Origin of the sequence: Pontixanthobacter sp., assembly GCF_049682855.1 — a bacterium.
Classification (GTDB): domain Bacteria; phylum Pseudomonadota; class Alphaproteobacteria; order Sphingomonadales; family Sphingomonadaceae; genus Pontixanthobacter.
The window spans coordinates 1-57,671 of the sequence record NZ_JBAUIK010000003.1 but is presented as its reverse complement, the minus strand read 5'-3'; the positions used below and the strand labels follow the sequence as shown (position 1 = coordinate 57,671).

Genomic DNA, 57,671 nt, shown 5'->3' with positions numbered 1-57,671 from the left:
GCATGCCATCTATTCAGTCATTTCGCCCGAGGGGTGCGCATCTATCCTGTGGCGCACATCAGAAAAAGCGTCCGATGCGGCGGAAGCTATGAAAGTTACCGCGCAGCATTTGAAAAAACTGGGCGTTATCGACCGGATTGTCACCGAGCCGGTGGGCGGCGCGCACCGTGATCCGGTGAAGGCTGCCAGGAATCTGGCGAAAGTTATTGCGGAAGAGCTGAACGAGCTCGAAATGCTGTCGCCCTCCGAACGGCGCGATATGCGCGAGGAACGGTTTCTTCAGATCGGGTCGAGCTGAGGCTTACTCCGGCTCAAATTTTCCTGACTTTACACTGACATATTGGGATTAGGCATGTATACTGCTAGGCTACTGCCATAGCAGGCCAGCACGGCCGCTTGCATGCATCTGGAGGAAATTATGCGCTCTAAGTCCCTGAATCTTGTTTCTGCTGCCATTTTGCCAATCGCTCTGGCAGGCTGCATGGGCGGTGAAATTCCCAGTGCATCGACACCCATTACGCAAAGCGAAGCCGCGCAGGGCGCAGAATTTCATCCGCAATTGCTGCAGGAATTTGGCGGGACTTATGCTGGCCCGCAATCCGCCTATGTCGAATCGGTGGGCAAGAACATCGCCGTGCAATCCGGGCTGGGTAATGCGCGCAGCTCCTTTACCGTGTCGCTCCTCAACAGTTCGGTAAATAACGCCTTTGCCGTGCCGGGCGGCTACATCTATTCGACCCGTCAATTGGTAGGATTGATGAATAATGAAGCGGAATTGGCGGGCGTGCTTGGCCATGAGGTTGGTCACGTTGCAGCGCGCCATTCGCAGCGGCGACAGTCAGCGGCACAGCGCAACAGCATTCTTGGTGCGGCGGGGGCAATCCTTTCAGGAGTACTTCTTGGTGATAGCAGTGTTGGCAAGACCCTGTCAGATGGTTTCTTGCAGGGCTCGCAGCTTCTGACGCTCAGTTTCTCGCGCAGTCAGGAAATTCAGGCGGATGAGCTGGGCATCGAATATCTGACCAAAGCGGGATATGATCCGGGCGCCATGAGCACCGTTCTTGCCAGTCTGGCGGCGCAGAATGCGCTTGATGCCCGTCTGCAAGGCCGCAATAACGCTTCGGTGCCGGAATGGGCTTCGACTCACCCTGATCCGGCATCACGCGTCCGCACCGCCGCTGCCAAAGCTGCTGGCGGGGTGGGCACTCTCAATCGTGATACATTCCTGACCCGAATCGATGGGCTCATTTACGGCGATGATCCCAAACAGGGCGTTATCGAAGGGAATCAGTTCCTGCATCCGGAATTGCGTCTCGCTTTTACTGCACCGCAGGGCTTTTATATGGTCAACGGGACGCGGGCGGTATCGATCAACGGCCAAAGCGGCAAAGCGCAGATGAGCACCGGCCCCTATAGCGGTGATCTGGAAAGCTATGTGCGCGGTGTCTTCACTGCATTGGGCGGCGCGCAGCAGCAATTGGCACCATCAAATATTCGCCGGACCACTGTGAACGGATTGCCAACTGCGGTTGGAACCGCACGGGTCAACAATGGTAACAGTGCGGTTGACGTGGTTGTATATGCCTATGAATTTTCAGGCAGTTCGGCCTTTCACTTTGCAACCATCAGCCAGGCGGGACAGTCCGGCACGTTTACGTCCATGTTCAATTCGATGCGCAGAATCAGCGCGAGCGAAGCGGCTGCTATCGTGCCGCGGCGTATTGACGTCGTAACGGTGCAGCGCGGGGACACCATACAATCGCTGGCCAACCGCATGGCGTATGAATCAGGCAAGGTGGAAAGGTTTCGTGTGCTCAATGCGCTGGGATCGCGCGATCAGTTGCAAGCGGGACAGAAGGTCAAGCTGGTCGTTCGCGCCAGATAATCTTTCTGATCGTTTTTGACCGGTCCGGCCACACAAAAAGGCGGCGGGATTGCTCCCGCCGCCTTGTTTGTCTGAACAGACTTGCGTCTATTATGGAACGGTGTTCGACTCACCCATCTTGTCCGACACTGTCGAGAAAGTGGTTGTCAGTTCGTTGCCGAGGCCTTGCATCGCGGTGATGGCGGCAACAGCAATAAGAGCAGCGATAAGGCCGTACTCAATCGCAGTCGCACCCTGCTCGTCGTTCATCAAAGTTTTGAAGAATTTCATGTGTAGTCTCCTGGTTTCAGTCTTCGGTACCCGTCTCTTCCCGGGCATTCCGAGAGGAGTATTTTCCGGATTAGCTGTGAAAAATTGACAATATCCTAATCATTGGAGCGAAAAGGTTGGTTAGCCGCCCATATTCTCACTCACTTCGCTTGAAATCACAGCCCACAATCCGGTATTCTCGTTGGCTACTGCATCAAACGCACCAATTGATGCGATGACAACAAGCGAGGCGATCAGCCCATATTCGATAGCTGTGGCACCCGAATCATCGTTCAGAAGCTGTTTAAGAAACTGTGACAATTCGTTACCCCACATCTGTCTAATCGTGACTGATGAAGAGGCTTTTCGCTGCGAAGTCTTAAAATTTGATTGAAAAGGCGAATGAAACTGGAAAATTTTCCGACAACGCCCACGCTGTGGACGGCTGTGGTTGCTGCTGCGATCCATGATCAGGCGGGGCGCTGGTTGATGCAAAAGCGCCCTCATACCAAAGACCATGCGGGCCTTTGGGAATTCCCGGGTGGCAAGGTTGAGCCGGGTGAAACCCCGCTGAATGCGCTGGTTCGCGAACTGTCTGAAGAGCTTGCGCTTACGGTTGCACCGCGCGCGCTGTCGCCTGCTGGATTCGCCCAGTCGCCTCCATCGGCGCGGGGTAAACCGATTGTCATACTTCTTTACACTGCGTTACATCACGGCGGCGGCATAGTTTCGCTTGAAGGGGCGGAAGTGGGATGGTTTACGAAGGAACAGATCAGCATGCTGGCGAAGCCGCCGCTTGATGTGGATCTGGCACAGCAATTGTTTGCACCCGGAAAGAGATAGGCCCCTGCATGCTATGCGATAAGGGGCCGTGCGATAAGGGCCGTGCGATAAGGGATTGCCAAGCCGTCATGCTGCCCGTATGTGCCGCCCCTCAAGCGCACCCGTAGCTCAGCTGGATAGAGTACCTGACTACGAATCAGGGGGCCGGAGGTTCGAATCCTTCCGGGTGCGCCAAACAAAGCCGCTCTTACCGAGCGGCTTTTTTGTTATTCGGCATCTACTGATCTCTGCGCGGCTCACGCGGCATGGGCCATACCGGAATAAGCAACGCGGCGTTGCCGCCATATTCATGAGCAAAGGCGGTACGTGACAAAGGCCTGTTGCGGCCGATTGGCGCGGCGGCCGTTTTGGGAACGATTGACCGGATTGGCCATTGATATTTCAAACAATCAATAAAAGGAGAAGGCTGACCAATGGCTCAAGCCCAAGAAATTTTTACCCGCCTGAAGCAAGATCATGACGATCACCGCGAGTTGCTCGATAAAATCGAAGACACATCCGGTGATACGCAGGAGCGCCGCGACCTGTTCGAGATGTTCACTAAGGAAGTGAAAAGCCATGCTGCGGCCGAAGAACAGGCCGTCTATGCGACAATGCTGCGGAAGCCGGAAACCACCGATGCAACGCGGCATTCTGTCGCAGAACATCAAGAGCTCGACGAGGCTCTGAACGACTTGGCTGCGACGGACATGTCCACCGGTGCCTGGCTCCAGAAATTCAAACAGGTGAAGCATGACTATCTGCATCACATCGAGGAAGAGGAGCAGGACCATTTTCCGGAGTTTGAAGAAAAACTCACTGCCGAAGATGAACGCCAAATGGCCGACGTGTTTGAGAAGCGTAAGGACGCAGAGCTCAAGGATGCCGAAGTGACCCCGGTAGAAGCCTCCGCAGCTAAGGAGTAACATGTCTCGTCCGTGTCGCCGGGAACAATGCCCGGTGAGCAGCATTCATAACCGTTACGCGCTGGGCCGCCGCCCGGCGCGTAATTTTTTATCGGCATAGGATTGGAATTTCCGATGAGCAGTCTGATTACGCCCGAAGAAGAACAAGCCCGCAACAAGCTGCCGGTGCCCGATCATGTTCAGGACGCCATCCGCACACTGCTTGAATGGACGGGTGATGATCCCACTCGGGAGGGGCTGCTCGATACGCCCAAACGCGTCGCCCGCGCATGGGCTGAATATTGTGAGGGTTATGCAGAGGACCCAGCCATCCATCTCAGCCGCGTATTCGAAGAGGTTGGCGGATATGAAGAACTTGTTCTGTTAAAGGATATCCCCTTCCACTCGCACTGCGAGCATCATATGGCCCCGATTATCGGGAAGGCATGCATTGCCTATATGCCCACCGACAGGGTTGTCGGTATTTCGAAACTTGCCCGGGTGCTCCACGGGTTTGCACGGCGTTTGCAAGTACAGGAACGGCTGACCGCAGAGGTTGCTGACTGTATCTGGCAAAATCTGAACCCGCGCGGTGTGGCGGTTGTTATCGAAGCACAACATTCCTGCATGACGGCCCGCGGGGTGCGAACGCCGGGCGTCGGCATGGTAACAAGCCGCATGATGGGCACGTTCTTGAAAGATCCCCGCAGCCGCAAGGAAGTGCTTAGCCTAATGGGATATTGATCCCCCCCCAAAAAAGGGTGCCGCAAAGGGCACCCTTTGTTTGTTTCATGCGCGGCGGGTTCTATAGCTGGCCGAGCATATGCTCGGCGCTGCTGACCGAAAAATCTCCTGGCGCTTCCACGTTGAGCTGCTCGACCACGCCATCGTTGACGACCATCGAATATCGCTGCCCGCGCTGGCCAAGACCGAACCCGGAACCGTCCATCGTCAGACCGACTGCCTGAGCGAAATCACCATTGCCATCGGCAAGCATCGTGACCGCGGCGGCATCATTGGCGTTCTGCCATGCGCCCAGAACAAATGCATCATTCACTGCGGTACAGGCAATTTCATCAACGCCTTTCGCTTTCAGATCAGCGACTTTTTCAACATATCCTGGAAGGTGCCTGGCCGAGCATGTCGGGGTATATGCGCCGGGGACAGAAAACAGCGCCACTCTTTTGCCCGCGAAATACTCACTTGATTGTACGGCTTCGGGGCCTTCGGCTGTCGCTTTCACGATCTTAACATCGGGCAGCGTGTCGCCTACGGAAATGGTCATCGGGTAATATCCTTTCGTAATTGCGGGGTATTGCAAATCATATAGGCCGCCGCGCCGGTGCGGCAATGATTAGATGATATAAAGATATCTTTATATTTGCATCCGGGACCGTCCATCGCTAGACGGCAGGGCATATGACGATGTCCCGCGAAAGGGTGGGACGTGTGTGGATTCAGGAGAAAATGCGTGTCTCAAGATTACATTATTCAGGATATTGCGCTGGCCGATTATGGCCGCGCGGAAATCAACATCGCGGAAACCGAAATGCCCGGCCTGATGGCACTGCGCGAAGAATTTGGGGACAGCAAGCCGCTTAAGGGTGCGCGCATCACAGGCTCGTTACACATGACCGTGCAAACGGCGGTCCTGATCGAAACGCTGACCGCGCTGGGTGCAGATGTTCGCTGGGCGACGTGCAATATCTATTCAACCCAGGATCACGCGGCGGCTGCGATGGCTCAGGCGGGCATTCCGATTTTTGCGATCAAGGGCGAAACACTGGCCGAATATTGGGATTACGTCGGCCACATTTTCGATTGGGGCACTGACGCTGATCCTGATCAAACGGCCAATATCATTTTGGATGATGGCGGGGATGCGACCTCGTTTGCGCTTTGGGGCGCTCGTTTGGAAGCGGGCGAGACCATGCCAGAACCAAGCAATCCCGAAGAGATTGAGATGCAGCGCGCGGTGAAAGCGTATATTGCCAAAAACCCTGGCTATCTGACGAAAACGGTCAAGAACCTCACCGGCGTATCTGAAGAAACGACCACTGGTGTCCACCGCCTGTACCACCTTGCCAAGAACGGCAAGCTGCCTTTCCCGGCGATTAATGTAAATGACAGTGTGACCAAGTCTAAGTTTGACAATCTGTATGGCTGTAAGGAATCGCTGGTTGATGCCATCCGCCGTGCAACCGATGTGATGCTGGCGGGTAAAGTGGCCTGTGTTGCCGGTTTCGGGGACGTGGGTAAGGGATCCGCTGACAGCCTCCGCAATGGCGGGGCGCGCGTTATGGTGACAGAAATTGACCCGATCTGTGCGCTTCAGGCTGCGATGGAGGGCTACGAAGTCGTAACGATGGAGGAGGCGACCAAGCGGTGCGATATCTTTGTCACCACAACCGGTAATGAAGACGTGATTACAGCCGAACACATGAAGGCGATGAAGCCAATGAGCATCGTGTGTAACATCGGCCACTTTGATAGCGAAATACAGATCGGCGCTCTCGACAATTATGATTGGGCTGAAATCAAACCGGGCACTGACCTGGTGACATTCCCTGATGGCAAACAGATCATGATCCTTGCCAAGGGCCGCCTGGTGAATCTCGGCTGCGCCACCGGTCACCCGAGTTTCGTGATGAGCTGCTCTTTCACCAACCAGGTGCTGGCCCAGATCGAGCTGTATACCAAGGGCGATCAATATAAGAACGAGGTCTATGTGCTGCCCAAGCATCTGGACGAGAAAGTGGCCCAGCTTCACCTCGACAAGCTGGGCGTGCAGCTTACAAAACTCAGCCAGAACCAGGCCGATTATATCGGCGTTCCGGTAGAGGGTCCCTTCAAGCCGGAGCATTACCGGTATTAACCGCTGATCATACCATAGTTCACCCATGCACACGGCGCTGTTCCTCTATTTCAGGAACAGCGCCTGTTCTTTTTCAAATTCCGGTTTTATCTGCGACGCAGGATTAAACGGCATTGCAACATGACGGCGCGGCGCATAGCTGGATTGATATGGAATTCTCGCAGCCTACTTTGGTCATAATCGGGTTGGTCTTATCCGCATGGGTCGTCGCGGCCGCGTGGATGATGATCGCCGCCGGTGGGAAAATGCGCAAGGCCGAGAGTAGCCGTAAAGCGGCACGGCGAATGGCGCGAATGATTGACGAGGCGCCTGCCATTCCGCTCATCGTGCGGACCGATGGCCGGATTGAGGGTTCTGACCGGTTGGCAGGTTGGATTGGACTGGAATATCTGCCCGAATATCTGACCGAACTGGATGCGGGTGAAGGCAAGGGCCTGTCGGCAGAGCAGCTTGCCGAGCTCATGGACAATATCCGCCGCGTACAAAAGACGGCAGCGCCATTTCGAATGGCGCTCACTCCGCCAGGATCGCAGCGAAGCCTTGCTCTGCGCGGTGTTTTGGCGGACCCGCAAGTGTCTCCTGGCGGTTCGGCGCTGGTGTGGATATTTGATTTTAGCGAGAGCGAGAGCGAGCTGAGCCGTCTTCGAGAAGAGGCTGCGCGGGCCAAAGGTGATTTCGGCGCGTTGGTAGGCATAATCGAAGCGGCTCCAATGCCAATGTGGTTTCGCGGTACCGATGCCAAGCTGCGGCTGGTCAATCAGGCCTATGTCCGCGCTATCGGGGCGGATAGCGCCGAAGCGGTTATCGCGGATCAGGCGGAACTGATTGAATCGGTGGACGGCCTGACCGCCGCGCAAATAGCGTCGCAAGCGGCGGCACAGAAAATGCCGATAGAGCGTAATGTTTCAGCGACCATCGATGGCCAGCGGCGCAGCGTGAAAGTCAGCGATCTGCCGCTCGCCGATGAAGGCATTGCCGGATATGCTGTCGATATTGAGGAAATGGAGGAGCAGTCCAGACAGAACCGCGCATTCCGCGATGCCCAGCGGTCCATGCTTGATCAATTATCGATCGGCGTCGGACAGTTCGATGCCAGCCGGAAGCTGGTGTTTGCCAACCAGCCATTCCGCCGCAAATTTGCGCTCCATTCGGGCGCTGTTGCACAAGGTCTGGCTTTTGAGCGTTTGCTGAGCGATGCGCGTGAAAACGGGAAGACGCCTGAAGTACGCGATTTTCCGCTATGGCGCGCGGAACATGTCGAGTGGTTCTCCGCCGGTACCACTCAAGAGGAGGCATGGCCGCTCTCCGACGGTACGCATTTGCGGATTATTGCCCAACCCATGCCCGATGGCGGGTTGGTGCTGATTGCGGAAGACAGAACCGAACAGCTGGCTCTGTCGGCGACGCGTGACACTTTGCTACGCACGCGGACCGCGACGTTTGACAGCCTGTTCGAAGCCTTGGCAGTGTTTGCGCCGGATGGGCATTTACAATTATGGAACCGGAGTTTTGCGGGCACTTGGGGGCTTGATGCCGAAACGCTGGATACACATCCACTGGCGGAACAGTTGCTCGATGCTATCGCGCCAAATCTGGCCAGGCCAAAACAAGCCAAAGCCATCGGCGAAGCGATCCGCGCCGCGACGCTCGACCGCAAGGAGAAGGGCGGGCGGCTCGCGCTCGCCGATGGCCGCACGCTCGAATTTGCCGGCGTTCCGTTACCCGATGGTAACGGATTGCTGACTGTGCTCGATATCACTGCATCGCAAAACGCCGAAACGGCGCTTAAGGAGCGTAACCAGGCTCTGGAAGCTGCGGATGATGTGAAAACGCGTTTCCTGGCCAATATGTCATATGAATTGCGCACTCCGCTTACCTCAATTGGCGGGTTTGCGGAGCTGCTGGGTGCGGGTGTTGCCGGTGAATTGAGCGAGCAGGGGCAGGAATATGTAACCGCCATTCTCGAGTCGGTCGCGCGGTTGACTGACCAAGTGGAAAATGTGCTGGATCTGTCGCAAAGCGAAGCAGGGTTGCTTCCTCTCAATAAAAAACGTCTCGATATGCTGCCGTTCATAACCGAAGTCGTGCGTAAACGGGAAAAAGCGATTGCCGATGGCGGTATATCGCTGGATTTGCGTGGCAGCAGGGTCAGCGGAAAATTTGATGCCGATCAACGCCAACTGGGTCGGGCGATTGGACAATTGCTGGATAATGCGATTGCTGCGACGCCCCAAGGCGGCAAGATTTTGGTGGCTTTGGCGAAACAGAAAGGCGTGTCGCAAATTGTTATTTCCGACAGCGGAGCGGGGATGACGCGGCAAGAACTGGAACGTGCGATGGGTTTTTCAGCAGAGGCGGGAACGAGCATTGCCAAACAGGGTCTGGGCATTCCGCTGGCGCAGCAATTGATCGAAGCGCATGGCGGTACGCTGTCAATTTTGTCGCGCAAGGGTGAGGGCACAACCGCCACAATCGAACTGCCGTGATTATTGCGCTGCCCGATCTTTCTGCGGTCGATGCGCTCGGCGCGAGGATTGCCCAACGCCTGCGCGCAGGGGATGTGGTGGCGCTTACCGGAGGGTTGGGGGCAGGAAAAACCACTCTGGCGCGCGCGATAATTCGCAGTCTGGGCTATAGCGATGAAGTCCCGTCGCCAACATTTACCATTATCGAAACCTATGATCCCCCGGCTGTTTCCATGCCGCTGGTCCATGCTGATTTCTATCGATTGAAAGACCCTGCTGAGGCTGACGAAATCGGCCTGGACGATTATCGCAGCGGCGCTGCGTTATTGGCCGAGTGGCCCGATCATGCGGGCGGCTTCGCGCATGAACGGGCCTGCCTGTCGATTACACTGGAAAATGCGGATGACGGGCGGATGGCGATTGCCGGTTACGGCGTGGATTGGCTAAACCGCACCTTATGAGTGATTTACCCGACGGTATCGATTCTTTCCTGACCCGCGCCGGATGGGGGAATGCGAATATTGACCCCATTCCAGGCGATGCTTCGTTCCGCCGTTACTTCCGTATCAGGTGCGGTCGACGCTCAGCCATGCTGATGTTTGCCCCGCCGCCCGAAGAGGATCCGAAGCCATTTCTGCATGTCGCTCGCTGGTTATTGGCAAACGGCCACCGCGCGCCAGAGATTTATGCCGACGATGCCGCAGCGGGCTGGGTACTCATCGAAGATTTTGGCGATAACCGGATGCGCGATTGGCTGGATGATGATCCCGCCGCAGAAACGCAGTCCTACATGGTTGCAATCGATGCGTTGTTACCCCTGCACAGCGCGCCTGCAGGTCCGTTTCCAGCCTATGACATACCCACCTATCAGCGCGAAGCAGCGTTGCTGACCCAGTGGTACTGCCCGGCGATGCAGCTTTATGTCGATGCGGCGGGCTATGCCGCAGCCTGGGATGCCGTCCTGCCGCCGCTCATTCGGCGGCAAGGCGCGGGCGTGACTGTTCTGCGTGACTATCATGCAGAGAATATCATGCTGATTGACCCCGCGAGCGACGGCGCTGGCGCGCAGGGATTGATCGATTTTCAGGATGCGCTGGCAGGCCATCCGGCCTATGATCTTGTGTCCTTGTTACAAGATGCCCGCCGCGATGTAAGCCAGGATATGGAGCGGGCGATGCTGGATCACTATATCAGCAATGCCCGGCCACAGGCAGATTTTGAAGCTGATTACGCAGTGCTCGGCGCGCAGCGTAATGCGAAAATCGTCGGTATATTCACCCGCCTCTACAAACGCGATGGCAAGCCGCGCTATCTTGATATGATCCCCCGCGTATGGCGCGCGATGGAGCGGGATTTACAGCATCCCGCCCTGGCACCTGTCGCGGAGTGGTTTGATGCCAATATCCCGGCCGCGATCCGTCGGGCCAATGGGGGCCGGCCCCAATGAGCGATGTTCGGACAAAGTCTGCCAATACCGTACTGGCCAGTGATTGCGCGATGATTATGGCCGCCGGGCTGGGTAAGCGCATGCGGCCGCTTACGGCATCACAGCCCAAACCTCTGGTACGGGTGGCGGGGAAGCCGTTGATTGATCACGCGCTGGACCGGTTGCAGGCGGCGGGTGTGGGCCGAGCAATCGTCAACGTACACTATCTGGCAGACGCGCTGGAAGCCCATGTAAAAGAACGCCATGCGCCAGCCGTCAGCATTTCTGACGAACGTGATGTGCTGCTTGAAACCGGCGGCGGCATGGTGAAGGCGCAGGCCGGGCTGGCTGATCCGTTTTTCTGCCTTAATGCGGACAATATCTGGCTCGACGGACCGCGGGATGCATTTCACGATCTGTCAGCCCGGTGGGATGCAGACCGGATGGATGCGCTTTTGTTGTTGGTGCCGCATGCCAGTGCTCTCAATTTTCGTGGCAAGGGTGATTTCCATATGGATGCAGTTGGCGCTGTATCCCGGCGGCGGTCCGGCCGGATTGCGCCCTTTATCTATACCGGGATTCAACTGGTATCGCACCGGCTTCTGCGTGACGCGCCAGCGGGTTCTTTTTCGACCAACATCCTGTGGGACCGCGCAATAGAGGAAGGCCGATTGTTCGGCACCGCCTTTACCGGCCGCTGGTTCGAAGTTGGCACGCCCGAAGCCATCGCCCCAACCGAAGAGGCGTTACGGCGTGGCTGATGCGGCTGCGCCCAGCGTATACTCTATCGCCGCACATCGCGGTTTTGCCGATGCCCTGGTTGCTGGTCTGGTGCCCCGTTATGCCGATCCCGATTTTGGCCTGGCCCAACTGACTCTGCTATTGCCGAGCTCGCGGGCCATTCGGGCGATCAGCGAAGCCTTCATCCGCCATTACGGCGCGAATGGTCATGCAGGCTTGCTGATGCCGCGCATGGTTGCGGTGGGTGATTTGGATCTGGTGGAGGCTCTGGGTCCATTGCTTGACCCGCTGGGCGCGACAGATATTCCGCGCGCGATAGATCCCACGCATCGCTGGCTCAGACTGGCGCAGTTGCTGGCGCAGGAACAGGACGATGAGGCACCTGCGCATTCGATAGTTCTGCGTCAGGCACGCGATATTACGGCCACGATGGACCGGCTGTTGGTGGAAGATATCGCTCCGGCTGATCTGCTTGACGCAAAAATTCTCGGCTTGCGCGAAGATCTGGCACAGCATTGGCAGGACAGTTTGCATCTGTTCGCAAAAGTGCAAGTGCGCTGGCACAGCGAATTGGCAGAACAGGGCGCGCTTGACGCAGCAGCGCGGCGCAACAGATTGTTCGATTTCGCAGCGCGGCAATGGACGGCCGCGCCCCCGGCAAACCCGATCGTCGCCGCCGGTGTGACCAGCGCGTCCCCGGCCTTGGCGCGGTTGCTCAAAGTCGTCAGCCAATTGCCCGATAGCAGCGTGGTGCTGCCTGATCTTGATCTCGCATTGGATGATACGGTGTGGGAAGAATTGGGCGCAGCTGGCGATCCGCAGAGCGGCGCTGGACATGCGGGCGAGCATTCGGGCGAAGCTGAGGGCGCAGCTGTATTTGGCAAAGGTGATGCTGTCACTCATCCGCAATACCACCTCAAGTTGCTGCTTAACCGGATGGGCATAGCGCGGGGCGAAGTACAGCAATGGCACCGCAGAGGCCTGTCGGCTGCGCCACCGGAACGCAGCTATGCCATTTCCAATGTGTTCCTGCCGCCCGAAGCCAGCAAAAGCTGGGTCGGCTTGCCGCCAGAAAAGCGCCGCCTGTCCGGTGTACAGATTATCGAAAGTACGGGTCCGGAAGAGGAAGCACAGGCGGTCGCTCTGTTGGTCCGTCAGGCGCTTGAGACGCCGGAGCGCCGCGTCAATGTGGTTACGCCCGATCGCGGATTGGCGCAGCGGATTGTCCAACATCTGCGGCGCTGGCACATAGAGGCGGATGACTCTGCCGGGCGGGAGCTGTCCGCGACTCCAGCGGGCAGAGTGCTTTTACTGCTTGCAGAAATTATGGAACTTGGCGCGGCGCCGGTTCCGCTAATGGCCTTGCTGGAACACCCCTTGGTAAATGGCGGGCAGCAGCGCGGTGTATGGCTCGGCGCGGCGCGCGCGTTCGAACTGGCATTGCGCGGGCCGCGCAAGGAACCTGGCCTGGCTGCGCTGAACCCCGCCGCAGACAAGGCGCAGGTGGCCAAATGGTGGCAAAGCGTTTCCGCGATTTTGCAACCGATTGTGAATACGCCCGATCATCTACCGCTGTCTGAGACGCTTGATCTGCTGAGATCAGCGGCTGAATCTCTTTGCGGGAACGCCGTTTGGTCCAGGGAAGACGGGCGTGCTTTGGCCGCGATGATCGACGATGTCAGGCGTCACGCGCAGACCGTTGGAACCGTGATAGAACCGCAAGAACTGCGCCCGATTTTACGCGATGTGATGGATAATATCGCCGTGCGCCCGCCCTATGGCGGCCATCCTCGGGTGGCGATTTTCGGGCTGCTGGAAGCGCGGATGAGCCGGGCCGATCTGGTGATATGCGCAGGGTTGAACGAAGGAAGCTGGCCGGGCACTCCGGCAACCGACCCGCTGCTCGCGCCGCCTGTCTTGCGCGCTCTGGGCGTGCCCGGCGCTGATTTCCGTATCGGGTTGGCCGCACACGACCTGGCAGGTGCCTTGGGCGCACCACAGGTGGTTTTGAGCAGGGCAGAGCGCGATATATCAGGGCCGACAATCGCCTCGCGATTCCTTCTGCGGATCAAGGCATTGCTGGGCGATGATCAGGTGCGCCGTATTCGCGATACGGATACTCTGGCATGGGCCAGAGCATTGGACGCGGCCGCACCGGCAGAGCGATATCCCGTACCTATGCCGCTTCCCTCACCCGAACAGCGCAAACAGAAAATCAGTGTGACCGCGCTCGACCGGCTGCGCTCTGACCCATACCAATTCTACGCGCGTTCAATCTTGAATCTGCCCGACCTGGATGCGCTGGATGCGGAGCCGTCGCCAGCCTGGCAAGGTATCCTGGCGCATGAAATATTGCAGAGATGGCATGAAACGGGCGGCAATATCGCGGCCATCGCGGATGATGTGTTGCGTCAGATCAATGCGCACCCCTTGATGCGGGCATTGTGGCAACCCCGGTTGATGCGGGCATTAGAATGGGTTCAGAACAGCATCGCCGCTGCGGACGGACGCACTCCAGCCCTGATCGAGGAGTGGGGGCGACTGACGGTCAAAGGTGTCGAGATTTTCGGCAAGGCTGACCGGATTGACCGGCTCCCCGACGGCAGATTGGCGATCATTGACTATAAAACTGGTAGGCCGCCTTCGGCCAAAGAAGTGGCGGCAGGATACGCCCTGCAGTTGGGCACGATCGGCCTGATGGCGGAGCGGGGCGGTTTTGAGAAATTGCAGGGGCAGGTTTCTGCGTTTGAATACTGGTCGCTTGGCAAAAGCGACAAGAGCGATAGCGGTTTCGGCTATGTATCCAGCCCGGTAAAGACGGCCAATAATAAGAGCAAGCTCGACCCGGAGGATTTTCTCCCAATGGCGGAGAAATATCTGCACGACGCGTTGGACGCGTGGATTTTAGGTGCGGCCCCGTTCACTGCCCGCGCGAATCCGGATGCGAAAGTTTACAACACATATGACCAATTGATGCGGCTTGACGAGTGGATGGGGCGCGAGCAATGAGCGCATCGCGAGCCGCATCAGGGCGCGTATATCCGCTGAAGCACAGCCAGGCCGAGGCAGTCGACCCGCAGGACAACGTCTGGCTTTCCGCGTCCGCAGGGACGGGCAAGACGCAGGTTCTTTCGGCGCGTGTCTTGCGGCTGCTGCTGACCAAGGGTGTCGAACCGTCGCAAATATTGTGTCTTACGTTTACTAAGGCAGGCGCTGCCGAAATGGCGACACGGGTCACCGATGTACTCGCCAACTGGGTGCGGATGGCACCAGAGGCTTTGTTCGCAGACCTGACCGCGATCGGTGCGCCAACCGACGATGCAACTCTCAGCCGCGCGCGCAGCCTGTTTGCCAATGTACTCGATTGTGCTGGTGGCGGATTGCGAATTGATACGATCCATGCCTTTTCGCAGTGGTTGCTGGCAGCCTTCCCGGAGGAAGCCAATCTTGCGCCGGGCAGCAAGGCGATGGAGGACCGCGACCGCGATATTTTGAGTCATCAAGTGCTCGCTGATATGCTGCTGGAATGGGATAAGGCCGGTGAGACGGATCTGCCGGGTGCGCTCGCCATGCTCAGCATCCGGATGGGCGCGGATGGCGCCAAGGCATGGCTGATGCGCTGCGCCGATGCGCGTGAGGTTTGGTTTGGCCAAGGCGCCTGGCAAGATGATTTGGAGCCGCGTGTCAGGGCGTTGATTGGATTATCGGCAGGTGCCGGGCCCGAGCAATTGGCGCAGCTTTGCAGTGATGCGGAATTTGATGTGGCGGCGCTTAGCGCCTGCGCTGCAATCAATGCCCAATGGGGCACCAAAAACGGCCTTGCCGCAGCGGATGCGGCGGCACACTGGCTCGCATCCGGTACAGTATCGCGGGTCCGCCAGCTGGATGAGGTGCAGCAGGCGCTGTTCACCCAGAAAGACGATCCGCGCTCGCTTAAATCGCTGGAGAAAATCGATCCCGCCTATGCTGAAAACGCGGGCCGTGTTCTGCTGTCGATCCGCACCGTCCGCCAATTGCAATTGGCACTGAATCTGGCGGAATGGCTGACACCGGCATTGCGGATCGGCCGCCGTTTTGCACTGCGCTGGGATGCAGCGAAGACGCGCGAAGGGCTGATCGATTTCGATGACCAGATCCGCCGCGCGGCAGCTCTGCTGGGACGGTCCGATATGGCCGAATGGATCCGTTACAAGCTGGACCGCCAGTTTGACCATATTCTGATCGACGAAGCGCAGGATACCAATGAAGCGCAATGGTCCATCATCCGCGCGCTGACCGGTGATTTCTTTACAGGCAAAGGCCAGCGCGACGATGTTTTACGGACGATATTCGTCGTGGGGGACTACAAACAGGCAATTTTTCGCTTTCAGGGCACCAGCCCGGAAAATTTTGAGATTGCGCGCAAACAGTTCAGTGCTGAAATGGCTGCGGCGGCGACCAATGCCGATCAGTTGCGCGAACGGCTCTCTGCAAGAAAGCTGAAGACTCTGGGGCTGGGACGGTCGTTCCGCACTGCGCAGCCAGTTCTCGATTTTGTCGATGCCGCCATCGGCGCGATTGGTTTTGAGGCGTTTGGACTCGCGCAAAAGCCAGAGCGGCATAGCGGCGACGCGCGCGCTGGCGAGGTCGTGCTCTGGGCGCCCGTACCGGCAGTCGGTGATGATGCCGCAGTTGATGGGGACGGGACCGATAGCGAGACGTGGATCTCTGCGCCCGAACGGCGCATGGCTGACCGGGTGGCAGCGCAGATCGCCGATTGGCTGAGCGCAGGTTATCCTCTGGTCAAGGGCAGCAAACGCAACGCCGGGCCGGGGGATATAATGGTTCTGGTGCGCAAACGGCGCGAACTTGCCGGGCTGATCGTGGCCCGGTTGCATGCCAAAGGCGTTCCAGTGGCGGGGGTAGACCGGTTGCGGCTCGGTGCGCCGCTGGCCGTAAAGGATTTGATGGCGGCAATCCGGTTTGCCGCGCAACCGCTGGATGATCTGAGCCTCGCCAACCTTCTGGTGTCGCCGCTCTTGGGATGGTCGCAGGATGATCTGTTGGCGCATGGATATCGCGACAAGCATGTCCGGCTATGGGATCATATTCGCGAATCGGATCATCCCCGCGCTGCCGAAACGTCCGATAGGTTGCGCGAGTTACTCAGGCTGGCCGATTTTGAACCCCCGCAGGCTTTGCTCCACTGGGTACTGGCCGGTCCGTGGCAGGGCCGTAAGAAACTGGTCGCGCGGCTAGGGCGGGAGGCCAATGATCCGATCGACGAGCTGCTTAATGCTGCGCTCAATTTTACGTCTGCCCATACTGCCAGTTTGCAGGGTTTCATCCATTGGTTCGATGCTGGCGAAGGTGAGCTGAAGCGTGAATCCGGTGCAAGTGAGGGCCTTGTCCGGGTGATGACAGTCCACGGATCAAAAGGGCTGCAATCGCCCATAGTCATTCTTGCTGATGCGACCGGCAATCCCGATAGCGCGTCAGTTCGGGGCCTGACATTGCAAGACAGTATTATTGGCGGCGATGCACGGGAAATTCCGCTCCCGTCGATAAAAGGCGCTGAAAAAACCGCGCCGATCCTGATGGCGGAGGAAGCTGCGAAAGCGGAGGAGCGGCAGGAGCATTGGCGATTGCTGTATGTCGCGATGACCAGAGCCGAAGAGGCGCTGTTCATTGGTGGTGCGCTGGGCAAGCAGGAGGATGAGCCTGCGCATGATAGCTGGTATGCCCGGCTTGCGCCGCTGTTCGATGGCGGGATGATAGATGATCCCATTTTCGGTTCGCGGCAGGTGTCCGGGCAGCGCCCGCCAGCAATACTGCTGGAACCTGCGCAAGCAGCCGATCATCAGGCGCGTGCGCTGCCGAACTGGGCGCTGACCCCGATTGGGCCGGAACCGCGCCCGCCGCGGCCCTTGGCTCCGTCTTCTGCTGGCGAGGATCAGGCTGCTGACCCGCCTTTTCCCGCTGATACGGCGGAGAATGCTGCACGGCGCGGTGTGCTGATCCATAGCTTGCTCGAACGATTGCCCGACATCGCTCCGGCACAAAGACGCCCGCGTGCAAAGGCGTGGCTGGCACAGCAGGAGCCCGGTTGGACCGATGCGCAACGCGAAGAGGCCATCAGCGCAGCGATCACAGTGCTGGAAGACCCGGCCTTCATCGAAATTTTCGGACCAAATTCGCTTGCAGAAATTCCCCTGGCAGCCACCATCGGGGGGCAGGTTGTCGCTGGCATTGCCGACCGCCTGCTGGTGACACAGGATACAGTGACTGTGGTCGATTACAAAACTGCCCGCAAACCACCGGCGCAGCTGGCGCAGATTCCCGCAACCACCATTCGCCAAATGGCTGCCTATGCAGCGGCGCTGGGCGCGATATATCCGGGGCGGGCCATTAATGCTGCGGTACTGTATACCCAATCGCCAGTGCTGATCGCTTTACCGGCAGAGCTGCTCGCCGCCCATGCACCGCGCCGGGAATAGCAGGTTGCATTGCTACGCGGCAATTTTGATTTGTCCACAACGCAGCAAAGCTATGCGAGCGATCCCGTTGAGCATAACGCATTCATCCTTAAATAGGGGCTGAGTGAAACAGGAGAATCCCCATGGCGACATTCAACGTCACCGATGATAGCTTCAAAGCCGACGTGCTTGAGTCTGATACACCCGTTCTGGTTGATTTCTGGGCCGAATGGTGCGGACCGTGCAAAATGATCGGCCCCTCGCTGGAAGAGATAAGCGACGAACTGTCTGGCAAAGTGAAGATCGCCAAGATGGACATTATGGAAAACACCGGGATCCCGGGCGAGATCGGCGTGCAGTCGATCCCGCTAATGGTGCTGTTCAAAGACGGTAAGGCGGTTTCCCAAAAATTGGGCGCTGCACCAAAAAGTCAGCTGAAAAGCTGGCTTGAAGGCGAATTGTAAGCAGCACTGGCCAGTCCGGATAGTTCAGGCGGCGGGCATATAACCCGTCGCCGTCAAACGCGCCGCCAGCTCTTCAAACAGTGACACTGTCGCGCTGCCTATCATACCTTTGCGGCCGCTATCGACGCGGTATTGGGACCCGTCAGGACGCAAACACACCCCACCCGATTCATTTACGAACAGGCATCCGGCGGCATGATCCCACGGCAAGGTTCTTTCATAAATCGCCAGATCATGCTCGCCCAGCACGGTCAGCGGATATTGCTCCGCAGCGCATCCAGGGGCGGCGACCAGCGTATAATGCGGCGCGATCTCGGCCTCAAATAACGCGCGCTGATCTGTCCGCATGTAGCGTGTCATCGCAGCCAGGCTGGGCGGAACATTGCCGCTCGGACGGGCGATGATATGTTCACCATCGATAAAGGCGCCGGCGCCGCGATGTGCGTGGCATAGACGCTGACGGCGGGGGTCATATATCCAACCCGCTTGGGTGATGCCCTGATCTGCCAGAGCAATCATGATCGCAAAATGCCCGGTGCCGCTGGCGAAATTGCTGGTCCCGTCAATCGGATCAATGATCCAGCATAAGTCCGACAGACGGTCCATTATCGATGGATCGGCATGAGCGGCTTCTTCTCCCACGATTGCGGCGGTACTGTCTATTTTCGATAGCCCCTCACTCAACATTGCTTCGGCTTCGCGATCGGCGATCGTGACGAGATCATCCTTGGCTTTCTCCACCACATCTCCATCGGCCAAATTGCGGTATCGCGGCATAATCGCCCGTGCTGCCACATCTTGCATCAGCTGCAGAACGTGCCGATCAAGAGCATTCATGACCGGTAATCTGCGTTGATGGCAATATAGCCATTGGTGAGGTCGCACGTCCAAACGGTCGCTTTGCCGCTGCCGAGGCCCAAATCCACTCCGACAGAAATTTCCTGACCCTTCAGATGAGCCGCAATTGGCGCCTCGTCATACGAATCCACCGCCAGTCCGTCTTGTGCGACCCATGTGTCAGCGAAGCGGATCGAGAGTGTGTCCCTATCGGCGGGTTCACCTGCTTTGCCCACGGCCATGACCACGCGGCCCCAATTGGCATCTCCGCCAGCAATGGCGGTCTTAACCAGGGGTGAGTTGGCGATCGACATCCCTATCGTATGCGCGCTCTTGTCCGAAACCGCGCCTGTGACTTCGATCTCGATAAGTTTCTGCGCGCCTTCACCATCGCGCACCACCAACAGCGCCAATTGGCGGCACACATCATGGAAAGCCGCCGAAAAGGCATCCGCGCCCGCATCATCGAAAGAGGTCAGGGGCGCGTTACCCGCTTTGCCAGTGGCAAACGCCAGAACCGTATCGCTGGTCGACGTGTCACTATCAACGGTAATGCAGGAGAATGTCGCGCCATTGATCTCGGTCAGCAGGCTCTGCAAAAATGCCGGATCAACCGCCGCATCGGTAAAGATATAACCGAGCATAGTCGCCATATCGGGCGCAATCATGCCGCTGCCTTTGATGATGGCGCTGATACGCACCGTCTTACCATCAACGATTGCGGTCGCCGCCGCGCCTTTGGCAAAAGTATCGGTCGTGGAAATTGCCCGGGCCGCATCTTCCCAACCGCATGGATTGGCGGTGAGAACCGCATCAACACCTGCCTTGGCTTTGTCCTTGGGTAGAGGGACCCCGATCACGCCAGTGGAGGAGACAAACACCTGCGCGCGCGCGCAACCAAGGCGGTCAGCGACCTGTTCCATAATTTGCTCCACGGCTTCTCGTCCTCGGTAACCGGTAAATGCATTCGCATTGCCCGCATTCACGATCAGCGCGCGGGCAGAGCCGGATTTCAGGTGCTCACGCCCAAGCTCGACTTCGGAGGAGGGGCATGCGCTTTTCGTGAATACTCCCGCAACGCTGGTGCCCTCGCACAATTCGGCAAAAGTCAGATCTGCACGGTCCCAGTCCTTATAGCGCGCGCGCGCTATACGCAGTGTGACACCGTCAATATCGGGCATATCGGGGAAGGGCAGGGCGAGCGGCGAGCGTTTCAGGTCCATCGGGCTTTCAGTAAACAGCGAGAGCGCGGCGGGCAATCGGTTGCGTGAGGATTTTGGCCTCGCGGAGCTGGCAGCAGTGAAAAATTCCGTTGAACGCATGACCCATATTGGCCGCAGCCGTCTTTTGCAGTGCAACGCACTGGGTTACTAGCCCCTGGCGCTGAGCCGACCGGCAACCGGCGATTGTGCTGCTGGAAGGCGGCCGGCGTGGCGGGTACCTGCTTCGTTATCTGCACAGCAGATGTGACAGCAAACCACCTGGATGCGGCGCAAACTGGGTCGTTTGCTTACGCGCTAGACGGCGCGGGCCTGCCTGCCTATATAGCCGGTCATGCGCCGCTTTTTCGCCTTGCTTGCCATTTTGACCGGCCTTGCCACTGTGGCCACTCCTGCGAGCGCCGCTGCCGTCAATGATGTATGCCAACAGGTTACAAGCGGCCAATCAAGCGGCAGTGTTCAGACAATAAATCGCGCCTGTCTGGCTGAACGTGGCAACCGAAACTGGAAGAATGTTGAGCGGGCTGATTGCAAGCATTTCAAAGCAATCGCCATCCATGTTCCGGCCGTGCAGATGGGCATTGATCGCGCTCACGAATAGCCTCTGCGGTTCCATTCACTGTTTTATCTGCTGACCTGGCACGCGCGCTCTGCGCCGCGAGTATCTCAGTAGCTTCCTATATCTGTCTTTCGAAAGACCTTTCATGTTTAACGCACTCGTCAAATCCGTATTCGGTTCTTCCAATGATCGTTATGTAAAATCGCTGGGTAAAATTGTTCACCAGATCAACGATTTGGAACCACAAATCCAGGCACTCAGCGATCAGGAACTGAAAGGCCAGACAGACAAATTCCGCGCGCAGCTGCAAGATGGCAAGACGCTGGACGACATTCTGCCAGAAGCCTTCGCGACGGTGCGCGAAGCATCGATCCGCGTGCTGGGTATGCGCCATTTCGATACGCAGATGGTTGGCGGTATCGTGCTGCATCGCGGTGAAATATCGGAAATGCGCACCGGTGAAGGCAAAACGCTGGTGGCGACACTTGCAACCTATCTCAATGCGATCGAGGGCAAGGGCGTTCACGTCGTCACCGTAAATGACTATCTCGCTGGCCGTGATGCCGAATGGATGGGCCAGCTTTATCGCTGGCTTGGCCTCACCGTTGGTGTGATCATTCCCAATCTGGGTGAATTTGAGCGGCGCGAAGCCTACGCCGCAGACATCACATATGGCACCAATAACGAATTCGGGTTCGATTATCTGCGCGATAATATGAAGCATGACCGGAGCGGCATGGTCCAGCGTCCGTTCAATTTCGGTATCGTGGACGAGGTGGATTCGATCCTGATTGATGAGGCGCGGACTCCGCTGATTATCTCTGGCCCTACGGAAGACAAAACCGATCTTTACGTCTCGATTGACGCTGTTGTGAAAGAGCTGGATGAGAGCTTTTACGAGGCTGACGAGAAAACCAAAAACATCACTTGGACTGAAGATGGCACCGAACAGGTTGAACAGCTGCTGATTGACGCTGGCCTGCTGCAAACCGACAATCTCTATGATGTTGAAAACACTCAGGTGGTTCATCATCTCGATCAGGCGCTCAAAGCGAACAAGATGTTCAAGCGTGACACCGATTATATCGTCAAAGATGAGAAGGTCGTGATCATTGATGAATTTACTGGCCGGATGATGGATGGCCGCCGGTGGTCCAATGGTTTGCATCAGGCGGTAGAGGCGAAGGAAGGCGTCAAGATTGAGCCCGAAAACCAGACTATGGCCTCGATCACGTTCCAGAATTATTTCCGCATGTATCCTAAACTGTCAGGGATGACCGGTACCGCCGCCACCGAGGCGAGCGAGTTTTGGGATATTTACAAAATGAGCGTGGTCGAAATCCCGACCAACAAGCCGGTCCAGCGGATCGACGAGGATGACGAGTTCTACAAAAACACCGTAGATAAATTCAAGGCCATCGCCAAAGCCATCGCGGAAAAATCCGAAATTGGCCAGCCGACATTGGTGGGTACGGTTTCCATCGAGAAATCCGAATTGCTGTCCAAATTCCTCGATGATGAAGGCGTAAAGCACGAAGTTCTAAATGCGCGCCAGCATGACCGGGAGGCTTTGATTGTGGCGCAGGCTGGCCGATTGGGTGCCGTCACAATCGCCACCAATATGGCGGGTCGTGGTACCGATATCCAGCTCGGCGGAAACATAGAATTTCGTATCGAAACTGAATTGCAAGGCATGCCCGAAGGGCCGGACCGCGAAGCCGCGATTGCCAGGATTACCGAAGAGGTCTTGGCCGAGCGCGAAAAGGTGAAAGAGGCGGGCGGCCTGTTTGTTCTGGGCACAGAGCGTCATGAAAGCCGCCGGATCGATAACCAGCTGCGCGGCCGGTCGGGCCGCCAAGGTGATCCGGGGCTCAGCCGCTTCTACCTCTGCCTCGAAGATGATTTGCTGCGGATTTTCGGTCCGGATACCCTGTTCAGCCGAATGATGAATTCCAACCTTGAGGACGGCGAGGCTATTGGTTCCAAATGGCTGTCCAAAGCCATCGAAACCGCGCAGAAAAAAGTTGAAGCGCGCAATTACGATGTGCGTAAGCAAGTCGTTGAATATGATGACGTGATGAATGACCAGCGTACCGTTATTTATGAGCAACGCGCCGAAATCATGGATAGCGAAACGGTTGGCGATGTCGTTGTCGATATGCGGCATGATACGGTCAATGCGATGGTTGGCGAAGCGTGCCCGCCTGGCTCCTATCCCGAACAGTGGGATATTGACGGTTTGAAAGAGCGGCTGTCCGACCGCTTTGGCATCACGCCGCCACTTGGCGACTGGCTTAAGGAGGATACCGTCGAACCGGAATTGATCGAAGAGCGTATTCGCACGCAAGTCGATGACATTATGGAAAAGAAAATCGCCAATGCTGATCCGGCCATCTGGACGCGGGTAGAGAAAAGCATTCTCCTCGAACGCCTGGACCACCATTGGAAAGAACATCTGGCCACATTGGATGCATTGCGCCAGGTGGTCTTTCTCCGCGCTTATGCACAGAAACAGCCGATCAACGAATATAAGCAGGAAGCATTTGGATTGTTCGAGAAAATGCTCGACACGCTGCGTGAAGATATCAGCGGCATTTTAATCAAGAGCGAATTGCGGATGCAGCCACCGGTGCAGGATGCATTGCCTGACCTTCCCGATTTTCTCACCGGTCATATTGATCCGTTAACCGGGCTCGATAATTCCAATGACGGGGATGGATCGGAACGGCGCCCGGCCATGTTCGGATCGCTCGCAGGCAGCCCGCGCGCCGCAGTCGGGCCGGGCGGTGCGAATAAAGACAATCCGTATGCTGATATGGGCATCAGCCGGAACGCCCAGTGCCCTTGTGGGTCAGGCAATAAATATAAACACTGTCACGGTGCCGCGGCGTAAAGGCAATGTAAACTAAACTCTGTCGCAAAACCTTTATATCGGTTTACTATAGGCAAGATATATGGTGCACGACAGAAACTCGGAACGATTCGATATCAGTGTCAGGGGCCGGTACCGCACCGGCTCGGGCTTGGCGCGCGACGTGCCCATTTTGGAGATTTCTGAAACAGGGTGCCGGTTTTTCGACAAATTCGGCCGTCTTAAGAGCGGAGATGAAATCACGCTGAGGATTGGCACGATCGGTCCTGTCGTTGGTACCGTCCGCTGGAGCAGGGATCAGATTACCGGCATTGAGTTCGAGAAACCGATTTACGGTCCCGTGTTCGAACATATCCGCGATACGCTCGACGGATCATATTGAAAGGTTTGCTGCCATACACAGCCGCCTTTATCAAACCGGAATATATGGAGTTTTGAGTGGCTCCCCGAGTTGGATTCGAACCAACGACCAAGTGATTAACAGTCACCTACTCTACCGCTGAGCTATCGGGGAACAGCTCTCAAAAAACGACACCGCACTGCCGTCAGACCGCGCCTATATGGGCGCGCGAAATATTTGGCAACCCTCTGCGCACTATCACACCATGAATTGTTCAGCGACAATCCTTTCATCCAAAGAATGACCAGGATCAAATAGCAGTGTCAGTTCCCGGTCTCTGGCAATTTCCACCCGAACATCGGCAATATCGCGAACCTCCTTCTGATCAGCCACGGCAGCGACCGGGCGTTTGTCCGGCTCGTGCACTTTGAAACGCATGGTGGAACGATCAGGCAGGATAGCGCCGCGCCAGCGACGCGGTCGAAACGGGCTGATAGGGGTCAGAGCCAGCAGCTCTGAATCCAGCGGCAGGATCGGTCCATTGGCCGAAAGATTATAGGCTGTGGAGCCTGCAGGTGTGGCAACCAGAACGCCGTCACCGACAAGTTCTCGTATCCGTACCCGCTCATCGACGGACACCTCCATCTTAGCGGTCTGGCGTGTTTCGCGCAGCAAGGAGACTTCGTTGATGGCATATTCAACCTGCGACTTGCCATCCTGGGTCGTGGCTTCCATCCGCAGAGGCGAAATACCGATTGAGCGCGACCGGTTCACCTTTTCCAGCAGTTTAGCTTTCGCGCGGTAGCGATTCATCAGAAAGCCAACCGTTCCGCGATTGATACCATACGTGGGCAAGGTTTTGCCGCTGTCGAGCATGGCGTGAAGCGTTTGCAGCATAAACCCGTCGCCGCCCAGTACCACCAATGCGTCAGCCGCCTCCATCGCCACCCAGTCATGGCTACTGCGCAGTTCGGTTGCCGTTTCAACGGCTTGCGCGGTCGGCGATACGGCCAAAGCGAGCTTCTTGAAGCCGTGATTGCTGCTCACCACACTCTCCTGAAATTTCCTGCGAGCACGGTGCAGGCAAGATGGCTTCGCCTGGCGCTGCGCACGACAGGACGTCTTTATGGCGAGTTGTGCCATTTGGCAACGCGCCCAAAGTAACCGTACCTTACCGCTCTGCGCTGTTTACATCACGATCATGGCTTACACCGCGACCCGAACACGCCGCCGCGCCGACACACGACTGCGTGACAGTTTGACTGGTCTGGCGAACGCTGATGCAGCGCATGCTACTCTTGCAGAATGGCAAATGCGCGCAGGTGCCGAGGGCCGAACGGCGCCGGTGCATACCATGCTTATTGCATTGGGCCGGTTTGATACGGTAAATCTGGCATATGGTTCGGCCACTGGTGACGGCGCTCTGATCGCAGTCGCGAGACGCATCGTTCATTTTGCAGATGACGAATTTGATGCCGGTGACTGGATTGTCGCCCGGTTGAGTGGCGGCAAGTTTCTGCTGGCTGCCCATGAACCATGCAGCCGCGAGCGTTGGCAATGGCTGGCAGAGGCGCTGGCAGACGGTATCGCGCATCCTATCACCGGCCTGGATGCCGCAGGCGCGCTTCGCCTTTGGCCGCGATGTGCACTGATGCGTCCCGCGCCTGGCGAAGGGCCGAGCCTGATTTTTGACCGCCTCGCCGAAACCATAGAGGAAGCCCGCAACCTGAAGGGACGCCGGATTGTATGGGCCGATGGCGGTTTGACTATTCCGGGCCGCCGTAGCGCCGATGTCGAAGCTGACCTGCTCACCGCAATCGATCGCGAAGAGATTGAAGTGGTCTATCAACCACAATTCGCGTTGCAGGGCGGCTCCATATTGGGTGCAGAAGCACTTGCCCGGTGGCAACACCCGCAGCTGGGCAAAATCGGCGCAGCGCAGTTATTTGCAATAGCGGAACGAGTCGATCACGTGGCGCAGCTATCCCGGCATATAGCTGCGCGGGCATTCAAAGATGCCGCCAGCTGGCCAGCCTGCCAACGGTTGTCGATCAATATTACTCCGGCCGATTTGTCAGCGCAGAACTTCGTACCGGAATTTCTTGGTTTATTGGAGAAAACGGGATTTTCGCCCGAGCGTTTGACTGTTGAAATCACTGAACATGTTCTGCTGGCCGACCTGCAACAATGCGCTGCTGTATTGGGCCATCTGAAGCAGTTGGGAATTTCCATCGCGCTGGATGATTTCGGGGCTGGTTTCTGCAATTTCCGTTATCTGAAAATTCTGCCGATAGACACGATCAAGCTGGACAGGGCGATGGTTGAAGGGATTGCGACTGATGCAAGTGATCTGGCTGTGTTGCGAGCGATTATCGCAATGGCAGGGGCGCTGGATATGAGCGTCATGGTGGAGGGCGTTGAAACACAGGCACAGCATGATCTGGTCCGGCGCGAGGGATGTGATGGCTATCAAGGATTCTACGGTGCCGGGCCGCTCAATCACGCCGCATTCGTCAAATTGTCAGGCGCTTAGGTCCAGGCCTTAAGTTTTTGTTCCAGCATTGCGTGCGATGTTGCTAAGGCCCTTGGTCAATTGGAACAGTCCATTCAGCCGCGATTTTGGATCGCTCCATGCGCGGTTGATAACCAGCTTCATATCGGGCCGTAGTTTGGCCGTATCCTTCAACCGGTCTACATAAGCGACCAGGCCGGGTCCGTCTGCAAAATCATCATTGTGAAATGTCACCAGAGTGCCGCGCGCACCAACATCAATCTTGGCAATATTGGCGGCTATGGCCTGATGCTTGATTTCGATGAGGCGCACCAGATTGGCAGTCGCATCGGGTAACGGGCCAAACCGGTCGATCATCTCTGCTGCCATCGCTTCGATTTCCGCGCTGTCTTTCGCATCGTTCAAACGGCGATACAGCGCCATACGCACGGCAAGATCGGGGACGTAATCCTCCGGTATCATAATCGGCGCATCGACAGTAATCTGTGGGCTGACTTTCTCACGCTCTGGCGCAAGACCCAATTCGCCTGCTTTTGCGGCCAGGATCGCGTCTTCCAGCATGGACTGGTATAATTCAAAGCCGACCTCTCGGATATGCCCGGACTGCTCGTCTCCCAGCAGATTACCCGCGCCGCGAATGTCCAGATCATGGCTTGCCAGTTGGAAACCTGCGCCGAGGCTGTCGAGATCGCCAAGAACCTTGAGGCGTTTTTCGGCAATTTCGGACAGCTGCTGATCTTTCGGATGGGTGAGATAGGCATAGGCGCGCAATTTGGACCGGCCAACACGTCCGCGCAATTGATACAGCTGGGCCAGTCCAAACCGGTCTGCGCGGTGGATTATGATGGTGTTGGCGCTCGGAATATCCAGCCCGCTTTCAACAATTGTGGTTGAAAGCAATACTTCATATTTGCCTTCATAAAAGGCGCTCATCCGTTTTTCGACTTCAACAGGCGACATTTGCCCATGCGCGGAAATCGATTTGATTTCAGGGACATGTTTATGCAGCCATTCTTCGACATTTGCCATATCAGCGATACGCGGGACAACGATAAAGCTCTGCCCGCCGCGGTGGTGTTCGCGCAGCAGAGCTTCGCGCATGACCATTTCGTCCCACTCCATCACATAGGTGCGGACGGCAAGCCGATCGACCGGCGGTGTCTGAATAGTGGACAGCTCGCGCAGGCCAGACATCGCCATCTGCAGTGTACGCGGAATGGGCGTCGCTGTGAGCGTGAGCATATGCACATTGGCGCGCAGCTGCTTCAGCTTTTCCTTATGCGTGACGCCAAACCGCTGTTCTTCGTCCACGATGACCAGACCCAGATCCTTGAACTGGGTGCTTTGGGACAGTAGCGCATGGGTGCCGATAACAATGTCGATAGTGCCCGCTTCCAAACCTGCGCGAGTCTCGGCCATTTCCTTGGGCGGAACAAGGCGCGACAGCCGCCCGATTTTTAGCGGGAAATTGGTAAAGCGTTCGGTGAAGCCGGTAAAATGCTGGCGGGCCAGCAGCGTAGTCGGGGCAACTACCGCGACTTGCTGGCCGTTCATTGCGGCAACAAAAGCGGCGCGCAGAGCAACCTCTGTCTTGCCAAAGCCTACATCGCCGCAGACAAGCCGGTCCATCGGTCGCCCGCTTTCCAGATCGCGCAGAACATCGGCAATCGCGCGGTCCTGATCATCTGTTTCCTCCCACGGGAATTTATCGACGAACTGGTTGTAGGATGCCTCTTCAGCTTCCAGCACGGGCGCTTTTTTCAGGGCGCGTTCGGCGGCAACTTTCATCAATTCGCCCGCGATTGCCCGGATGCGCTCTTTCAGGCGCGATCGGCGCTTTTGCCATGCTTCGCCGCCAAGCCTGTCCAGCATCACGGCATCTTCAGACGAGCCATAGCGCGACAAAACATCAATATTCTCAACCGGAATAAACAGCTTGTCACCGCCCTTATATTCCAGCATCACACAGTCATGTTGGCTTTTGCCGACAGCGACCGGTTCCAGCCCGAGATATTTGCCGATACCGTGCTCTGTGTGCACCACCAGATCGCCGCGCCTCAGGGCGGCAAGCTCGGCCAGGAAGGCATCGGCGTCCTTCTTGCGTTTGTTGCGGCGTACCAGCCGGTCACCAAGAATATCCTGCTCGGTAATCAACTCCAATTCGTCATTGGCAAAGCCACTATCAAGCGGCAGGACCATTGCCGCAGGCTTGCCCCGGGCCGCCAGCCCCAAGGCTTCCTGCCAGCTATCGGCCAGTACAGTGTCCGCACCGGCTTCGCTCAGGATCGACGCAATGCGTGACCGGCTGCCTTCGGAATAGGTTGCCAGCAAAGGCTTCTTGCCGCTTTGGGCCAATGTCAGTAAATGCTGTGCGGCGGCTTCATACACATTGTCGCTGCGCGCGCGTTCGGGCGAGAAGTCTCTGGCAGACGTAAATCCGAAATCGACAGTTTTTCTGCTTTCCGGTTCGGCAAAAATACCGGTGCGGTGCATTGGCCAACCGGTGAGCTGAGTTTCGAACTCGTCGCGGCTGAGATAAAGCGCATCAGCGGGGAGCGGACGGTAGCTTCCCGCCGCTTGCCCGGCAGCTTTGATGCGGGCCTGATGATAGTCGGCTATATCGGCGAGGCGTTCATCCGCCGCCTGTACTGCACCGCTATCGATTACGATCTGGTCGTCACTGCCCAAATGATCAAACAGCGTGGTGATTTTTTCCTCAAATAGCGGCAGCCAGTGTTCCATACCCGCCAGCCTGCGTCCGTCGCTTACGGCCTGATATAATGGATCGCCAGTTGCTGCTGCCCCAAATAATTCACGGTACCTGCCGCGAAACCGCTTGATGCTGTCCTCATCCAGCAAGGCTTCGCTTGCGGGCAGCAGCAAATGCGAATTCACAATACCCGTGCTGGTCTGGGTGGATGGATCGAACAGGCGCAAGCTTTCCAGCTCATCGCCAAAGAAATCAAGCCTCAAACCGCCGTTGAGACCGGATGGATAAACATCGACGATGGACCCGCGCACGGCATATTCGCCCGCATCGACGACGGTATCGGCACGCGAATAGCCCTGGCGTTGGAGCAATGCGGACAGCGTATCGCGCCCGATCTGCGTACCGGGCTTAAACGCGCGTACGGATTCGCGGATCCGGAAGGGTGACAGGACCCGTTGCAGAACTGCATTGACAGTGGTGACCAGCAATTGCGACCCGCTTTTTCCCGCCTGCAATCTGTGCAGAGCGGCAAGGCGTCTTGCGCTGACTGACAAGGCAGGGCTGGCGCGGTCGTAAGGCAGGCAGTCCCATGCCGGAAATTCGAGCACTTCCAGCTCGGGCGCGAAGAATTCTGCGGCGTCGACCATCGCGCGCATTGCGGCATCATCTGCGGCGATGAATATTGCGCGGCCTTTGGCAGCGCGTGCCAGATCGGCCAGCACCAGGGGTTGTGCCCCGCGCGCCACGGAAGACAATGTCAGCGGCGCGGTTGCCGAAAGAATGCGGGTAAGATCAGCCATTTGGGATGTACGCTTTACAGGTCGCGGTAGTTCCGTGAGACGTCAGAGTTGCGGCGGCGATCAGCGCGGAATTTCCACGTAATCCAGCTTCTGCATCCGCTCCATCTGCGGGCCAGCATATTTCGGTGGCGTTGCCTGTGTTTTGAGCGCCCATGCCATGACGTCCACATCGTCTTCATCCAGCAGCGTTTCGAACCATTCCAGATCGCTTTCGGCCCAGCCTGCATGATAGCGGTCATAAAAACCGCCAATCATGTAATCGGCCTCGCGCGTGCCCCTGTGCCAGGCGCGGAATTTTGCGCGAGCGAAACGGGCGGAAAGGTCGGATGTTTGAGACATATTCGCGCGGGTAGGGCACTCGCCATTTGTGTGCAAGAAGCTATAAGCCATCACCATGCGGCCTGATATTCTCAATCCCCTGTTTATTGAAGTCTCTGCGCTGGACGGTGTCGGTCCCAAGATGCAGAAACCGCTTGAGAAACTGGGGCTGCGCCGCGTGCGTGATGTGGCCTATCATTTACCCGACCGGTTCGTGATGCGCCGCGCAGTGGGCAATCTGGATGAAGCGAGCGTGGGCGAGCACGTGATCGTGGCGCTCACCCCGACGCAGCACAAGGGGTCAAGCGGGCGCGGCCCGTACCGTGTGCTGGCGCAGGATGATGTCGGCAATATCTGTTCAGTCACTTACTTTGGCCGTGCATCCTATACGGCCAAGAAATTGCTTCCCGTGGGCGAAAAACGCTGGGTGGCCGGGCGTATTGATCAATACGGGCAAATGCTTCAGATAGTGCATCCCGATCATGTAATTGCCGAAAGTGCCGACACTTTTGCCCAGCTGTGTGAACCCGTCTACGCCCTGTCAGAGGGGCTCACCCAGCCGCGCATAACGGGGTTGATTGCGCAATCGCTGGACCGACTTCCCGAATTGCCCGAATGGATCGAAGCGGCTCAATTTGATGCAGAAAAATGGCCCGATTGGCGAGAAGCTCTGAAACTGGCGCATAAAAGCGGGCATGAATATGCGCGCGAGCGATTGGCCTATGATGAATTGCTCGCCAACAGTCTGGCACTGATGCTGGTACGCGCCGATAATCGCCAGCGCAAAGGACAGCGTCTGAATGGAGACGGCCATCTGCGTGACAGGCTGGAATTGCCCTATCGCCTAACCGGTGCGCAATCGCGATCAGTGGCCGAGATAGAGGGCGATATGATGCAGGACACGCCTATGCTGCGCTTGCTTCAGGGCGATGTCGGCGCGGGCAAGACGGTCGTTGCGCTCAACGCTATGCTGATCGCGGTGGAGGCGGGCAAGCAAGCGGCTCTGCTCGCGCCAACCGAAATTCTCGCGCGGCAGCATTTTGAAACTTTGCGCGCGATGGCACGGCCAACCGGGGTGGAAGTCGCGCTCCTGACCGGGCGCGATAAAGGCAAGGCGCGGGAATCCATCCTGATGGGTCTGCTGGATGGCAGTATCGATATGGTCATCGGCACCCACGCGATTTTTCAGGATAGCGTGGCGTATAAGGACCTTGGTCTGGTGGTGATTGACGAGCAGCACCGGTTCGGTGTCGCACAGCGGATTATGCTTACCGGTAAAGGCAAACAGACACCGCACACTTTGGCCATGACCGCAACGCCTATCCCTCGCACGCTGACGCTGGCTCAGTATGGCGAAATGGATGTTTCCCGCCTTGACGAGATGCCGCCGGGCCGCCAGCCAATCGATACGCGGGTGGTCGCGCAGGAACGCCTGGAAGACGTCTTGGCCGGGGTCGAGCGGCACATCACCAGCGGGCAGCAGACCTACTGGGTGTGCCCGATGGTCCGCGAGAACGAGAATGAGGATATTGCCGCAGCGGAAGCGCGCTACGCTAGCTTGAAAGAGCGGTTCGGCGAGAATGTCGTGCTGGTTCACGGGCAATTGAAGCCAGAGCTAAAAGACGCCGCTATGGAACGGTTCGCCAGCGGCAATGCCAAAGTGCTGGTGGCGACAACCGTGATAGAGGTTGGTGTTGATGTTCCTGCGGCGACACTGATGGTGATCGAACAGGCTGAGCGGTTCGGTCTGGCACAATTGCACCAGCTGCGCGGGCGGATCGGACGCGGATCGGAAAAATCGGTATGCTTGCTGCTGCGCGGCGGGGCCTTGTCGGAAACAGGACGCGAACGGCTCGCTCTGATGCGCGAAACGCAGGACGGTTTCCGGCTGGCAGAGGAAGATTTACGGCTGCGCGGCGGGGGCGAGCTTCTGGGGACACGCCAGTCAGGCGATGCCCCGTTCCGGATCGCAACCTTGGAACAGATAACGCGCCTGCTCCCAAAAGCGCATGCCGATGCAAAAATACTTATCGAACGCGACGGCGGCCTGTCGGGCAGACGCGGCGAGGCAGCACGTATATTGCTCTATCTGTTTGAACGCGATTGGGGTGTCCAGATGCTACGCGGCGGATAAAGTGCTCACCCGCCATATAGCCTACAAGACGTGCCCAGACTGAGACGGACTTAGAACGAGACGGGCCCAGAGAACGAGACGGGCCCAGAACGAGACGGGCCCAGAACGAGACGGGCTCAGAACGAGACTTGCGCGCCAATTAGGGCTACATCGGTTTTTGCATCACGCTCTGACCATGTGCTGCCGTCTGGAAAATTGCCGCCTGACAGGAAGTTGAGCGGTGCAAATCCATCAACATGGACATATTCTGCAAACAGATTGAGATTGTCTGCAGGGAACCATGACAGGCCGAGCACTGCCTGGTTCTGGCGTTCCCACGGGGCACCTTTTTCGCCGGCAATGAATTTTGAAAATTCGCCCGATAGAGCAAAATTACGTCCTTGTTTGGTCGAATTTTCAGGGCCAAAGGCATAGCGCGCACCAGCGGTGAAGGCTTCGGTTTTCTGCGCTTCGAAGATGCTGAGCGGATTGGTTGGAATGGGCACTGCTGATCCCGGCCAGACTTTGGTGGTCCGGGCAAATTCACCTATTACCTGCAGATCTCCATATTTCAGGCGGCCATAGGCCACCCATGCCGGGACATTGTCAGCACAGGGGTTGAAGTGAAATACCGGATAGCTCTGGCAATAGGGGCTACCGTGCTGGTAACTTGCGCCCGCCATGATCGTGTTGCCCTGACCCCCCAAAGCGAGTTCATAGCGCGCATCCACTGCAAAGTTGTTCAGTTTCGAGGGTACATTGGTCCCATTGACCGGCGTGTTGGCCGAACGGAATTGAGCGCCGCCCTGAATGGCCATCGCGCGGACATGCAGCCCGTCTTTCACGAAGCCTGCCTGTGCGCCGTAGGCGAGGCCGGCAAAGGCGTGCCAAGTGGTCGAATTGGTGAACGGGCTCACCGTATCATTCAGGCCGAACGGCGTATCCATCTTGCCGATCAGTGCATAGACGGGGCTCTTTTCAAGATTGCCGAGCATCACCCAGCCGCGGCGCAATTGGATCTGGTTACGGGTTAGCGCAGTGATCGTGCCGGCCCCGAAACTCTGCTGCGGATCGTATAGCAATTCGGCATAGGCCGTAACGTCCTGTGTCACACGAGCAGTCACTGCAATTTTGGCGTCGTGCAGCACGGCTTCCGTCACTGTGCTGCCAATCTGGTTGGCGCTGGTTGGATTGCGCATCAAATAGCCGAATTTGCTGGGCCTATTGCTGCGCTGGGCGGTGGCAATCGCGATGGTCGATCCCGAAACGGTTACCCGGTTATCCAGTAAGCCATCGGTGATTGCGGTCAATTGCAGCAGTGGTTTGGTGTTTGTGTCCTCCGCGTGATCAAGAACGCGGTAGGAATATTCGGGCGCGATACCGATCGTATCGGTGAAACCGCGCTTCTGGTCCGCGTCAGACATTTGCGCTGAGACCTGGGGCCGCGCGGCAACCATATCCATATTGTCCGAATTGATCACATGCGGATTTGACGTCGCCTGACCGGCAAGTGTTGGGGCCGCAGCGGGCTGCGCAATCGATCCGGCAGCATCCATTTGCTCCAGCCGCGCGGTCAATTCTTCATTGCTGCGTTCAAGACTGTCTATCCGTTCCTCCAATTGCGCGACCAAAGCGGCAATTTTATCAGCGTCAGTTTTATAAGCATCAGTCTGGGCGGCCACGGGTGTCGCCGCGCACAATAGCGCAATGCAGGACATTGAAATAAGAGTGCGGAAGTTCATCATAGTCCTCAAGCAGAAATGTATGACCATCTCTTATGAATACATGACTACCAAATGGTTAAGGCAAATGGTTAAGGCAAATGGTTAAGGTGGTCTGGTTTCACACCTCTGGACCTGACCGGCAGAGGGGCATAATGTAGAGTCAGAATAGCTTGCGGATTATGAGGTTCGATGATGAAGACTGTTTTGACGGCATTGGCCATTGTAATGGCCGCACCCGCGCTTGTGCCTGCATCTGCTGCGGCCACTCCTGCGGAGGATTACACGCAGATACGCGAAGCGGTGTGGCAATGGAGCCTGGATAACAGTCCCAGCCTGGCCACCAGCATCGGCGATCGCCGCGGTGATGGCAAGCTCGATGATCTATCGCTTGCCAGCTATGATCGGCAAATTGCTGAAACTAAAGAGTTTCTTTCTCAACTGGCAGCCATTGACGAGGCGGCTTTGCCACCCGATTTGCGGGTCGATTATGCAATCCTGAAAAGCAGTCTTGATGATAGCATCGAGGCCTCGGAGTTTGATCACACGCGCTATGTCATTTTTACCAATCGCGGCGGCTGGTTCTCCAGTTTCGCCTCTGCACCCAACCGCTCGCCATTTTTCACACAGGCTGATTACGAATCCTACGTGGCACGCCTCACCGCCTTTGCCGCGCTCAATGATCAAGGGATCACCCGTTCGAGAGAGGCGGTTGCGCGCGGGCTGACCCAGCCCTGTGAGCCCATGCTGGGTCTGGCGGGCCGGATTGAAACGCAATTATACGACACGGCTGAGGAATCGCCGTTCTGGGCCCCATTTACCGAGCGTCCGAGCGCGATTTCAGAGGCAGATTGGGCCGATCTGTCAGCCCGCGCCAAAACCGCGATCGAGCAATCCGTATATCGCGCTTATGAAAAGTTTTTGACGTTTTACACGCGTGAATATGAGCCCGAATGCCGCACTGGTGCACCGGGCGTTATGGCGACCCCTGATGGTGATGCCTATTACGCGCACCGCGTGAAAAGCTTCACCACAACTGATATGACCGCTGACGAGATCCATAAGCTTGGTCTGTCTGAAGTCGCGCGCATCCGAGCGGAGATGATCGAGGTCTCCAAACAAGCGGGCTTTGAAACGCGCGAAGCATTTATCGAACATTTGCGGACCGATCCGCAATATTACGCCAAAACGCCCGAAGAACTTGTGAGTGCAGCCAGTGCGCTGGCCAAGCACATTGATGGCTATATGCCCAAGCTGTTCGGCAGTTTGCCGCGGCAACCCTATACAGTACTGCCCATTCCAGCGGCGCAGGCCCCGGGCAACACCACGGCCTATTACGAGCCAGGATCGCTTCAGACAGGGCAAGCGGGCATTTACCGCATCAACACAACAGAATTGGACCAGCGCCCGCTGTGGGAATTGCCCGCTCTGGGTGTGCATGAAGCTGTGCCCGGACATCATCACCAGATCGCTCTACAGCAGGAACTGGACATCCACCCGCTCCGCCGCAACGGGACATTTTTCACTGCTTTCGTTGAAGGTTGGGGGCTGTATTCAGAGCGTCTGGGTATTGAGATGGGACTGTATGACACGCCCGCCAAGCAGATGGGCCGACTAAGTTATGAAATGTGGCGGGCAACGCGGCTGGTCGTCGATACGGGCATTCATTCAAAAGGCTGGTCAAAAGAACGTGCGGTGCAATTCATGCTGGACAATACCGCGCTTACACCCGGTAATATCGATGCTGAAGTGAACCGCTATATTACCTGGCCCGGACAGGCGCTCGCCTACAAGATTGGTGAGCTGAAAATCCGTGAGCTGCGCCAGCGGGCCAGTGATATTTTAGGTACGGATTTCGACTTGCGTGCTTTCCACGATGCGGTTCTTGAAAATGGAGCTGTTCCGCTCAGCGTTCTGGAAGCGCATATTGATCGTTGGATTGCTGATCAATCCAGCGATTAATTGACAATGCCGCCTATTTGTTCAGCGTTTCGAGCAGGATAGCCCGCACGGGCACTCTTGCTTTCAAGCGCGCGCAGAGCAGGGCGGTCCCGCTGACTTTGCGCTGCACAAACAGCGTTTCGGCGGGCGGCAAATGCCAGGCTTCGCGGTCTGCCGCGATCTGCAGGCCTTCATCGCGAAGCACCGAGACAAAGGCTCGGTCTCCGAAATCGAACAGACCCTCATTGCCCAATTCGTTGATAATGATGTCGGTCATATCCTCGACACTACTGCGATGCCGCTCTACGGCTGCCAGATTGACAAAGCCTGCCGCAAGAGAGGCTTCCAAAACTTTTGCGCGGTCCCGCTCCAGACCGGCGCTGAGGATATTGCGGTACGAGTTTTGTACCTCGGATGATATTGCACGTGTCGCCCCAAAATCGAGCAGAACAATGCTGTCGGTTTCTGCCTGATAACGAAAATTGGCGAAATTGGGATCGGTTTGCATGATACCAAATTCAAACAGCTCACGCGTGACCAAGCGGATGATCCGCTCGGATACTGCATCGCGCAATTTCTGATTGGCCGTTTCAAGGCTTTCTATAGCCACGCCGGGCTCAAAACTCATCGCCAGAACGCGGTCACCGGTGAGCTCGGTATCCAGCGTGGGGACGATGAATCCCGTCTCGTCGTTTAGCAGATTGGCATAGAGCTGCATTTGCTGGCCCTCCCGCTGATAGTCGGCCTCTTCGTGTAATTGCGCTTTGGCAGCTTCCAACAAAGGCGCAAAATCAAGCGTTTCGGGGATCATGTTGGATATGCGCAGCAGCGTTGCAACATTGTCCACATCGGCATCAATACTTTCCCTGACGCCGGGATATTGCACTTTGATGGCCAGCGTACGGCCGTCATGCGTGACCGCCTTGTGGACCTGCCCGATAGAAGCCGCAGCAATGGGGCGCACCTGAAATTCTGCGAAATTCTTGCGCCAGTCGTCACCCCATTCTGCGTTGAGCATTTGCTGTAACTGGCGCGGCGGCATAAAGTTCGCATTATCGCGCAGAGTGCCCAGGATTGTGGCGAGTTCCGGGGGCAGCATATCGCCCGCGTCCAATGAAATCATTTGGCCAAGCTTCATCGCCGCGCCGCGCAGATGGGAGAGGCGGTCAGCCAATCGCATCGCATTGCCCGGCGTTAGGATCATGTCCTGCAATTTTGGCAATTCGCCGCTCGCAAGCCGCCGCACGCCTTCCGCCATCATCCCGCCAGCGACACCGCTCGCCAGTCGCCCGAACCCGGTCAGCCGTGAAACACGCGTACTGGGAACCGCGCGGTGTCGGCCGGGTTTTGAAGTATCTGGCATAAATTTAGCAGCAGCCTGTTTTAAGCGGGCGGAAAAGCGTTGTGTATAGTGAATAACCCGGACAGACAGCGCACGTTCCGATATCCTTTGGGCCGGGTAAAAACTCTTGGTTTTGCCGGGCTTCTGCCGCAGTTAATCGCCTTGATCCTGATAGTAGATGGAGGAACGTGGAGCTGGATCGCGCTGGCAAGCAGCTTCGCCTATGCCGCATTGATATTCAGCTTTCTAGGCGGTGTCTGGTGGGGGCAGGCGCTCAGCAAGCCCGATGACGCACCCGGTTGGGCGTTCGCCGTCGCTGTTCTGCCCAGCCTGATTGCATTGGCGCTATTTCTGCCGTGGACCTTGGGCTGGCCCTGGCCGGGGCCGTCGCTGTTCTGGCTCGGGCTGCTGATCGCGGCGTCACCATGTATTGACCGCGCGCTGGCTTTGCAGGACGCGTCGTGGATGCGGCTGCGCTGGCTGCTATCGCTCGGCCTGGGCGGACTGACCCTCATTATAGGGTTGATTGATCTGGCGCAGCGCGGATAGGCAGAATGCGCTTAATAATCATACCCCGGATTGGCGCGATTTAGTTTGCGCATCAAACCGGGCCAGATCAGATTATCGCCAAATCCTGGAGCGAATGCGGGCTGGGTCTGCTGAAATACCCGGCGGCCCATATCCGAAGGTTCTTCATTTAATGCGTCCTTGCTTCCGACCGCCTGCGCCAAGATTTGCGTTTTGCAGGCATTTTCTAGGAAATACATCCGCAAAAACGCGATTGCGCAATTGGGCCCCATTGTCAGTGTACCATGATTGCGCAGCATCAGCAGGTTCTTATCGCCAATATCGGCAACCAGACGTTCCCGTTCGTCCAGATCGAGCGCAATGCCTTCATAATTGTGATAGGCAAGATCATCATGCACTTGCATCGAGAACTGCGAATAACGGCGTAACCCTTCTTTCTGAATAGAAACCGCTATGCCGTAAGGCGTGTGGACATGAATGACGCAGCCCGCATCATGCCGCGCGGAATGAACCGCGCTGTGGATCGTAAACCCTGCCGGATTGGTGAAATACGGAGTCTCTTGCTTGATCGCGCCATCAAGATCGATTTTCACCAGCGATGATGCGGTCATCTCGTCAAACATCACGCCGTAAGGGTTGATCAGAAACCGCTCCTCGCCATCTTCGTCAGGCAAGCGGGCGGAAATATGGGTAAATACCAGATCGGTCCAACCGTGTAAGGCGCACAGCCGGTATGTCGCCGCCAATTCCTTACGCAAGCCCCATTCTTCGTGAGAAACTTTCCCTTCGAGCCGGTCCACGGTGGATGGATCGGGAATGTTGAAACCTGCGGTCATGTTAGATGCGGCGTCGTTCTTCTGGGTAACTGCGTCCACGGTCTCTCTCCTGCGCGGCGGGCATTGCTCGCTTTGCATGGATTATGGCACAAAAACAGAAAATTGAAACTGCTTGTGTTTACCGCAGTGCAATGGCTTAGCCGAAAGGGTGACAAAAGGGCGCAATCGCCGCTAGGGCTGGTGCATGGCCAGTGTAGTCCAAACCGCCGATTCCCCTGTTCGCCATCCAGAATGGCAATATCTCGATCTGATGCGCAATATCTGGCAGCATGGCAGCGAACGCAGCGATCGCACGGGTGTAGGCACCCGGTCACTGTTCGGGACCATGCTGCGCTTTGATCTGAGCGGCGGCCTCATGCCTTTGCTAACCACGAAGCGGGTCTATTGGAAAACCGCTACCCGCGAGATGTTGTGGTTCCTGACCGGCGACACCAATATTCGCGAGCTGTGCCGCCAAAATGTGCAAATCTGGACGGATTGGCCGCTGGCCAGTTATCGCCGCGAAACGGGCGATGATATCTCGCGCGAAGAATTTTCTGCGCGGATTGTGGAGGACGATGCGTTTGCCGCGCGCTGGGGCGAATTGGGGCCGGTATACGGGAAACAATGGGTCGATTGGCCCACCTTTCAGGCGGCGGATGATGGTACGTACCGTAAGGGTACCGGCATCAATCAGGTCGCACAAACGGTGGAATCCTTGCGCAAAAACCCGGGCAGCAGACGGCACATCATCGAAGGCTGGAATGTGGCAGAGCTTGACCAGATGGCTTTGCCGCCCTGTCATAAAACATATCAATTCCACGTCGCCAATGGCAGGCTCAATTGCGCGCTGTATCAGCGCAGCTGCGATGTGGCGTTAGGGCTGCCGTTCAATCTGTGGTCGGGCGCATTGCTGCTGCGGATGATGGCGCAGCAAACTGGCCTTCAGCCCGGTGAATTTGTCTGGCTGGGCGGTGACACGCATCTCTATCTCAACCACACCGATTTGATTGAGCAGCAGTTGGCACGCGAGCCGCGCGGACAGCCAACTCTGGAAATTACCAGAAAGCCGTCATCGATCTTCGATTACGCAATCGATGATTTTGCCGTGCCCGATTACGCCCCGCAAGGCGTATTAAAAGCGCCGATTGCTGTATAAATAGCATCGCTTGACCTCGGTGCGCTTGTGAAATAAAATAACGCTGCAGCGTAAGATTGCGTCGCGTTAACGCATGTCATTTCTCGGGAGAGCAGGATTATGGCCAAGCAGCCCAGTGAAGCCGGCGGGAACAGCGCAAAAACGCCGAGCAACAAACCTGTGCTGTCTCTACACGTTCCGGAGCCCACTTACCGTCCCGGCGACCCGGTCGATTTCGCCCATATCCAGGTTCCTGATGCAGGCAAACAGTCACGGCCTGATGAAAACTGCGCTGCGATAGAGACATCGGCGCTGTGCTATGATCTGGTGCGCGTGCTGGGCGATGACCATCAGGCGCATGGTCCGTGGGACCCCAAGCTCAATCCCGATACGCTGCGCACGATGCTCGGCCATTTTGCAATGGTGCGCGCTTTTGATGAACGCATGTTCCGCGGACAGCGGCAGGGCAAAACCAGTTTTTACATGAAAAGCACGGGGGAGGAGGCGACTTCCATCTCTGCCGCGATGGCGTTGGCGAGCGATGATATGATCTTCCCGTCATACCGTCAGCAGGGCATTCTGATTACGCGTGGTTATCCGCTGATAGAGATGATCAACCAGATTTATTCCAACAAGGGCGATAAGCTGAAAGGCCGCCAATTGCCGATAATGTATTCGAGCAAGGAGCACAGCTTTTTCTCCATCAGCGGTAATTTGGCGACGCAGACACCGCAAGCGGTCGGGTGGGCAATGGCCAGCGCAATCAAGGGCGACAGCCGGATTGCGGCGACCTGGGTCGGCGAGGGCTCGACTGCAGAGGGCGATTTCCATTCCGCATGCACTTTTGCCGCTGTCTATAACGCGCCGGTTATCTTGAATGTGGTCAATAACCAATGGGCGATATCCAGCTTTTCGGGTTTTGCTGGGGCAGAACGGACAACTTTTGCGGCGAGGGCGCTGGGTTATGGCATTGCGGGCATCCGGGTCGACGGCAACGATCCGCTCGCTGTGTATGCCGCCGAAAAATGGGCAGCGGACCGTGCCCGCGCCAATGGCGGGCCGACTTTAATCGAGCATTTTACCTACCGCGCGGAAGGACATTCTACATCGGATGATCCAAGTGGCTATCGTTCTGCGCAGGAGCGGGAGGAATGGCCGCTGGGCGATCCCGTAACACGGCTCAAAAAACACTTGATCGCGCTTGGAGAATGGGACGAAGAGCGCCATGCAGCGATGGATCTGGATTGTGCTGAGACCGTAAAAGCGGCCACAAAACTGGCCGAGAAGAACGGTATTCTGGGGCACGGTCTCCACCACCCCTTCGCGACCATGTTCGAAGATGTGTTTGAAGACTTGCCCTGGCATCTTAAAGAGCAAAGCGAGCAGGCTATCCGGGAGCGGGAAACAAAATTTCCCGAAGGGAGGCCTGGAACATGAGCGCAGAAGCCAAATCCGCCGACGCTGTACCTACAGGCACGGATCGGCGCCTCAACATGATTGAGGCTATTAACGAGGCGCTCGACCTGAAAATGGCGGAAGACCCAGACATTATCGTCATGGGTGAGGACGTTGGATATTTCGGCGGTGTGTTCCGCGCTACCGCTGGGTTGCAAGACAAACATGGCAAGAACCGTGTCTTTGACACACCAATTTCTGAATGCGGTATTATTGGGGCCGCTGTGGGAATGGGGGCATATGGTCTGCGGCCCGTGCCCGAGATCCAGTTCGCCGATTATATTTATCCCGGGCTAGATCAACTTATCTCCGAAGCCGCACGGCTTAGATACCGTTCTGCGGGCGAGTTTATTGCGCCGCTCACCGTGCGGTCCCCATTTGGCGGAGGAATTTTTGGCGGGCAAACCCACAGCCAAAGCCCGGAGGCATTGTTCGCGCATGTCGCAGGCCTCAAAACAGTCATTCCGGCAACCCCCCATGATGCCAAAGGTTTGCTGATTTCCGCAATCGAGGATAATGATCCCGTCATCTTCTTTGAACCCAAGCGGATCTATAACGCGCCGTTCACAGGCTATTACGACAAGCCGGTTGAGCCCTGGAAGACCCACCGTGACAGTATGGTGCCCGAAGGTCTCTACCGCGTACCTCTGGGCAAGGCCCGTATCGCGAGGGCCGGTGAGGAGCTCACCATTCTCGCCTATGGTACGATGGTTCATGTGGCTGAGGCAGTGTGCCGGGAGAAGGGCATTGATGCCGAGATACTCGACCTTAGAACAATCGTTCCGCTGGATATTGAAGCCATAGAGGCATCCGTGAAAAAGACCGGCAAGTGTCTTGTTGTTCATGAGGCGACGCGTACATCCGGTTTTGGTGCTGAATTATCCGCGTTGGTGACAGAGCGTTGTTTTTATCATCTGGAAGCCCCGGTTGAGCGGGTGACCGGTTTTGATACGCCCTATCCGCATAGTCTTGAATGGGCATATTTCCCGGGTCCGATCAGGATTGGCGAAGCACTCGATACATTATTGGAAGCCTGAACCATGAGCCGTTTCATATTTGATATGCCCGATATTGGCGAAGGGATCGCTGAGGCAGAAATAGTATCCTGGCACGTGGCGGTGGGTGATACCGTGTCCGAAGATCAGGAAATCGTCGATATGATGACCGACAAGGCCACGGTCCCGATGGAGAGTCCGGTCAACGGCACGGTCATCGAAGTGGCCGGCGCCGAAGGCGACATGGTTGCTATCGGGTCTATGTTGGTCGTGGTCGAGGTGGATGGTGACGTGTCGCAGGAAGCCATAGAACAGAACGAGGCCGCCGCTGAACTCGCGCCCGAACTGGCCGATGCACAGGAGGAAAAAGCCGCTAACATATCCGCTCAACCTGCAGATGAAAATTCTGTGACGGAAGTCGCTCCTGCACCGCCGCGAAATGATGCGGTGACGCCGGATGCTGGAGCTAGAAAAGTTCTTGCCAGCCCGGCAGTGCGCCAACGGGCAAAAGAACTGGGAGTTGATCTGGCCGAGGTCAAGCCCGCCGGTGAAGGGCGCGTCAGGCATTCAGATTTGGATGCGTTTCTCACCTATAATGCGGGTGGCGGATTTGCGGCAGCAGCGCGCACGCGGGACGATGAAGTGGTGAAGGTAATCGGCCTGCGCAAACGCATCGCGCAGAATATGGCGGCGTCGAAACGCAATATTCCGCATTTTTCCTATGTTGAAGAAGTCGATGTGACCGAGCTTGAGGTCATGCGGGCTGATCTCAACGCGCACCGCGGCGAGAAGCCCAAACTCACAATGATGCCGCTTTTGATTACGGCCATTTGCAAGCTCATTCCGCAATTTCCGATGATCAATGCGCGCTTTGATGACGAGGCAGGTGTCGTGACCCGTCATGGGGCGGTCCATTTGGGTATGGCGACGCAGACCGATGGCGGCCTGATGGTGCCTGTAATACGCGACGCGCAGACATTGAATGTCTGGCAATTGGCGCGTGCCATTGGGCGGTTGGCCAGTGCTGCGCGCGATGGCTCTGCCAAATCGGAGGAGCTGTCAGGCTCCACGCTTACACTTACATCGCTGGGCCCGCTGGGCGGGGTTGCGACCACGCCAGTGATAAACCGCCCCGAAGTGGCAATTATAGGACCCAACCGAATTATCGAACGGCCGATGTTTGTCGCCGACGGTATTGGCGGTGAAAGGATCGAGAAACGCAAGCTGATGAATATTTCGATCAGCTGCGATCACCGTGTGGTCGATGGGTATGACGCAGCAAGCTTTATCCAGGAATTCAAGAAACTGATCGAAACACCGGTTCTTCTGTTGTCTGATTAGAGGCAAAATCTAACGGACAATTGCGCTATATGTTATCTTACCAGACCCGCGCGCAGCGGTGTTTGCAGCTATTCGCCAGCGTAAATGGGTAACATCCTCGGCAGAGGCGCGGCGCGTCTGCGTGCCGTCCTTGACAGTCAGATCGGCCAAGCGTGCCCAGTTTTTTCCACCATCGATCGAAACGACTTGCCGGTCTGATGCACTGGCTTTGAAAGACAAATGCTTGGGTATTGGACTGGACACAGTAAATGCATTGCGGCTCTGATCTGCCTGCCATGATACCATCAGGATGACTGTATCACCGCTGCGTAGTATCGTCGCGGGCACGACAGACCGGGTTTCGCCATTATCCGATAAGCGCTCCACATAGGCCGCGCGGGACAGGCTTACCTGTGCATGCAAAGCCGCGCCGCTGGCAAGAGCGCAACCCAATATCCCCGTCATTACTGCTGTGCGCATGGCGTGCCCCGCATCCTCAAAAATTCGAATGTCGGTTTGGCAGGGAAGCACGAAAATATGGTTAATGCGGTTTCAACCAGCGGACATGACTGGCAGCTGCGGCTATTGCAAAGTGACCCTCCCGATATTGCATGGATTTTGGTGTTTTTGTGCGTTGACAGCCAAAAGAAGCTGCCCTAACTGCGCCTCTCCCAAGCGGTGCTTGCCCAGATATGCGGGTGTAGCTCAGTTGGTTAGAGCGCCGGCCTGTCACGCCGGAGGTCGCGAGTTCAAGTCTCGTCACTCGCGCCACTTGGGAGCCTCAGGATAGTGCGGATAATGCGGTGCGCGAACGTTTTGCGCAATCAGCCCGGCTGTCTTAAACTTTTCCGCTCAGCGCCATTTGCCTGTTTCCATCCAGCTCAAGAAACGGCGAAGCGGCAGCAGCCAGATCAGGCCGAAAAATAGATATACAGCTGTCTGGGCCAGCGTGTGCCAACCGCTGACAATCTCTGGCACGTAGCGGGCGATTACGACGGCGTAGACCGTCAGGCCTAACAGCAATCCCAAAATGCCAAGCGGTATCCGTCCGGTGGGCTCTTCACGCATTAGAATGGTCCATATAAACGTGTGGGGGTGACGATGGCGGTCATCGGCTGATCATGCGCCTCAACCGGCAGATCACTGACCAACTGACAATCCCAACCCATTCCAATCGCGATTGTTCCGGGATGCGCCGCCAGCCACCGGTCGTAATGGCCGCCGCCTTGGCCCAGCCGCGCGCCATTTTCAGTGAACCCTAAAAGCGGAACGAACACGACGTCCGGCACCAGAGCGGGTTCTTGTATAATGGGCTGGTCGATTGCGAATGGCCCACTCTCCAAATCGGCTTCGTCAAATGGATCAGAATGTTCGGCGAAACCCATCGCAGCATTTTTATTCGCGAACACGGGCAAGGCGATTGTATGTCCGGCCTCAAAAAAGTGCTTTGCATAACCGGATGAAGGCGCTTCAAAAGCACCGGCGTGGTAAAGGCCGATGATAGCGCGTTGTGGGATGCACTGCAGCAGCGGGCGGGGCGGGCTTTTAAACAGCAGGCTGCGTATCTGATCGGGCACGGCCAGGGCATGGTCCCGCCGCCGCGCGCGCAATTCCTGTCTAAGCGCGGCTTTGTTATCCATTGCGCAATTTCTTTCAGTGATAAGGGTGGCGGGACCGCTGCGGGCCGGTTGCCGGGAAATCCGCCGACGCCTCAACGTCAGGTGGGCGCCGTATGCATCAAGGCCCCGTGCGAAACGTTACCTTGGGCAGGGACAGCTCCCTTGGATTGCTTATAGCCTCAGGGATGTTCTGCAGCTCGTACCAAGCAGCCCCGCCACATCCTATTTAGGGGCCTCTGGTCAAAGTCTCAAGCCGTCAAAATTCTCAACCGGCGGGATCGTCGTGGCCGGATCATTGCGCCTCAAGCTTGTCCGCACAATTTTCAAGCAAATCGGCAAAGCGTTCCAGCGCAGGCGCCAGCTCCGGATCAATTTCGCCGCCTTTGGCAGTTGCAGCGGCCGCAGACGAGACCGCCGCAATTCTTGCGTTGGCTTCATCGATCAACCGGTTGGCATTTTCCAGCAGCTTGTTTTTGTTTTCGATCTGGCTGGCCAAACTATCGCGTTCACGTTCAAGTTCTGCAATCCTTGATGTTGCTGCGGCTTTTTCATCTATCAAGGCCTGCGCCTCGTCACGCCGTTCCTGCAATTCCGCCCGCATGGAGTCGACTTCGGCGGAATGATGTTGCTGCGCCGATTGCAATCCGTTCAGCTCGCTTTCCAGCTCGGCCACTTTCGTTTCCAACTGGTCGCGTTTGCCAAGAGCCAGGGCAGCCGCGCGTTTTTCCTGGCTCAATGCGGCGTGTTCGGCCTGATGGCGTGCGGTATCCTGAGCGGCGGTCGCTTTTGTCTCATGCAATTCATCCGCGAGAAATAATGCCCCGAACAATAGCCGCTGTATCTCGCTCGTCGTGACGCCATCACCGAGCGAGCGAATTTTTGCGTCGATCGACTGGCCAAGCTGAGCCACGTGGCCTTCTTCACCCGGAGCGCAGGCAACCGCATAGTCCTTGCCCCCGATGTGCAGAATGACTTCATTCATTCGCCGATCTCCGCAATAAGAGAATCGATGTCGTTCAATGCTGTGCTGGCGGCGTCGCGCAATGCCTCATGCTTTACCACCAAGGCAGAAACCGATTGCGGCGTGGGTGACGGATTATTCGCAACTTCGGCAATGCGGGCCAATGCTGCCTCTATTCGATTTACGGCTGTTTCGATGCGCTCTTCACTCATAATATTTATTTACCAATATTGTATTGCAGTGCAAAGGGTTGGATTGGCCTGTTGATAATTGACATGGTTTTGTGTGGGCACAAGAGTCAGTGGACCGTCGGCACGCCTGTCCTTGACCCCCACCGGCGCATCCGCGATGGCACTTTCACCGCGCGACTCGTAGCCGTGCAGAATATCCAATTGCCCTGAAAAGGAGCGCCCAGAATGAGCCTCGATCCGTCCCGTCTGGCACCAATGGCCAATGCTATTCGTGCTTTATCAATGGATGCGGTCCAAGCCGCCAATTCGGGGCACCCTGGCATGCCGATGGGCATGGCTGACGTTGCAACCGTGCTGTGGTCCAAATATCTCAAATTCGATCCTGGTGCGCCCGATTGGCCCGACCGCGACCGGTTTGTTCTATCGGCAGGTCACGGATCTATGTTGATCTATGCATTGCTGCATCTTTCGGGATATGCCGCGCCGACAATGGATGACATTGCCAATTTTCGCCAGATTGACCGGCCCTGCGCGGGGCACCCGGAAAATTTCCTGCTGGACGGTGTGGAATGTACCACCGGGCCGCTCGGTCAAGGCGTGGCGATGGCGGTGGGTATGGCCATTGCGGAGCGTCAGCTAAATGCTCATTTCGGTGATGATCTGGTGAACCACCGGACCTGGGCCGTCGCTGGTGACGGATGTCTGATGGAAGGCATCAACCACGAGGCTATTGGTTTGGCCGGTCATTTGAAACTGGGCCATCTCACGGTATTGTGGGACGACAATAATATCACCATCGACGGTTCGGCTGATCTTTCCACCAGCGAAGACGTCAAGGCCCGCCATGTGTCTGCGGGCTGGCATGTCGTAAGCTGTGATGGCCATGATACCGATGCTATCAGCCGCGCGATAGAGGAAGCAATGGCGGATGATCGCCCTTCGCTCATCGCATGCAAAACCATTATCGGCAAAGGCGCGCCGAACAAGCAGGGCACCTCTGCCACGCACGGCGCACCGCTTGGGCCAGACGAGATTGCTGCGGCGCGCAAAATGTTGGGCTGGGATCATGAACCATTTGTGGTCCCTGATGATATCATCGCCGATTGGCACGGCACCGGCCAGCGCGGCGCAGAGGCCCATAGCGCATGGAAATCGCGGTTTGAAAATTCTGCAAGGATGGCGGAATTTGAAACGCGGATGGGCGATCCGGGCGACCGGGCAGGGCGCGCGATCGAGGATCATATTCGCAGCCTTGCCGCAGATCCTCAAAAAGTCGCAACTCGCAAAGCGTCTGAAATGGCGCTTGGTCCGCTGACCGCCGCATTGCCGCAAATGATCGGTGGCAGTGCTGATCTGACCGGCTCCAACAATACCAAAACGCCGAGCACTGTGCCGTTCAGCGCAGACGATTATTCGGGACGTTACATCTATTACGGCATCCGCGAATTTGGCATGGCAGCCGCCATGAACGGAATGGCGTTGCATGGCGGAATAATCCCTTATGGCGGCACTTTTTTAATCTTCAGCGATTATTGCCGGAATGCCATCCGTCTGTCAGCTTTGCAGGAAACTCGCGCTATTTATGTCATGACCCATGACAGCATCGGGTTGGGTGAAGACGGACCCACTCATCAACCGGTCGAACAGGTGATGAGCCTGCGGCTTGTGCCAAACCTCAATGTCTATCGCCCATGCGACGCGATAGAAACTGCCGAGTGCTGGGCGCTATCCTTGCAAATGCCTGCCACACCTTCGGTTCTTGCGCTGTCGCGTCAGGGCCTTCCGCAAATGCGCGGCGAAGGTGATGCTGAATGGACCAGTGCCAGTAACCGCAGCGCACGCGGTGCCTACCGTCTGAGCGTTGCATCCGCAGGGCGCAAAGTTGTGCTGGTTGCAACAGGCTCAGAAGTGCATCTTGCCGCTGACGTCGCCGCTGTTTTGGAGCAGCAAGGTGTTGGCGCTGATGTGGTGTCCATGCCCTGCGCTGAACTGTTCGATGCGCAGGATGCTGAATACAGAGCGGACATTCTTCCAGCAGATGTGCTGAAAGTCTCGATTGAAGCGGGCAGTACGCGGGGCTGGGAACGCTATACCGGTACGGAAGGTATCAATATCGGTCTTGACCGATTTGGAGCATCGGCGCCGGCGGGTGATCTGTTTTCCAAATTCGGGTTCACGGCGGACGCAATTGTCCCAAAAATTATCAACAAGCTCAACAGCTAAGCAGGAGTTTTCATCATGGCGACTAAAGTTGCAATCAACGGTTTTGGGCGTATCGGCCGCTTGGTGGCGCGTGCAATTCTGGAACGGAGTGATCATGATCTTGATCTGGTGGCGATCAATGATCTGGCCGATGCAAAAGCGAATGCGCTTTTGTTTCAATTTGATTCCACGCATGGCCGATTTCCCGGTGAAGTGAGCGCTGATAGCAGCAGCATCACTGTAAATGGCAAGAAAATTGCCGTCACGTCAGAGCGTGATCCGGGCAATCTGCCGCACGGTGAAATGGGCGTTGATATTGTGCTGGAATGCACCGGATTTTTCCAGTCGCATGAAGATGCGGCGCCGCATCTGAAAGCGGGCGCACAACGTGTACTGATATCGGCCCCTGCAAAGAATGTCACCGCAACGATCGTATATGGCGTGAACCATAGCATTCTGACATCGGATGACGTGATCGTTTCCAATGCAAGCTGCACCACAAATTGCCTTTCGCCAGTGGCCAAGGTTCTGAATGATCTGGTCGGTATTGAGCGCGGGTTCATGACTACGATCCACAGTTACACCAATGATCAGCGCATGCTCGACCAGATGCATGGCGACATGCGCCGGGCCCGTGGCGGCGCGCAGAATATGATCCCGACCACTACCGGGGCGGCGCGCGCTGTTGGTCTGGTTCTGCCGGAACTCGCCGGAAAGCTGGATGGGAGCTCTGTCCGCGTGCCGACACCCAATGTCAGTCTGGTCGATCTGGTATTCACGCCTGGCCGCGACACAACTGCCGAAGAGCTGAATGCCGCACTGAAAGAGGCTGCTGATGGCCCTATGAAGGGCGTGCTCGATTATACCGATCAGCCTCTCGTCAGCAGTGATTTCAACCACTATCCGGCCAGCTCCACGATCGACAGTCTTGAAACATCGGTGATGGAAGGCAAATTGTGCCGCGTTGTCAGCTGGTATGATAATGAATGGGGCTTCTCCAACCGGATGATCGATACCGCCGGTGTCATGGCGAAATTCCTGTGATCGCGGAGATCGGACAGTAGGCGGATATGGCTTCTTTCAAAACTCTCGATGATCTGGGCGATATTGCCGGCAAAGTTGCGCTGGTCCGTGTTGATCTGAATATGCCGATGGATGGCGGTGCGGTGACCGATACCACCCGTGTCGAGGCTGCCAAACCGACCATTATGGAGCTGGCGAAGGCAGGCGCGAAAGTGCTGTTACTGGCGCATTTTGGCCGGCCCAAGGGCCAGCGAAATTCGACCATGTCGGTCAGTATGACACTGGACGCAGTCGAGCAAGTGCTGGGCCGTGAAGTTATGTTCATCCCGGAAGTCCACGGTCCGGTGGTGGAGCAATCGGTTGGCATCTTACGCAACGGCGATATTGGTTTGTTGGAAAATACGCGCTTCTGGGCCGGTGAAGAAGCCAACGATCCGCAGTTTGCCGCCGATATTGCTGCCAATGGCGATTTCTACGTCAATGATGCCTTTTCCGCCGCGCACCGTGCGCATGCCAGTACGGAGGGCCTGGCCAGGATACTCCCGTCTTTTGCGGGCCGGGCGATGGAGAAGGAACTGGTTGCCCTAGCATCGGCTTTGGACAATCCGCAGCAACCGGTGGCAGCCGTAGTTGGCGGCGCGAAAGTTTCCTCCAAGCTCGCCGTTCTTGAAAATCTGGTGGCTAGGGTCCAGCATCTGATCATCGGCGGCGGCATGGCCAATACGTTCTTGGCGGCACGCGGGATCGATGTTGGCAAATCTTTGTGTGAGCATGATCTGACCGGCACCGCCAATGCGATTATGGACAAGGCCGATCAGGCGGGCTGCACCCTCCACCTGCCTTATGATGTCGTGGTATCGAAAGAATTTGCCGCCAATCCTGCTAGTTTGCGTGTGTGCAATGTCCATGAAGTGGCAGCGGACGAGATGATACTCGACGTGGGACCACAGGCAGTCGAGGCATTGGGCGATGTGTTCAAAACCTGCAAAACGCTGGTGTGGAACGGCCCGATGGGCGCATTTGAAACCGAGCCGTTTGATGAAGCGACTGTTGCCTTGGCCAAGACCGCAGCGGCGCTGAGTATCGGCGAATCGCTGATATCCGTGGCGGGTGGGGGCGATACCGTTGCGGCGCTCAATCATGCCGGTGTGGCGAGTGATTTCACCTATATTTCAACCGCTGGCGGTGCGTTTCTCGAATGGATGGAAGGCAAGGATCTTCCCGGTGTGACGGCGCTGAAAGCCGCAAATTAGGACGTTTGGTGGCTAAAACGCGCCGATTATTTGCGACGCCGTTCGTCGTTGATGAGCTGGCCAGTGCGGAGGGCCTTCAGGCTTTGCGTGCCATCATCACGGCGCAGCAGGCGGACGATTCTGCCGGGGTGCAAATTTCCAATATCAATGGATGGCATTCCAATACGCGGATGGTGGAATGGGGCGGTGAGGTTGCCCGCGCATTGGCATATAAGGCCATGCAAATGGCCGATGCACAGACGGTTGACATTCGCTCGCCGCAAGCAAGCCGCTTTGGTTGGATTCCCGAAATGTGGGCCAATGTCAGCAGTAAAGGCAGCGCCAACCAATATCATACCCACCCCGGTTCCTATTGGTCAGCTGTTGCCTATGTTGATGATGGGTATGAGGGGGATGATGATCCCGCTCTTGGCGGTGAACTGCAATTGCTTGACCCGCGCATGCCGATGATCCGGATGACGGCACCAGACCTGCGTATTGCGGACGCGGGCGGCGCAGCTGAACCGAATGAAATAGCGATCCGGCCAAAAACTGGTATGATCGTATTGTTCCCAAGCTGGCTGCACCATGCGGTCCGCCCATTCAGCGGGCCAGGCACGCGCATTTCAGTTGCCATGAATCTGGTTCCTGCATTGAATGCGCCTGAGTAATTTACCCGATGCTATCCTTATCTATTTAGCTGTTTGAGAGGGTTACAGCCTACAGCCCAGCGCGCAGTTGCACAGCCTATTGCCGCCGGTTAAAGGCCTCCGGAAAATGTCATGCATTCCTATTCAACGGCGGTCCGCAGCCGGCACTATACAGCAGGATTATGAGTTATGAACCACGATGAAATGACCGCTCGGATTGCCAAGGGCCAAGGGTTTATCGCAGCTTTGGATCAGAGCGGCGGCTCAACCCCCAAAGCTTTGCGCGCATACGGCATCAGCGATGATGAGTGGGACGGTGATGATGCAATGTTTGCCAAAATTCATGATATGCGCAGCCGCGTGATTACCGCACCGAGTTTTTCCAGCGGCAAAGTGATTGGCGCAATCCTGTTTGAGAAAACGATGGACAGTGATGTGGATGGCAAGCCGACGCCGGATGCATTGAAGGCGCGCGGCGTCGTGCCGTTCCTGAAAGTCGATAAAGGGCTGGAAGACGAGACTGACGGCGTCCAGATGATGAAGCCCAATCCCGGGCTTGATGCTTTACTCCAAAAAGGCAAGAACAAGGGTGTTTTCGGGACGAAAATGCGCTCGGTCATTAACAGCGCGAATGCGGCCGGTATTGCGGCCAACGTTGCGCAGCAATTTGCGGTTGGCCAGCAGATCCTAGGTCACGGCTTAATGCCGATTTTGGAGCCTGAGGTTTCCATCGGTGCGCCCGATCGAGCAGACGCCGAGGACATCGTGCTGGCAGAGATACTGAAAGGTCTGGACGCGCTGCCAGATGGCGCGCAGGTGATGCTCAAGCTCACACTTCCGGTAAAATCAAACCTGTATAAGCCGCTCGTCGATCACCCCAAAACGCTGGGCGTCGTTGCGCTTTCCGGCGGGTTCTGCCGCGAAGATGCGTGTGAGCACCTGGCAGAAAATACCGGAATGATTGCGAGCTTTAGCCGAGCTCTGCTCGAAGAGCTTCGCGCCGATATGACGGATGAACAATTCGATGCAGCACTGGGCGAGGCGATCAACCACATCCACCGCGCATCTATTGCTGGCTGACGCTCGGCACGGGACTTGTTGCGCCAGCCATGCACGGTTAAGCACAAGGCATGACCAACCGTATTCCTGCCTGCCAGCTCTATCTGATATCTCCACCGGACGTCGGAAGTGACTTCGCTGCACGCCTGAACCGCGCATTGGGCGCAGGACCGGTGGCTGCCTTTCAGTTCCGTGTGAAAGATATTGAACAGCATGAGGCGGCCAAACTGGCTGCGCCTCTGCAAGAGATATGCGCGGCGCATGATGTGGCCTTCATCGTCAATGATGATGCCGGCTTGGCGCAGCGGCTTGGTGCAGACGGTGTGCATCTGGGGCAGTCAGACGGCTCGCCGAAGGATGTACGGGACACTATTGGTGCTGATATGCAGATTGGGGTGACGTGTCATAATAGCCGCCATCTGGCGATGGAAGCGGGCGAGCAGGGCGCAGATTATGTTGCCTTCGGTGCTTTCTTTCCCAGCACTACCAAACAATCAGATCATACGGCAGACGTGAGCTTGATCGAGTTTTGGAGCGACTTGTTCGAGATACCGTCGGTGGCAATTGGCGGTATCACGCCTGATAATTGTCAGCCATTGATAGAAGCTGGCGCAGATTTCTTGGCTGTATCCGGCGCGGTCTGGAACGGTGACGAGGTGGCCGTGATCAAAGCATTCGGAAATGCTTTGGCAAAATTCAAGCGCGTGCGAAAACCCGGCTAGAGGCTGCCTGCGCGGCGGATGCACCGAACACGGCTTAGATTTCCCTTGTTATCAATCCAGCGCAGGGTTTGACTGCCGGTTTTCTGAAAGCGCATCCCGTTCATTGGTCCGCGGGTAAACACGATATTGGAACCGGTCATCAGATAGGTACCTGATCCGGCTTCGGTGTGATATGTTGAGGCATTGTCGATCGTGAAATTCTTGCCCGGCAATGCAATCCATGCCGCCGCTGCGGCATCGCCGGGAATACTGCAGATATATTCACCATGCGGCAGAGTACCCAATTTACCATAGCTACCATCCGCATAGGCCGGTGCGGTGAACGGCAGCATCAGCGCAAGAGAAGCAATATATTTCCAGATCATGGTACATTGATAGCGTCCCATACGGCTATTTACCAGCGACCTTGCCCGCAGACATCTGCTCGGCTAAAGGCCCGACCTACACGGGCGATCTTCGCCCGCCGATCCCTATAAAGGTTTGTTCTGTCATGAAGATCAGCGGCGTGGACATTCGTCCCGGCAATATCATTGAATATGAAGGCGGCATTTGGAAAGTTGCCAAAATTCAGCACACCCAGCCGGGCAAGGGCGGGGCCTATATGCAGGTTGAGATGAAGAATTTGCAGGATGGCCGCAAAACCAACGTCCGTTTTCGTAGCGCGGACACAGTCGTACGCGTCCGCCTTGATACTAAAGAATTTCAGTATCTCTATGAAGATGGCGAACTGCTCGTTTTTATGGACGGCGATACATATGAGCAGATCAACCTTGAATCCGACCTTCTCGGAGATGCAAAAGAGTTTTTGCAGGACGGCATGCAGGTGACGTTGGAATTGTGGGAAGAAAAGCCCATCAGCGTGGCACTGCCCGATCAGATCGAGGCGGAAATTGTCGAGGCTGATGCGGTGGTTAAAGGTCAGACGGCCTCTTCCAGCTATAAGCCGGCGGTGTTGGATAATGGCGTTCGCATCATGGTGCCCCCGCATATTGGCGCCGGTACGCGCGTCATCGTCGATGTGTATGAGCGCACCTATGTCGGCAAGGTCAGCTAATCCGGCATGGCTGCTGTATCCGGCATAATCCGCGTTATGGAACGCGCCGCGCGTAAGGCCGGGCACCGTCTGCGCCGTGACTTTGGCGAGGTTGAGCATTTGCAAGTTAGCCGCAAGGGTCCGGCGGATTTCGTGTCCAAGGCGGATATGCGGTCAGAACGCACCTTGTATGACGAGCTGCTCGCGGCCCGCCCCGAATGGGGTTTTGTCCTGGAGGAAGCTGGCGTAATCGAGGGTTCGCCCGACATGCCGCGCTGGATCATTGACCCGCTTGATGGGACCAGCAACTTTCTCCACGGAATTCCGCATTTCGCAATCTCTATTGCGGCACAGGAACCCAAACTGGGTGGTCAGGGATGGGGCGATGTGTTTGCCGCAGTCATCTATAATCCGGTCACAGACGAGACATATTGGGCGGAGAAAAATCGCGGTGCGTGGCTGCATGATGGCCGTCTGCGCGTCTCTGCACGGCGTAACCTGTCAGACGCATTGATTTCCACCGGCATCCCGTTTCAGGGCCACGGTGACTTCGCCCAATGGACCAGAATATTTGGCGCGATCGGACCGCAAGTTGCCGGCATCCGCCGCAATGGCGCGGCATCGCTGGATCTCGCATGGCTTGCCGCCGGCCGGTATGACGGCTTTTGGGAAAGCGGCCTGAATGATTGGGATACGGCAGCGGGCTGTTTGTTGATTCGCGAAGCAGGCGGGTTTGTGAGCGATTATCGTGGGCGGTCTGAACCGATCCATTCAAAACAGATCCTCGCTGCCAATGATGCTCTGCATTCGAAAATGCACAAGTTATTGGCCGGAGCGATCAAAGCGAAAGCGTGATAAAGCGGAAATGGGTGCTTGAAGCGGGCATGATCGCTCGCTAAGTGCTCTCCCGCAGCCCGGGATGCCCCTGTGGTGGAATTGGTAGACGCGCCGCACTCAAAATTGCATTCTACCTTAAAAAATTAGCTAAAAACCCTTAAATACCAACAGTTTGAGCAAAGACGAGACTTCCAAAAAGACTTACACATGTCTTACACATTTTGGAGTTTCGTTATGAAAGCTGAAAGCTACGCTCTGATGGATGGCGCGCTTCACGTTTATCGGCGTGAGAATAGCCGCTTCTGGCAATGCTCGACTTATCTTGGCAGCCGCAATCATCGGCAGACAACCAAAGAGACCAACCTTGCCGCCGCGAAGGATTTTGCACGCGACTGGTATATGGAACGATGTGTAGAGGATCGCCAGCGTAGACGCGGAGCGCTTGCCTTGTTGTCAAATCCTCTCCAGCCGCAAATCATCGAACCTGCACCCGGACTTGGCCAAGCGACCGATGGCCGCCTGCGCCGAACGCCAACTGGTCCCAGTTTCGAGGATGCCGCAAAAGCATTTCTCGATGAGTTCGAGGTTATCACGCAGGGCGAACGCAATGAGGGTTATGTGGAATCGAAGTCGATTCACGTCCGCGTCCACCTCTTGCCATTCTTTGGCGATACCGCGCTCAAAGACATTAATGCGGGCAAGGTGCAAGACTATCGTGTCCATCGCCAGACTTCCCGCCTTGATGCAAAAACCGGTAAGCCAAAGAAACCGGCTCGCGCGACACTACATGGCGAAATCGTTACGCTCCGTCAGGTATTGAAAACCGCCAATCGCAAGGGCTGGATTTCCGCAATCCCGGATATGTCAGCTCCATATAAGACATCGGGCAAACTGGAGCATCGTGCCTGGTTTTCGCCCGAGGAATATAAACTGCTTTACGAAGCCACGCGCGAGCGGGCCAAAAACCCGCCCAAGCCGCGCTGGCGCGAAGTGTGCGAGACTTTTCACGATTACGTGCTTTTCATGGGCAATACCGGACTTCGTCCCGATGAATCGGCGCGGATTGAATTGCGCGACGTCAAGATCGTCGATGATGAATCAACCGGCGAACGTATATTGGAGATTGAAGTGCGCGGGAAGCGGGGCGTGGGTTTCTGCAAATCGATGCCCGGCGCTATCTTGCCGTTCGAGCGCGTTCGTGATCGCAAGCAGCTTAAACCAACAGACCCGATATTCGGGAAAACGCCGCGTGAGTTAATGAATACCGTCCTTAACGAACTCAATCTGAAATTCGACCGCGATGGGCATGTCCGCACCTGTTACAGTTTGCGGCATACCTATATCTGCCTGCGATTGCTCGAAGGCGCGGATATTTATCAGGTCGCCAAGAACTGCCGGACCAGTGTCGAAATGATCGAGAAATATTACGGGCGGCATTTGAAAAACAACATTGATGCTTCGGCAGTCAATGTTCGCAGAGCGCGCCTTAAGCCAGTTGCCACCTCAAAGAAGTCTCTGAAGCCAAAGATATAATATGGGTTCTTGATGTTTTTCGTTGCGTCTCGTGACGACCGCGTTATATGGCTCTCCCAACGCGGGCGTGGTGGAATTGGTAGACGCGCGGGATTCAAAATCCCGTTCCGCAAGGAGTGTGGGTTCGATTCCCACCGCCCGCACCATCTAAATTAGCAGGCTCTGATAAACCCACCGCACGGTGGGTAGGAGCCTGCATTAGCGGAACGCTCGGGGACGCACGTCCCGCGCTCCGCTTTCGCGAAATGACAATCGAACGGTATTGTCATGTTGGCCTCAGAAATCCCGGACGGGATTTGGCCATCGGCTAAACGCAACACAATGCAAGTCGGCGTGACCGCCGTGCAATCCATTACCGCTAAACGATGTCAGGAACTCGGTGACAATCTAATCACCTTGCGTTAGTCATTGACGATCTAAGGTGGCAACTTTGCGCCACCCGGAAATCACTGATTGAAGGCATCGTCAAAGATGCGGGAAAATACTGTCGAATGAATGCCGTAGAAATTGAAGAAGCAATATCGGAACTCGCAAGTCAGCCCTTTGACAAGAGCGAATTCGCGTTTCAATTTCTTGCCGCATTTGGGAACAAGACCACCACAATAAAGCGACTACGCGCTGCCGGTGGCTCCAATGCCTCCGACATTCCTGGCGGTATTCTCCAACGCAACAACATTCACATGGCAACATGCGCAGCCGGCGACGTGGATGCGACGTTGAAGGCTTTGCGCGACAGCCCGAAAACAACATCGGCCAAAGCCAAATTCATCCTCGCCACCGACGGCG

The 57,671-nt window shown here is 56.6% G+C and carries 51 protein-coding genes, 4 tRNA genes and 1 other RNA gene (1 of these 56 running past the window's edge); 37 read left to right on the top strand and 19 right to left on the bottom strand.

Annotated features, from left to right (window positions below; translation table 11 throughout):
* Positions 1 to 298, top strand: the 3' portion of a protein-coding gene (locus WA922_RS01575; protein WP_424769924.1) for an acetyl-CoA carboxylase carboxyltransferase subunit alpha. The gene continues 650 nt to the left of window position 1, outside the view; 298 of the gene's 948 nt are visible here — the last part of the coding sequence; its start codon lies beyond the left edge, outside the window; it ends in the stop codon at positions 296 to 298.
* Positions 299 to 418: 120 nt separating this feature from the next.
* Positions 419 to 1,885: a M48 family metalloprotease gene (locus WA922_RS01570; protein WP_424769923.1), complete on the top strand. Its 1,467-nt coding sequence runs from the start codon at positions 419 to 421 to the stop codon at positions 1,883 to 1,885.
* Positions 1,886 to 1,975: 90 nt separating this feature from the next.
* Here WA922_RS01570 and WA922_RS01565 read toward each other — a convergent pair whose 3' ends face one another.
* Both WA922_RS01565 and WA922_RS01560 read right to left on the bottom strand, forming a co-directional pair.
* Positions 1,976 to 2,155, bottom strand: a complete 180-nt coding sequence (locus WA922_RS01565; RefSeq protein ID WP_424769922.1) for a Flp family type IVb pilin — start codon at positions 2,153 to 2,155, stop codon at positions 1,976 to 1,978.
* Between the two features lie 120 nt (positions 2,156 to 2,275).
* Complete coding sequence (locus WA922_RS01560; protein WP_424769921.1) at positions 2,276 to 2,455, bottom strand: Flp family type IVb pilin; 180 nt, start codon at positions 2,453 to 2,455, stop codon at positions 2,276 to 2,278.
* Positions 2,456 to 2,536: 81 nt separating this feature from the next.
* Between WA922_RS01560 and WA922_RS01555 the strand changes: the two genes are divergently transcribed.
* The 4 genes from WA922_RS01555 (at position 2,537) to folE (ending at position 4,605) form a co-directional block, all read left to right on the top strand.
* The gene (locus tag WA922_RS01555; RefSeq protein WP_424769920.1) at positions 2,537 to 2,977 is read left to right on the top strand and encodes a (deoxy)nucleoside triphosphate pyrophosphohydrolase; all 441 of its coding nucleotides are present in this window, start codon (positions 2,537 to 2,539) and stop codon (positions 2,975 to 2,977) included.
* 97 nt (positions 2,978 to 3,074) lie between these two features.
* A tRNA-Arg gene (locus WA922_RS01550) sits at positions 3,075 to 3,151 on the top strand.
* Positions 3,152 to 3,390: 239 nt separating this feature from the next.
* On the top strand, positions 3,391 to 3,882 hold the full coding sequence (locus tag WA922_RS01545) for a hemerythrin domain-containing protein (RefSeq protein WP_424769919.1): 492 nt from the start codon (positions 3,391 to 3,393) through the stop codon (positions 3,880 to 3,882).
* 114 nt (positions 3,883 to 3,996) lie between these two features.
* A complete protein-coding gene (folE, locus tag WA922_RS01540; RefSeq protein WP_424769918.1) occupies positions 3,997 to 4,605 on the top strand; it encodes a GTP cyclohydrolase I FolE in 609 nt (202 codons plus the stop codon).
* Positions 4,606 to 4,666: 61 nt separating this feature from the next.
* On the opposite strand, the gene WA922_RS01535 is transcribed toward folE, so the two are convergent.
* Entirely contained in the window at positions 4,667 to 5,146 is a 480-nt protein-coding gene (locus WA922_RS01535; protein WP_424769917.1) for a peroxiredoxin, read from the bottom strand.
* Between the two features lie 186 nt (positions 5,147 to 5,332).
* On the opposite strand from WA922_RS01535, the gene ahcY reads away from it, so the two are divergent.
* The 8 genes from ahcY to trxA all read left to right on the top strand — a co-directional run bounded on the left by ahcY (position 5,333) and on the right by trxA (position 18,287).
* Positions 5,333 to 6,736, top strand: coding sequence for an adenosylhomocysteinase (gene ahcY / locus WA922_RS01530; RefSeq protein WP_424769916.1), 1,404 nt, complete (start codon positions 5,333 to 5,335; stop codon positions 6,734 to 6,736).
* Between the two features lie 149 nt (positions 6,737 to 6,885).
* Entirely contained in the window at positions 6,886 to 9,222 is a 2,337-nt protein-coding gene (locus WA922_RS01525; RefSeq protein ID WP_424770015.1) for a PAS-domain containing protein, read from the top strand.
* Positions 9,219 to 9,662, top strand: a complete 444-nt coding sequence (tsaE, locus tag WA922_RS01520) for a tRNA (adenosine(37)-N6)-threonylcarbamoyltransferase complex ATPase subunit type 1 TsaE (protein WP_424769915.1) — start codon at positions 9,219 to 9,221, stop codon at positions 9,660 to 9,662. Before WA922_RS01525 ends, tsaE begins: the two co-directional genes overlap by 4 nt.
* The gene (locus WA922_RS01515) at positions 9,659 to 10,648 is read left to right on the top strand and encodes an aminoglycoside phosphotransferase family protein (RefSeq protein WP_424769914.1); all 990 of its coding nucleotides are present in this window, start codon (positions 9,659 to 9,661) and stop codon (positions 10,646 to 10,648) included. The genes tsaE and WA922_RS01515 overlap by 4 nt, the downstream gene beginning before the upstream one ends.
* Positions 10,645 to 11,388 carry a nucleotidyltransferase family protein gene (locus WA922_RS01510; protein WP_424769913.1) on the top strand — a complete coding sequence of 248 codons (744 nt, stop codon included), beginning with the start codon at positions 10,645 to 10,647 and terminating at the stop codon, positions 11,386 to 11,388. The genes WA922_RS01515 and WA922_RS01510 overlap by 4 nt, the downstream gene beginning before the upstream one ends.
* On the top strand, positions 11,381 to 14,377 hold the full coding sequence (locus tag WA922_RS01505) for a PD-(D/E)XK nuclease family protein (RefSeq protein WP_424769912.1): 2,997 nt from the start codon (positions 11,381 to 11,383) through the stop codon (positions 14,375 to 14,377). The genes WA922_RS01510 and WA922_RS01505 overlap by 8 nt, the downstream gene beginning before the upstream one ends.
* The gene (addA, locus tag WA922_RS01500) at positions 14,374 to 17,844 is read left to right on the top strand and encodes a double-strand break repair helicase AddA (RefSeq protein ID WP_424769911.1); all 3,471 of its coding nucleotides are present in this window, start codon (positions 14,374 to 14,376) and stop codon (positions 17,842 to 17,844) included. Before WA922_RS01505 ends, addA begins: the two co-directional genes overlap by 4 nt.
* Positions 17,845 to 17,966: 122 nt before the next feature.
* Complete coding sequence (gene trxA / locus WA922_RS01495) at positions 17,967 to 18,287, top strand: thioredoxin (protein ID WP_424769910.1); 321 nt, start codon at positions 17,967 to 17,969, stop codon at positions 18,285 to 18,287.
* 24 nt (positions 18,288 to 18,311) lie between these two features.
* Here trxA and WA922_RS01490 read toward each other — a convergent pair whose 3' ends face one another.
* Both WA922_RS01490 and argJ read right to left on the bottom strand, forming a co-directional pair.
* Complete coding sequence (locus WA922_RS01490; protein ID WP_424769909.1) at positions 18,312 to 19,124, bottom strand: inositol monophosphatase family protein; 813 nt, start codon at positions 19,122 to 19,124, stop codon at positions 18,312 to 18,314.
* A complete protein-coding gene (gene argJ / locus WA922_RS01485; RefSeq protein WP_424770014.1) occupies positions 19,121 to 20,347 on the bottom strand; it encodes a bifunctional glutamate N-acetyltransferase/amino-acid acetyltransferase ArgJ in 1,227 nt (408 codons plus the stop codon). Before argJ ends, WA922_RS01490 begins: the two co-directional genes overlap by 4 nt.
* A gap of 331 nt (positions 20,348 to 20,678) precedes the next feature.
* On the opposite strand from argJ, the gene WA922_RS01480 reads away from it, so the two are divergent.
* From WA922_RS01480 to WA922_RS01470, 3 genes are all read left to right on the top strand, one after another.
* On the top strand, positions 20,679 to 20,945 hold the full coding sequence (locus WA922_RS01480; RefSeq protein WP_424769908.1) for a hypothetical protein: 267 nt from the start codon (positions 20,679 to 20,681) through the stop codon (positions 20,943 to 20,945).
* Between the two features lie 103 nt (positions 20,946 to 21,048).
* Complete coding sequence (secA, locus tag WA922_RS01475; protein WP_424769907.1) at positions 21,049 to 23,796, top strand: preprotein translocase subunit SecA; 2,748 nt, start codon at positions 21,049 to 21,051, stop codon at positions 23,794 to 23,796.
* A gap of 61 nt (positions 23,797 to 23,857) precedes the next feature.
* The gene (locus tag WA922_RS01470) at positions 23,858 to 24,157 is read left to right on the top strand and encodes a PilZ domain-containing protein (RefSeq protein WP_424769906.1); all 300 of its coding nucleotides are present in this window, start codon (positions 23,858 to 23,860) and stop codon (positions 24,155 to 24,157) included.
* 57 nt (positions 24,158 to 24,214) lie between these two features.
* Here the strand turns inward: WA922_RS01470 and WA922_RS01465 are convergent.
* Positions 24,215 to 24,289: transfer RNA gene (locus WA922_RS01465), tRNA-Asn, on the bottom strand.
* Positions 24,290 to 24,373: 84 nt separating this feature from the next.
* Complete coding sequence (locus WA922_RS01460; protein WP_424769905.1) at positions 24,374 to 25,162, bottom strand: NAD kinase; 789 nt, start codon at positions 25,160 to 25,162, stop codon at positions 24,374 to 24,376.
* Between the two features lie 154 nt (positions 25,163 to 25,316).
* On the opposite strand from WA922_RS01460, the gene WA922_RS01455 reads away from it, so the two are divergent.
* Positions 25,317 to 26,648, top strand: coding sequence for an EAL domain-containing protein (locus tag WA922_RS01455; protein WP_424769904.1), 1,332 nt, complete (start codon positions 25,317 to 25,319; stop codon positions 26,646 to 26,648).
* Between the two features lie 9 nt (positions 26,649 to 26,657).
* Here the strand turns inward: WA922_RS01455 and mfd are convergent, their stop codons facing one another.
* Both mfd and WA922_RS01445 read right to left on the bottom strand, forming a co-directional pair.
* On the bottom strand, positions 26,658 to 30,137 hold the full coding sequence (mfd, locus tag WA922_RS01450) for a transcription-repair coupling factor (protein WP_424769903.1): 3,480 nt from the start codon (positions 30,135 to 30,137) through the stop codon (positions 26,658 to 26,660).
* 60 nt (positions 30,138 to 30,197) lie between these two features.
* Positions 30,198 to 30,476, bottom strand: a complete 279-nt coding sequence (locus WA922_RS01445; RefSeq protein ID WP_424769902.1) for a succinate dehydrogenase assembly factor 2 — start codon at positions 30,474 to 30,476, stop codon at positions 30,198 to 30,200.
* Between the two features lie 55 nt (positions 30,477 to 30,531).
* Here WA922_RS01445 and recG point away from each other — a divergent pair, with 55 nt between their 5' ends.
* The gene (gene recG, locus WA922_RS01440) at positions 30,532 to 32,589 is read left to right on the top strand and encodes an ATP-dependent DNA helicase RecG (protein WP_424769901.1); all 2,058 of its coding nucleotides are present in this window, start codon (positions 30,532 to 30,534) and stop codon (positions 32,587 to 32,589) included.
* 116 nt (positions 32,590 to 32,705) lie between these two features.
* Here recG and WA922_RS01435 read toward each other — a convergent pair whose 3' ends face one another.
* Positions 32,706 to 34,250, bottom strand: a complete 1,545-nt coding sequence (locus tag WA922_RS01435) for a hypothetical protein (protein WP_424769900.1) — start codon at positions 34,248 to 34,250, stop codon at positions 32,706 to 32,708.
* Positions 34,251 to 34,484: 234 nt separating this feature from the next.
* Between WA922_RS01435 and WA922_RS01430 the strand changes: the two genes are divergently transcribed.
* Complete coding sequence (locus WA922_RS01430) at positions 34,485 to 36,251, top strand: DUF885 domain-containing protein (RefSeq protein WP_424770013.1); 1,767 nt, start codon at positions 34,485 to 34,487, stop codon at positions 36,249 to 36,251.
* A 13-nt stretch (positions 36,252 to 36,264) separates the two neighbouring features.
* On the opposite strand, the gene WA922_RS01425 is transcribed toward WA922_RS01430, so the two are convergent.
* Entirely contained in the window at positions 36,265 to 37,593 is a 1,329-nt protein-coding gene (locus WA922_RS01425; RefSeq protein WP_424769899.1) for an ABC1 kinase family protein, read from the bottom strand.
* 48 nt (positions 37,594 to 37,641) lie between these two features.
* On the opposite strand from WA922_RS01425, the gene WA922_RS01420 reads away from it, so the two are divergent.
* The gene (locus WA922_RS01420; protein ID WP_424769898.1) at positions 37,642 to 38,121 is read left to right on the top strand and encodes a DUF3429 domain-containing protein; all 480 of its coding nucleotides are present in this window, start codon (positions 37,642 to 37,644) and stop codon (positions 38,119 to 38,121) included.
* 11 nt (positions 38,122 to 38,132) lie between these two features.
* Here WA922_RS01420 and WA922_RS01415 read toward each other — a convergent pair whose 3' ends face one another.
* Entirely contained in the window at positions 38,133 to 38,975 is an 843-nt protein-coding gene (locus tag WA922_RS01415) for a class II aldolase/adducin family protein (RefSeq protein ID WP_424769897.1), read from the bottom strand.
* 145 nt (positions 38,976 to 39,120) lie between these two features.
* On the opposite strand from WA922_RS01415, the gene thyA reads away from it, so the two are divergent.
* From thyA to WA922_RS01395, 4 genes are all read left to right on the top strand, one after another.
* The gene (gene thyA / locus WA922_RS01410; RefSeq protein ID WP_424769896.1) at positions 39,121 to 40,074 is read left to right on the top strand and encodes a thymidylate synthase; all 954 of its coding nucleotides are present in this window, start codon (positions 39,121 to 39,123) and stop codon (positions 40,072 to 40,074) included.
* Positions 40,075 to 40,173: 99 nt separating this feature from the next.
* The gene (locus tag WA922_RS01405; RefSeq protein ID WP_424769895.1) at positions 40,174 to 41,490 is read left to right on the top strand and encodes a thiamine pyrophosphate-dependent enzyme; all 1,317 of its coding nucleotides are present in this window, start codon (positions 40,174 to 40,176) and stop codon (positions 41,488 to 41,490) included.
* Positions 41,487 to 42,545 (top strand): alpha-ketoacid dehydrogenase subunit beta, encoded by a 1,059-nt coding sequence (locus WA922_RS01400; RefSeq protein ID WP_424769894.1) that lies wholly within the window; start codon positions 41,487 to 41,489, stop codon positions 42,543 to 42,545. Before WA922_RS01405 ends, WA922_RS01400 begins: the two co-directional genes overlap by 4 nt.
* Before the next feature lie 3 nt (positions 42,546 to 42,548).
* Complete coding sequence (locus tag WA922_RS01395) at positions 42,549 to 43,844, top strand: dihydrolipoamide acetyltransferase family protein (protein WP_424769893.1); 1,296 nt, start codon at positions 42,549 to 42,551, stop codon at positions 43,842 to 43,844.
* A 9-nt stretch (positions 43,845 to 43,853) separates the two neighbouring features.
* Here WA922_RS01395 and WA922_RS01390 read toward each other — a convergent pair whose 3' ends face one another.
* Positions 43,854 to 44,303: a hypothetical protein gene (locus WA922_RS01390; RefSeq protein WP_424769892.1), complete on the bottom strand. Its 450-nt coding sequence runs from the start codon at positions 44,301 to 44,303 to the stop codon at positions 43,854 to 43,856.
* Positions 44,304 to 44,517: 214 nt separating this feature from the next.
* On the opposite strand from WA922_RS01390, the gene WA922_RS01385 reads away from it, so the two are divergent.
* Positions 44,518 to 44,594: transfer RNA gene (locus tag WA922_RS01385), tRNA-Asp, on the top strand.
* Between the two features lie 81 nt (positions 44,595 to 44,675).
* Here the strand turns inward: WA922_RS01385 and WA922_RS01380 are convergent.
* The 5 genes from WA922_RS01380 to WA922_RS01360 form a co-directional block, all read right to left on the bottom strand.
* The gene (locus WA922_RS01380; protein ID WP_424769891.1) at positions 44,676 to 44,891 is read right to left on the bottom strand and encodes a DUF2842 domain-containing protein; all 216 of its coding nucleotides are present in this window, start codon (positions 44,889 to 44,891) and stop codon (positions 44,676 to 44,678) included.
* A complete protein-coding gene (locus WA922_RS01375) occupies positions 44,891 to 45,463 on the bottom strand; it encodes a 5-formyltetrahydrofolate cyclo-ligase (protein WP_424769890.1) in 573 nt (190 codons plus the stop codon). Before WA922_RS01375 ends, WA922_RS01380 begins: the two co-directional genes overlap by 1 nt.
* Positions 45,464 to 45,490: 27 nt before the next feature.
* Positions 45,491 to 45,658: non-coding RNA, 6S RNA (ssrS, locus tag WA922_RS01370), on the bottom strand.
* A gap of 76 nt (positions 45,659 to 45,734) precedes the next feature.
* Entirely contained in the window at positions 45,735 to 46,424 is a 690-nt protein-coding gene (gene zapA, locus WA922_RS01365) for a cell division protein ZapA (protein ID WP_424769889.1), read from the bottom strand.
* On the bottom strand, positions 46,421 to 46,615 hold the full coding sequence (locus tag WA922_RS01360; protein ID WP_424769888.1) for a hypothetical protein: 195 nt from the start codon (positions 46,613 to 46,615) through the stop codon (positions 46,421 to 46,423). Before WA922_RS01360 ends, zapA begins: the two co-directional genes overlap by 4 nt.
* 204 nt (positions 46,616 to 46,819) lie before the next feature.
* On the opposite strand from WA922_RS01360, the gene tkt reads away from it, so the two are divergent.
* From tkt to thiE, 6 genes are all read left to right on the top strand, one after another.
* Entirely contained in the window at positions 46,820 to 48,817 is a 1,998-nt protein-coding gene (gene tkt, locus WA922_RS01355; RefSeq protein WP_424769887.1) for a transketolase, read from the top strand.
* A 15-nt stretch (positions 48,818 to 48,832) separates the two neighbouring features.
* On the top strand, positions 48,833 to 49,840 hold the full coding sequence (gene gap / locus WA922_RS01350) for a type I glyceraldehyde-3-phosphate dehydrogenase (protein WP_424769886.1): 1,008 nt from the start codon (positions 48,833 to 48,835) through the stop codon (positions 49,838 to 49,840).
* 26 nt (positions 49,841 to 49,866) lie between these two features.
* The gene (locus WA922_RS01345; protein ID WP_424769885.1) at positions 49,867 to 51,072 is read left to right on the top strand and encodes a phosphoglycerate kinase; all 1,206 of its coding nucleotides are present in this window, start codon (positions 49,867 to 49,869) and stop codon (positions 51,070 to 51,072) included.
* Between the two features lie 8 nt (positions 51,073 to 51,080).
* Positions 51,081 to 51,722 carry a 2OG-Fe(II) oxygenase family protein gene (locus WA922_RS01340; RefSeq protein ID WP_424769884.1) on the top strand — a complete coding sequence of 214 codons (642 nt, stop codon included), beginning with the start codon at positions 51,081 to 51,083 and terminating at the stop codon, positions 51,720 to 51,722.
* Between the two features lie 168 nt (positions 51,723 to 51,890).
* A complete protein-coding gene (locus WA922_RS01335; RefSeq protein WP_424769883.1) occupies positions 51,891 to 52,781 on the top strand; it encodes a fructose bisphosphate aldolase in 891 nt (296 codons plus the stop codon).
* 50 nt (positions 52,782 to 52,831) lie between these two features.
* Positions 52,832 to 53,482: a thiamine phosphate synthase gene (gene thiE / locus WA922_RS01330; RefSeq protein WP_424769882.1), complete on the top strand. Its 651-nt coding sequence runs from the start codon at positions 52,832 to 52,834 to the stop codon at positions 53,480 to 53,482.
* On the opposite strand, the gene WA922_RS01325 is transcribed toward thiE, so the two are convergent.
* Positions 53,479 to 53,847, bottom strand: a complete 369-nt coding sequence (locus WA922_RS01325; RefSeq protein ID WP_424769881.1) for an elongation factor P — start codon at positions 53,845 to 53,847, stop codon at positions 53,479 to 53,481. The two genes, thiE and WA922_RS01325, sit on opposite strands and share 4 nt — an antisense overlap.
* A gap of 125 nt (positions 53,848 to 53,972) precedes the next feature.
* Between WA922_RS01325 and efp the strand changes: the two genes are divergently transcribed.
* The 5 genes from efp to WA922_RS01300 form a co-directional block, all read left to right on the top strand.
* A complete protein-coding gene (gene efp / locus WA922_RS01320) occupies positions 53,973 to 54,536 on the top strand; it encodes an elongation factor P (protein ID WP_424769880.1) in 564 nt (187 codons plus the stop codon).
* A 6-nt stretch (positions 54,537 to 54,542) separates the two neighbouring features.
* Positions 54,543 to 55,370 (top strand): inositol monophosphatase family protein, encoded by an 828-nt coding sequence (locus WA922_RS01315; protein WP_424769879.1) that lies wholly within the window; start codon positions 54,543 to 54,545, stop codon positions 55,368 to 55,370.
* Between the two features lie 189 nt (positions 55,371 to 55,559).
* On the top strand, positions 55,560 to 56,885 hold the full coding sequence (locus WA922_RS01310; RefSeq protein WP_424769878.1) for a site-specific integrase: 1,326 nt from the start codon (positions 55,560 to 55,562) through the stop codon (positions 56,883 to 56,885).
* Between the two features lie 61 nt (positions 56,886 to 56,946).
* Positions 56,947 to 57,031 (top strand) — tRNA-Leu (locus tag WA922_RS01305).
* Positions 57,032 to 57,376: 345 nt separating this feature from the next.
* Positions 57,377 to 57,671 (top strand): type IIL restriction-modification enzyme MmeI (locus tag WA922_RS01300; protein ID WP_424769877.1); only part of this gene is annotated, 295 nt, incomplete at its 3' end.

Bases quoted from the DNA above. Each gene is read 5' to 3' on its own strand.
- WA922_RS01570 (WP_424769923.1), top strand. From the start codon at position 419: ATGCGCTCTAAGTCCCTGAATCTTGTTTCTGCTGCCATTTTGCCAATC.
- WA922_RS01565 (WP_424769922.1), bottom strand. From the start codon at position 2,155: ATGAAATTCTTCAAAACTTTGATGAACGACGAGCAGGGTGCGACTGCG.
- WA922_RS01555 (WP_424769920.1), top strand. From the start codon at position 2,537: ATGAAACTGGAAAATTTTCCGACAACGCCCACGCTGTGGACGGCTGTG.
- WA922_RS01545 (WP_424769919.1), top strand. From the start codon at position 3,391: ATGGCTCAAGCCCAAGAAATTTTTACCCGCCTGAAGCAAGATCATGAC.
- folE (WP_424769918.1), top strand. From the start codon at position 3,997: ATGAGCAGTCTGATTACGCCCGAAGAAGAACAAGCCCGCAACAAGCTG.
- WA922_RS01535 (WP_424769917.1), bottom strand. From the start codon at position 5,146: ATGACCATTTCCGTAGGCGACACGCTGCCCGATGTTAAGATCGTGAAA.
- WA922_RS01525 (WP_424770015.1), top strand. From the start codon at position 6,886: ATGGAATTCTCGCAGCCTACTTTGGTCATAATCGGGTTGGTCTTATCC.
- WA922_RS01515 (WP_424769914.1), top strand. From the start codon at position 9,659: ATGAGTGATTTACCCGACGGTATCGATTCTTTCCTGACCCGCGCCGGA.
- WA922_RS01510 (WP_424769913.1), top strand. From the start codon at position 10,645: ATGAGCGATGTTCGGACAAAGTCTGCCAATACCGTACTGGCCAGTGAT.
- addA (WP_424769911.1), top strand. From the start codon at position 14,374: ATGAGCGCATCGCGAGCCGCATCAGGGCGCGTATATCCGCTGAAGCAC.
- trxA (WP_424769910.1), top strand. From the start codon at position 17,967: ATGGCGACATTCAACGTCACCGATGATAGCTTCAAAGCCGACGTGCTT.
- WA922_RS01490 (WP_424769909.1), bottom strand. From the start codon at position 19,124: ATGAATGCTCTTGATCGGCACGTTCTGCAGCTGATGCAAGATGTGGCA.
- argJ (WP_424770014.1), bottom strand. From the start codon at position 20,347: ATGGACCTGAAACGCTCGCCGCTCGCCCTGCCCTTCCCCGATATGCCC.
- WA922_RS01480 (WP_424769908.1), top strand. From the start codon at position 20,679: ATGCGCCGCTTTTTCGCCTTGCTTGCCATTTTGACCGGCCTTGCCACT.
- secA (WP_424769907.1), top strand. From the start codon at position 21,049: ATGTTTAACGCACTCGTCAAATCCGTATTCGGTTCTTCCAATGATCGT.
- WA922_RS01470 (WP_424769906.1), top strand. From the start codon at position 23,858: ATGGTGCACGACAGAAACTCGGAACGATTCGATATCAGTGTCAGGGGC.
- WA922_RS01455 (WP_424769904.1), top strand. From the start codon at position 25,317: ATGGCTTACACCGCGACCCGAACACGCCGCCGCGCCGACACACGACTG.
- mfd (WP_424769903.1), bottom strand. From the start codon at position 30,137: ATGGCTGATCTTACCCGCATTCTTTCGGCAACCGCGCCGCTGACATTG.
- WA922_RS01445 (WP_424769902.1), bottom strand. From the start codon at position 30,476: ATGTCTCAAACATCCGACCTTTCCGCCCGTTTCGCTCGCGCAAAATTC.
- recG (WP_424769901.1), top strand. From the start codon at position 30,532: ATGCGGCCTGATATTCTCAATCCCCTGTTTATTGAAGTCTCTGCGCTG.
- WA922_RS01430 (WP_424770013.1), top strand. From the start codon at position 34,485: ATGAAGACTGTTTTGACGGCATTGGCCATTGTAATGGCCGCACCCGCG.
- WA922_RS01425 (WP_424769899.1), bottom strand. From the start codon at position 37,593: ATGCCAGATACTTCAAAACCCGGCCGACACCGCGCGGTTCCCAGTACG.
- thyA (WP_424769896.1), top strand. From the start codon at position 39,121: ATGGCCAGTGTAGTCCAAACCGCCGATTCCCCTGTTCGCCATCCAGAA.
- WA922_RS01405 (WP_424769895.1), top strand. From the start codon at position 40,174: ATGGCCAAGCAGCCCAGTGAAGCCGGCGGGAACAGCGCAAAAACGCCG.
- WA922_RS01400 (WP_424769894.1), top strand. From the start codon at position 41,487: ATGAGCGCAGAAGCCAAATCCGCCGACGCTGTACCTACAGGCACGGAT.
- WA922_RS01395 (WP_424769893.1), top strand. From the start codon at position 42,549: ATGAGCCGTTTCATATTTGATATGCCCGATATTGGCGAAGGGATCGCT.
- WA922_RS01390 (WP_424769892.1), bottom strand. From the start codon at position 44,303: ATGCGCACAGCAGTAATGACGGGGATATTGGGTTGCGCTCTTGCCAGC.
- WA922_RS01380 (WP_424769891.1), bottom strand. From the start codon at position 44,891: ATGCGTGAAGAGCCCACCGGACGGATACCGCTTGGCATTTTGGGATTG.
- WA922_RS01375 (WP_424769890.1), bottom strand. From the start codon at position 45,463: ATGGATAACAAAGCCGCGCTTAGACAGGAATTGCGCGCGCGGCGGCGG.
- zapA (WP_424769889.1), bottom strand. From the start codon at position 46,424: ATGAATGAAGTCATTCTGCACATCGGGGGCAAGGACTATGCGGTTGCC.
- WA922_RS01360 (WP_424769888.1), bottom strand. From the start codon at position 46,615: ATGAGTGAAGAGCGCATCGAAACAGCCGTAAATCGAATAGAGGCAGCA.
- tkt (WP_424769887.1), top strand. From the start codon at position 46,820: ATGAGCCTCGATCCGTCCCGTCTGGCACCAATGGCCAATGCTATTCGT.
- gap (WP_424769886.1), top strand. From the start codon at position 48,833: ATGGCGACTAAAGTTGCAATCAACGGTTTTGGGCGTATCGGCCGCTTG.
- WA922_RS01345 (WP_424769885.1), top strand. From the start codon at position 49,867: ATGGCTTCTTTCAAAACTCTCGATGATCTGGGCGATATTGCCGGCAAA.
- WA922_RS01335 (WP_424769883.1), top strand. From the start codon at position 51,891: ATGAACCACGATGAAATGACCGCTCGGATTGCCAAGGGCCAAGGGTTT.
- thiE (WP_424769882.1), top strand. From the start codon at position 52,832: ATGACCAACCGTATTCCTGCCTGCCAGCTCTATCTGATATCTCCACCG.
- WA922_RS01325 (WP_424769881.1), bottom strand. From the start codon at position 53,847: ATGATCTGGAAATATATTGCTTCTCTTGCGCTGATGCTGCCGTTCACC.
- efp (WP_424769880.1), top strand. From the start codon at position 53,973: ATGAAGATCAGCGGCGTGGACATTCGTCCCGGCAATATCATTGAATAT.
- WA922_RS01315 (WP_424769879.1), top strand. From the start codon at position 54,543: ATGGCTGCTGTATCCGGCATAATCCGCGTTATGGAACGCGCCGCGCGT.
- WA922_RS01310 (WP_424769878.1), top strand. From the start codon at position 55,560: ATGTCTTACACATTTTGGAGTTTCGTTATGAAAGCTGAAAGCTACGCT.